Genomic DNA, 57,671 nt, shown 5'->3' with positions numbered 1-57,671 from the left:
CGCTCCATAGAGCACCGCCCCCCAGCCGCGCGCGGGGCACGGTGCTCATCGTCCGTGCTCAGGCGCCGCTCGCCGCGGTGCTGCCGGGGTCGCACGTCCGGAGTCCCGTGATGTGGTTCAGCTGCGGGCCGTAGCCGGCGAAGGTCGCCGACGCCCCGGGCTCGATGACACGGCAGGGGGCGTCCTGGCCGTCCGTGTACTCGACGGTGACGGCCACCGTGGTGCCACAGCCGTTGACCACCGAGGTGTAGCGCCAGCTCGCGTAGTACTGCACGCACTCCGGAGGCGCGGAGTCGGCGACCGCGACGGCGGAGGGGGACGTGGCGACCGCCGTCTCGGCCGACGGGCTGCCGGCGGACGGGACCGTGGTGACCGCCCCGGCCGACGGAGCGGTGGGCAGGAGGGCCAGGAGGCCGGCCGCGGCCGTGGCGGCGACGGCGGCGGGGCGGGATGCACGGGAGAGGAAGCGCACGTTCGTCATGCCCGGCATGCTCACAAGTCCTGCCCACATTGCGCAAGTTCACGAATGAGCTTTCAGTCAGGGCGAGTTGAATGGAGGGAAAGTGCAGGCGACGCAGGGTTCGCGCTTATGCAAGATGTTGCAGCGAGAGAGTGCATTCCCCCCACGGCTGGTACGCGAAGAGCCCCGAGCGGCGGCTTTCCGCTGCTCGGGGCCCGTGCTCGGGGGTCCTAGATGTCCCGGAAGATCTCGATCTGCGCCCCCACCGAATTCAGGCGCTCCGCCAGCTCCTCGTAACCCCGGTTGATGACGTAGACGTTGCGCAGCACCGAGGTGCCCTCCGCCGCCATCATCGCCAGCAGGACGACCACCGCCGGGCGGAGCGCGGGCGGGCACATCATCTCGGCGGCGCGCCAGCGGGTGGGGCCCTCGACCAGGACGCGGTGGGGGTCGAGGAGCTGGAGGCGGCCGCCGAGGCGGTTGAGGTCGGTGAGGTAGATGGCGCGGTTGTCGTAGACCCAGTCGTGGATGAGCGTCTTGCCCTGGGCCGTGGCCGCGATCGCCGCGAAGAACGGGACGTTGTCGATGTTGAGGCCCGGGAACGGCATCGGGTGGATCTTGTCGATCGGCGCCTCCAGCTTGGAGGGGCGGACCGTCAGGTCGACCAGGCGGGTGCGGCCGTTGTCCGCCGGGTACTCGGCCGAGCGGTCGTGGTCGAGGCCCATCTCCTCCAGGACGGCGAGCTCGATCTCCATGAACTCGATCGGGACCCGGCGGATGGTCAGTTCCGACTCCGTCACCACGGCCGCCGCGAGCAGGCTCATCGCCTCGACCGGGTCCTCGGAGGGGGAGTAGTCGACGTCGACGTCGATCCGCGGGACGCCGTGCACGGTCAGCGTCGTGGTGCCGACGCCCTCGACGCGGACGCCGAGCGCCTCCAGGAAGAAGCACAGGTCCTGGACCATGTAGTTGGAGGAGGCGTTGCGGATGACCGTGACGCCGTCGTGGCGGGCGGCCGCGAGGAGGGCGTTCTCGGTCACGGTGTCGCCGCGCTCGGTCAGGACGATCGGGCGGTCGGGGGAGACGGACTGCTCGACCTGCGCGTGGTAGAGGCCCTCGGTCGCGGTGATGTCGAGGCCGAAGCGGCGCAGCGCGATCATGTGCGGCTCGATCGTGCGGGTGCCGAGGTCGCAGCCGCCGGCGTACGGCAGCTTGAAGCGGTCCAGGCGGTGCAGCAGCGGGCCGAGGAACATGATGATGGAGCGGGTGCGGATCGCGGCCTCGGCGTCGATGGACTCCATGTCCAGCTCGGCCGGCGGCACGATCTCCAGGTCGACGCCCTCGTTGATCCAGCGGGTGCGCACGCCGATCGAGTTGAGGACCTCCAGGAGGCGGAAGACCTCCTCGATGCGGGCGACCCGGCGCAGCACCGTGCGGCCCGAGTTGAGCAGCGAGGCGCACAGCAGCGCGACGCAGGCGTTCTTGCTCGTCTTGACGTCGATGGCGCCGGAGAGCCGGCGGCGGCCGACGACGCGCAGGTGCATCGGGCCGGCGTAACCGAGAGCGACGATCTCGCTGTCGAGGGCTTCGCCGATGCGGGCGATCATCTCAAGGCTGATGTTCTGGTTGCCCCGCTCGATCCGGTTGACGGCGCTCTGGCTGGTGCCGAGTGCGTCGGCCAGCTGCGTCTGGGTCCAGCCACGGTGCTGACGGGCGTCACGGATGAGCTTGCCGATGCGTACGAGGTAGTCGTCTGCCATGGCGTCACATTATCTCAGATATGAGATGACGCTCGCGGTGGGGTGGGCCATCAGGGTGACAGGCTGTGGGCAACGGGGTGATGCGGCTGGTACAGCGGCAGTTCGGTCCCGCTCGGCAGCCGTACGGCGCAGACCCGGCCCCACCTCTCGTCGGTGACGGGGCGTGGGGCCACGGCTCCGCGGTCCTCCAGGGCGGCCAGGGTCGCGGCGATGTCGTCGCACATCAGATAGATCTCGCTCGTGGGCTCCCCGTCCGTCGGGTGCACGGCGATCTCGGCCGGCGGCAGCTTGAAGATGAGCCACCCGCGCCCCGCGTCGACGTGGTCGAAGCCGAGGACGTCCTTGAGGAAGGCGCGGTCCGCCTCCGCGTCCTGGCTGTAGAGGATCACATGTGCGCCGCTGAACATGCCTCAATCGTCCACTCCCATCCTCTTTGTGGCAATTGTGCCGCGCCCGTACGGGGTGGAACCGGTGGGCGGTTCACGCCTCGTGCAGGCGCACCCGCTGGATCTGGCAGGCCAGCGTTCGCCGTCCGGACGCCGTCACAGCCTCCGGCCCGTCCTTCTTCGCCAGGACGTCGAGGCCCCGCGCGATCCGGTCGTACGTGCTCCGGTGCGGCGCGAACGGGGCCTCCGCCCTGTGCTCCCGCAGGTCCTCCTCCACCAGGCGCCGCAGTGCGTCCACGTTCTGCGGTGTGAATCGTTTCCGGCCCCGGGCCAGCGCGTGCACCAGGCGCGAGCAGTGGGCGTCGTCGTCGAGCGCCGCCGAGAGCTCCTCGGCCAGGCCCCACAGCCGCCCTTCCAGCCAGGGTGTGTCGAGCTGGTCCAGCGACACGTCGGCCGCCGGCGGCACGCCCTCCCCGGCCGCCGCCCTGGTCACCTGCTTGGACACCGCCGGCTGGCTCATCCCGGCCAGCCGGGCCAGCCGGTCCTGGGTCCAGCCGGCGCCGGCGAAGAGCCGGATCATCTCGGCGCGCAGGTGCCGCATCTCCTCGCCCGCGCGAATGATCTCGTTCATCCCCGCGAACATCCGCCCGACCTGCTCCTCGGTCATCTCCTCGGGCGTCTGCCCGGCGGCCCTCGCGCCCGTCGTCCCCGCGTGCGCGAGTCCGGCGTCGTCGCCCGTCGTCCCCGCGTGCGCGGGTCCGGCGTCGTATCCCGTCATCTCGCGTCCAGTCTCCTGTCCGCTTTCCCTCTCGGCTGTCACAACCCAGTTATACCCGGACGCGCACGCCCCGTCAGAGGCTCGACAAGGCTTATAACCAGGTTGTATGACTGGGTTATGACCTCCGCTCCGCACACCTCCGCCACCCTCACCGCCCCCGACGGCACCCGCCTCGCCCACCGCCTCGCCGGCTCGGGCGGCCCGCTCCTCTGCGTCCCCGGCGGGCCCGCCGACTCCGCGTACCTCGGCGACCTCGGCGGGCTCGCCGTCCACCGCACCCTGGTCCTCCCCGACCTGCGCGGCACCGGCCGGTCCGCGCGGCCCGTCGACCCCGCCACGTACCGCTGCGACCGCCTCGTCGACGACATCGAGGCCCTACGGGCCCATCTCGGTCTCGAACGCGTCGACCTGCTCGGCCACTCCGCCGGTGCGAACATCGCCGTCCAGTACGCGGCCCGGTATCCGCACCGCGTGGCGCGCCTGGCCCTCGTCACCCCCGGCCTGCGCGCCGTCGGCGTCGGCATCACCGCCGACGCCCGGCTCGGCCTCGCGCGCCGGCGCGCCCACGAGCCCTGGTTCCCGGCGGCCTTCGCCGCCCTGGAGGCGATCAACGGCGGAGGCGGGGGCACCGGCGCCGACTGGGAGGCCGTCGCGCCCTTCCGGTACGGCCGCTGGGATGAGGCGGCCCGCCGTCACGAGGCCGCGAGCCGCCCCGGCAACCCCGAGGCCGTCGCCGGATTCGGCGCCGACGGTGCCTTCACGCCTGACGGCATCCGCGCCACCCGTGCCGCGCTCGCCGCGCTGCCCGCCCCCGTCCTGCTGTTCGCGGGCGAGTTCGACCTCAACAGCCCGCCGGGCGCGGTGGCGGAACTCGCGGGTCTCGTGCCGCACGCCGTGCTCCGCGTGCAGCCCGGGGCGGGCCACTATCCATGGCTTGACGACCCGGCCGCCTTCGTCGAGTCGGTGACGGCGTTTCTCGACGGCGCCGATCGGTGACGCTTCCGGCCGCGTTCCTTGATAGTGCTTCTCGGCGGCGTTCCCCGGCCACCGCCTCAGCGACCCTGCCCGGCGACGCCTCAGTGACCCTGCCCGGCGACGCCTCAGCGCCCCTGCCCGGCGACCGCCTCAGCCGAACGCGAGGGCGGCCGACGCGTCGATGAGGGCGTGCCGGGCCGGGCCGGCCCTTCGGGTCCGGGCCTGTTCCACGAAAGCGCCCAGCTCCGCGCGTACGGTGGCCGAGTCGATGCGTCTGATCACGGGCAGCGTGGCCTCGATGATCCGACAGGCGTCGTCGAGGCGGCCGACACCGGCCAGGGCTGTCGCCTGCCGGACCGCGAAGCGGGCCCGGGAGTTGCTGTCCGTCGGGACGGCCGGCAGGAGCGCGCGCTCGGCGGCGAATGGGTCGGCGGCGCTCGGCTCGGAGGCGGAAAGGCCGACAGCGCACAGCTCGGCGGCGAAGAGGTCGGCGGCGAGCTCGAAGCGGCACAGGCTGAGCATGCAGGACGCTTCGATGAGCCGAGGGTTGCCGTTCTCGACCCGCGGACCCCAGTGAGGGGTCCGGCCGCCCACGACCTCGGCAGTGTGACTTCTGAACCGCGCCAATGCCTCCCCGCAGGCCTCCGCGTCGCCGCGCCGCGCATGCGCCTGCGCCGCGCGCCGCGCGGCCTGCGCGCGGATCACGGGGTCGGCCGCCGGGTGTGCGGCCGCCTGGTCGGCGAATCCGATCGCCGCACCGCTGTCACCGCGGTGCTGGGCGATGAAGGCCTTGCGGACCAGGGCGTACGCGGCCACCGTCTCGTCTCCGCCGCGCGCGCCCCAGCGGACCGCGGTATTCGTCCAGCGCAACGCTTCCGCGGGATTTCCCGCCTCCTGCGCCATCCAGCCCGTGTACTCGGCGAACTTCGAGGCCAGCAGCCAGATCTCCGCGCGCTCCTCGCCGACGGCGAGCGAACCGGCGTCCGTCAGGATCCGGGTGATCGACTTCAGTGAAGCGGTGACGAACCCCGGCCCGGTGGATCGGCCGATGTCCTTCAGCTCGCGCAGGACCCGCTCGTATCCGGTGACCACGGGGCCGGTCTCGACGACCTCCTCGGTCGGGACGCCCCGGCGCCGGGGCGCCGCCAGTTCGGCGAGTTCCCCGCCGGCGCCGAAGGCCGCGTCGCAGGCCGCCGCCACGGCGGGCGTCGGGTTGCGCAGTCCGCTCTCCAGATTGCAGATCTGCCCGTCGGACACGTTCGCGCGCCGGGCGAGCTCGCGCACGCTCCATCCCCGACGTGCCCGCAGGGTGGCCAGGACGACGCCGAAGTCGCCCGGCGGCAGACGGGTACCGGCTGAGGCGCGAACCGGAACCGCCCGTGCCGCAACCGCCCGTGCCGGAACCGTCCCTGTCGCAACCGCCCGTGCCGGAACCGTCCCTGCCGCAACCGCCCGTGCCCGGACCGTCCCACCCGGGACCGCCGCTTCCGCGCTGTCCGCCGAGTCCATACCGGCCAGAGTACGGAGCCTTGCGGCTGCTATTCAATCCTCGCTGAATAGCCATCGCGCGTCTGTTCCGCCCCTATGGTGAGCACCATCCCTGACATCAAGTCCTGCCAGAGAGGGGGCACTTGTGCCGCGCGTCTTCCTCAGCTTTCGCAAAGCGGACTCCCGGTGGATGCGAGACCGCGTCTACCGCGAACTGTCCGGCCGCCTGGGTGCCAACGAGATCTTCAAGTCGGGCCGGTCGATCCCGCCCGGGGCCGATTTCGCCGAGATCCTGCGGCGGCAGGCCGCCGAGTGCGAGCTCATGTGCGTCCTGATCGGGCCGGGGTGGCTCGACGCGCGTGGCGAGGACGGTGCGCGGCTGCTGGACCGGGCCCACGACTGGGTCCGCCTGGAGATCGCCACGGCTCTTCGGGCGGGAAACCGCGTCGTCCCGGTCCTGCTGGGTGACGCGACGATGCTGCCCGACGCCTCGGCTCTGCCGGCCGAGATCGCGGAGCTGGGACGCCTGCAGTTCCTCCGCGTTCCGGAATCCCACCTCCCGGACGGGCTGGCGCGCCTGAGTGACGCGGTGACCGATCTCTTGTCGGATGCCGAGCCCGCCGACGCGTCCGGGCCGGGTGCGGAGCAGCCTCCCGGTGCGCCGACCGCCGGACCGGCTCCGTCGGTGACCATGACGGCCCATGTGACCGGCGGCGGCAGCTCCTACATGGCGGCCCGTGACCAGACGATCAGGCTGGCATGAGGGAGACGGACGACGATGCATCATCTCGGAACGGACGACGCTCGCCGGATCGGGCCGTACTCGCTGCTGGTACGGCAGCGCGCGGTCGGCGGGAACGACGTCTTCACGGCTCGTACGGACGCGGGGCGACTCGTCACGGTCACGGTCGTACGACGCGAACTCGCCGCGGACCCGGGCTTCCGGGACCGGTTCCGCGCCGCCGTGGAGGCGGCACGGACGCTGTCCGGTGCCTTCCTTGTACCCGTGGTGGACGCCGACACCGACGCACCGGTCCCGTGGATGGCGACCGAGTTCGCCGCCGGACTGCCGCTACGGCAGGCGGTTGACCGGCACGGACCGCTGTCCGAACCGGCTCTACGGGTGCTCGCCGACGGCCTCGGCCGGGCGCTCGCCGTGCTCCACGCGGCCGGAACGGTCCATGGCGAGGTGAGCCCGGACTCGGTGCTGCTCACCATGGAGGGGCCCCGCATCAGCGCCCTGGGAATCGTCGGAGCCACCGGCAGTCCGGCGCCCGCACTGACGGACGACATGGCCGACCTCGGTTCGACCGTGCTGTTCGCGGCCTCCGGAGGCGAGCCGGACACGGGCGCCCTGCCCGTGTCGCTACGCGACGTGATCGGCGGCTGCCTGTACCCGGACCCGCCGGACCGTCCCACCGCGCAGCAACTCGTGGACCACCTGCGACGACAGAACCTGCCGGCCCTGGAGGGCAGTTGGCTGCCGCGGGCCGTGACCGCCGACATGGCAGCCGCCGCTGCGGCGGCAGGGTCGGCACCCGCCCGGAGCGGCGCTCAAGGCGGCCAGGACAGCCCCCCGGACCTGCTGCTTCCGCCGCCGGTGATCGCCGCCGACAGAGGTGTCAGCCGTCGGAAGCTGCTCATCGGACTGGCGGGAGGCGCGGCCGTGCTCGGCGGATCCGCGGCGGCGGTGGCCTTCTCCGGCGACTCGCCGACGACAGCCGGCGGCCGGGCCGGCGGGCCCGGGGCCACCGCGCGGCCGGCTGCTCCGTCCGGCGTACCGTCCTCCTCGGCCCCTTCCGCGTCGCCGTCCTCGACGAACGAGCCGGAAGCGATCCTTCTGTCCGGACCCGACGCCGTCACGGCCTGGTCGCGCACCGCCAAGCACGCCCCCACCTGTCTGGAAGCCACCGACAAGGTGGTCATGGTGGTCACGAACACCGGCACGTCCTTCCTGGACACGGCGACCGGGAAGACCGCGTTCTCCGGGTTCGACACCGCCAACGACTACGGCACGGGCAGCTTCAGGTACCCCACGGCGTATGCGGACGGAGTGTTCTACCTGCTCTGTGACACGCCGAAAGCGACGAATCTGCTGGCGGCGTTCGACGCGGTCAGCGGCAAGCTGAAGTGGGCGACCAAGATGGCCGACTCCGGTCCCGGGGGCGGCACGCACACGGCGCTGTACACGAGCCACTACGTGGCAGCCGCGGGGAGCACGGTCTACGTGTGCGGGACCGTGCGCGTGCTGGACGGGAAGTTCTCGGTCAAGGATCCGACGGTCGGCTACATCCGCGCGTTCGACGCCGCCACCGGCAGGGGACTCTGGCGGGTGACGGGCACGGACATCAACAACGTGCTCGTACCGCCCACCGGCTCCCGTCTGCTCGCCACCTCGGCCGTTCCGGGCGGGAAGGCCGGCCGCGTCCAGATGGTCGACGCCGGCCGGAAAGGCGCTCGCGGCTGGAAGGTGTCCGTTCAGGACTCCAGGTTCTACTTCAACTCCGGCTGGCCGATGACGTGCCACGCCGCCGGGATGTTCCTGTTCGCCGGCGGCACCGGCGACATGCTGTTCGCCGTCGATCCGGCCACGGGCAGCGAGAAGTGGCATCGGCTCTTCCAGTCGAAGAGCGGGGACCGGGTCCGGATCGGTGCCCCGTTCCCCAGCCTGGACGGTGCGACCGTGTACGTGGGGGTCGGCAGCGACCTGGTCGCCCTGGCCACGGCGGACGGCACTCTCCGGTGGGTCGCGAGGCTCGAGGGGGCCGGCGACACGGGCCTGTCCAACCTGTTCAACGTGTCACTGGGGATGGGCGGGAGGAGCGCGCAGTGCTCGGCCGACACCGTCTTCGCCACGGACAGCGCCAAGACGCTGTGGGCCATCGACGCGTCCACCGGCAGAGCCCGGTGGAGGTACCGCGACCCCGGGCAGCCGGACGCGGGATTCCGGTGGACGGTGGGCGGTGACCGCGTCTTCGTCGCCTCCCATCTGACCATGACCGCGATCGCGGCCCACGCACGGTAAGCGAGAACAAGGAGAAGGAATGGAGACGAGCGTGGAACTCGCCGGCCTGGCATCGGTGGCCGCGGCGCGCCTGATCGATCTGCTGGCGACGGACGGCTGGGCCACCGCCAAGGCCGCGGTCCTGTCGCTGTGGCGGTCCGCGCACCCCGAGCGCGTCGAGGAGGAACTCGACGACGCGCGAGGCGAGTTGCTCCAGGCCCGACAGGCGGGCGACGGCCGGGAACTCCAGGGACTGCTGGTCGCCGAGTGGCAGGCCCGCATCGTCCGGCTGCTGGCCGCACGCCCGGACGCCGTCGACGAGCTGCGTGCGCTGTTCGGCGAGGAGCCGCACACGGCCGGAACCCAGGACCGGCAGATCACGGGCTCGATGACGCTGGAGGCACACGTGACCGGCGGCAACGCCTTCCTGGCCGGGCGCGACATGACCGTCACCAGGGGCGGACAGGAGTGACGGAACGCGACACCGGTGCGGCGCCCTCCGAGGGGCCGCCCCCCTGGCAGCCCATCGACCTGAACGCGACCGTGACGGGAGGGGGCAGCTCTTTCCAGTCCGTCGGCGACATGCACATCCGCTTCGGCCATGAGGGGCGCATCACCGTCCCGGGCCCCGGCGCCGACCGGGTGCCGTGCCCGTACCCGGGACTGGCTCCGTTCGACGCGGGGTACAAGCAGTGGTTCCACGGCCGTGAGCGCATGGTTCACCTCGTGTGCGAGCGGATGGATGCTCGGATGCGTGAGGGCGGCCCGCTGGTGCTGATCGGCCCGTCGGGTGCCGGGAAGTCGTCCCTGCTCGCGGCCGGTGTGCTGCCGGCCCTGGACGAGGGCCGGCTTCCGGCGGCTGGTTCGAGCACGTGGCCTCGGCTGCTGCTGACCCCCACGGCCTCCCCGGCCCTGGCGCTGGCGGCCGCCGCCGGGCTGGACGCCGAGACGGCCCGGAGCACCGCACCGCTGTGGCGGGCCGACCCCGCACAGTGCATCGAGGAGTTGTGCGAGATCGTGGGGTCCGCCGATCCCGCACAGTGCCTCGACGTGCTGCGCGAGATCCCCGGGGCCGCCGACGCGACGCACGCAGAGGCCGGTCCGGCCCCCACGCGGGAATCGCCCGCCGCGGGCCTGGTGGTCGTGGTCGACCAGTTCGAGGAGCTCTTCACGGCCTGCGGCGACGAGACCGAACGGCAGTGGTTCGTCGACGTGCTGGACCGGCTGGCCCGGCCCGGGGGCGGTGCGGTCGTGGTGCTGGGGGTGCGCGCGGACTTCTACGCCGCGTGCACGGCCCATCCGCAGCTCAGAGCGGCGCTCCGAGCCGGACCGGTCCTGCTGGAGCCGATGACGGAGGACGAACTCAAGGACGCGGTCCGCCGCCCGGCCGCCAGCGTGGGGCTCGACGTCGAGGACGGCCTGGTGGAGGTGCTGCTGGCGGACCTGGGCGCGGTCGGGGGGCCGGTCGGGAGCACCACGGGCCGGCTGCCGCTGCTCGCACACGCACTGCGGGCCACCTGGCAGCAGCGCCACGGCCACACCCTCACCGTCGACGGATACCGGGTCACCGGCGGCATCCAGGGCGCCATCGCCACCACGGCCGACAGGCTCTACGAGACCCTTCCGCCACCCTGCCGCGAGGCCGCACGATGGGTGTTCCTGAGGCTCGTCATCGTGGGGCGCGACGCCGATGACAGCCGCCGGCGTGTCCGGCACGACGAGTTGCTGCTTCACGCGCCGGACCGGGAAGCAGCCGGCACGGTCCTGGACGACTTCACCCGTGGCCGACTGCTGACCCGGGACCAGGACACGGTGGTGATGACGCACGAGGTGCTCATCCGGGCCTGGCCCCGGCTGCGGGACTGGATCGAGCACGACCGCGGCGGCAATCTCGTACGACAGGATCTGGAAGAGGCGGCCAGGCTCTGGGAGCAGGCCGACCGGGAGGCGGCCGCGCTGTACCGCGGCAACCGCCTGGAGGCGGCACTCGACTGGGCCGCGACCCACGGCCCGGACCTCAGCGCCGCCGCCCGGGCCTTTCTGGCGGCCTCCCGCCGCCACCAGCGGCGCGGGCAACGGCTCCGGCGCGCCGCCGTCGCCACCATCACCGCCCTTGCCGTGGTCGCCTCGCTGGCCGCGGCTTTCGCCCTGCGGCAGGAGGCCGAGGCGCGGGACGCCGCCGACGAGGCCCTGCGAGCCCGCGACCAGGCCATCACGGCCGCGGTCACCTCCGCGTCCGTGCAACTGGCGCCGACCGATCCCTCACTGTCCGCTCAACTCGCGCTGACCGCCTACCGCATGGATCCGTCCGATGCGGCGGCGTCGCGGCTCGTCGCGACCGAGAACACGCCGCTGGCCACCCGGCTTCCCGGACCTTCGGGAGGCCCGTCCGGCTGGGTGAGCGCCGTGGCCTACAGCCCCGACGGGCACATGCTGGCGGCGGGAAGCCTCGAGGAGAACCTCGTCCGGCTGTGGGACGTCTCCGATCCCGGCCGTCCCGTGGCGCTGGGCGGACCCGTGCCCGTGGACCGTTCGGTCACGTCGATCCGGTCGCTCGCGTTCAGCCAGGACGGCCGGGTGCTGGCCGTCGGCGGCCGCACCAGCGACAAGGGCGACTCGGGGTCCGGCGGATTCGTCGACCTGTGGAGCCTGACCAGTCCCAGCCACCCGGTTCTGCTTGGGCGGCTGAAGAGTCCCGGCGTCAGCGACTGGGACGCCGCGTACTCCGTCGAATCGCTGGCGTTCAGCCCTGACGGCCGTACCCTGGCCGCCGGACGGCGCGCGGGACTCGTCAGCATGTGGAACGTCACCGACCCCCACGACGCCGACCCGTTGCCGACACCCCTGAACCTCGGCTGCCCCGACGTCTTCTCCCACCGCATCGCGTTCAGCCCCGACGGCCGTACGCTGGCCGCCGCATGCGACGACGACGCCGGCACCATCCGCCTGTGGGACACCACCGATCCGGCCCGTCCCGGTCGCGCGCGGTCCCTCACGGCCGGGCGCGACGTCAACTTCCTGGCGTTCAGTCCCGACAGCCGCACGCTCGCCGCCGGAGCCGGCGACAGCAGGGTCCACCTGTGGACGGTCGCGGGTCCCGGCCGCCCCGCCCTCCTGGGCGAGCCGCTGACCGGCCCCGCGCAGCCCGTCGTGTCGGTGGCGTTCAGCCCGGACGGCCACACCCTGGCTGCCGGCAGCGCCGACCACACCGTCCATCTGTGGAACGTCAGCCACCCCAAGGCCATCGTCCCGCTGGGCCGCCCGCTGACCGGCCCCGGCGACGCGGTGACCGGCGTGGTGTTCAGCCCGGACAGCCGCACCCTCGCCGCCGGGAACAGCGACGGCAACGTCGATCTGTGGCATCTGCCGCCGACACGGATCATCGGCGCCGGCGGCAATGTGGCGTCCGTGGCGTTCAGTCCGGACGGGCGCACCCTGGCGGCCGGGAACCAGAACGAGACCGTCTCCCTGTGGAACACCGCCGACCCGCGCTTCCCCGCTCCCCTCGGTGATCCGCTCACCGGTCCCGAGGAGCCGGTCAACGCCGTGTCCTTCAGCCCCGACGGGCGCACCCTGGCCGCGGGCGACAGCGGCGGCACGGTCACGCTGTGGAACATCGCCGACCCCAGCCGTCCCGTCCGGCTCCGGGAGACCCTCACCGGGGCGGACGGACTCATCTTCTCCCTGGCGTTCAGCCCGGACGGCCGCACCCTGGCCGCGGCCGGCGACGACGAGTCCGGCAGCATCGCCCTGTGGGACGTCAGCGATCCCGCGGACCCCGGCACCCTGTCCCGTATCTCCACCGATCGCACGAGGTCCGTCCAGTCCCTGGCGTTCAGCCGCGACGGCACGATGCTGGCCGCCGGCGGCGACGGCAGCAACGGCGAGGTCGGACTGTGGAGTACGACGGACCCGGGGGTCCGGATCGGGCAGCCGATCGACCAGCCGACCGCCACCAGCACCTGGGTGGCGTTCAGCCCGGACGGCCGCACGCTCGCCACCGGGAACAGCCGCGGCACCGTCACCCTGTGGGATGCCACCGACCCCCACCACCTCACGCGCAGGGGCGAACCGCTGACGGTGCCCGGCGGCAGCCTGTGGTCGGTGGCCTTCAGCCCCGACGGGCGCACGCTCGCGGCGGCCGGCCACACCGACGAAGGCACGGTCAACCTGTGGAACGTCACCGATCCCGACCACCCCACCCCCATCGGCCGGCCGCTGACGGTGGAGACCGGGTACGTCGCCGTTCTCGCGTTCAGTCCGGACGGGCGCACCCTGGCCGCCACCACCGACGACGGCGTGGCCACGCTGTGGGACCTGAACGTCGAGTCCGCCATCGGCCGTATCTGCGCCGCGAGCTCCACTGCCCTGACCCGACAGCAATGGAGCCGCTACGTCCCCCAGCTGCCGTACGACCCACCCTGTGCGAGCACCAAGGAGGACGACGTCGGGTCGGTGCAGGCGCACTGAGAAGACGTTCGACCTGCTGCATGACCTCTTCTCTGGTGAAGGGGAATCATGGTTCTGCCTGGCCGTTCGCGGCGGAGACCTGCCGGATGAAATGCGTAGCCGACTGCTCTCCGAGCACGGGGGCGCGAGATTGCGCGTGCGCGGGCCGGCGGGCAACGCCACCGGCGGCGACTCGGACGCTCACCACGCGGCCACCGAGGCGGCCGCACCGGCCCGACGTCCTCGAAACGGGCCGTCGTGCAGTCCACCAGCGGACGTCGCTGTCGCTCGCCCACCGCGTCCACGTACGACAGCTCGACGTACGGACCCGCAAGATCCACACCAGCCGGTACGGCCACCCGGAAGCCCAGCGCGATCACCCGCACGACTGGGTTCACTGAGACAGCAGGCCGAACGACTGGGTTCGCCGATGTCCCGTCTCAGTGAAGTTGGTCGCCGGGATCGCATGGACCTGCGTGGACTGGATCGGGTGAGACGGCTTCGTGAGGCACCGATTGGCTGCGTAGGTTTCAACCAGCAAGAGCACCCCAGGGTGGTGGGGGCTCGATCGTGCGTGTTGAGTCGGGTGCGTTCATGGCAGGATGACGGCATGCTGATCAGAAAGGGCGATGCCGCGTAGGCATCCGAAGGCCGTCCGTGCTGAGCGGTGGCGGCCCCGCAGACACGTTGTAGTTCGGCAGATCCGGGGCGTTTCCGCGAGGACTCGTGCAGCTGTCCGCCGCGTCGAGGATGAGCGGATGTGGCCTGGCGCAGTTGCTGACGCGCTCGCCCGTTTCGAGTGGGCGTTCAGGCAACCCGGCCGGTATCTGAATGCATCCCAGGTCTGGCAGCCGGGACTGGAGGTGGAGTATGCCCGCGATGATCTGGAAGAGGTCATGCTTCACCTTCCTCGTGGTGCCCGGCGCGATCTCGGTCGGCTGATTGCACGTATCGACGATGAGTTCGAACGTCGCACCCTGCCGAATCCTGGGCCGGTGAACGCCTTCAGGATGGGCGGCTGGTGGTGGTCAAGGATCCGTGAGCACTGAGAAGACGTTCGACTTGCTGCATAGCCTCTTCTCTGGTGAGGGGGGAATCATGGAAAAGTCGATCTTGGTCGAGTCCATCAGGTACTCCGCTGTGTGCCAGGGATGCGGTGCCGAGGCAGAGTGGTGCGGAGTCCAGGCGCTGGTGGGCGAGACGCTGCGGTGGGATGTTGAGTCGACGTGTTCGACCTGTGGGTTCGCTCTGGCCGTTTGTGGCGGAGACCTGCCGGATGAGATGCGTAGCCGACTGCTCTCCGAGGGCGGGCGCGCGAGGTTGCGCGTGAGCGGGCCGGCGAGCAACGCCATCGTCATGCGCGTGCTGCGAGCGGAACTCGGCATCGGCCTGGACGGCGTCAAGACCGTGCTGGAGCAGGTCCTCGGCGGGCAGTACTCAGGGACGCTGCCTGAGATGGAGCTCCTGGCCCGCAAGCTGCGGGCATCAGGGATTGACGCGGTCGCCTCACGGACTGTGGATTGAGTGAGACTGCAGCGCCGGGCTGACCTCGATGCCGAGCGGAGCCTGTTTGCGCAGGTGGAGTGCCTCCTGGCGGCATGCGCAGCATCCGGCACCCTGTTCACGATGGTGCCCTTGTCGGTCGGCGTCGCCTTGTGGGCCGGTTGCAGGTTGATGCCCAGGTAGCGGTAGGAGGCCCGGAAGGTCCGCGAGACGAACACCTCGCTGTGGTCGCCGACGATCGTCTCCGGCACGATCACCGGCCGTGCCGCCGCGTGCTCCAGGCGCTCGTCCAAGGTCATCAGCCGCCGATGGGGAAGCACCGAACGGGACATGCGCAAGGCATCTGACCAGCCTGGCCGCATCGCCTCCGGGGTGACACTGCGGGCCAGCAGCGCGGACGCGTCGCGAGTGCTGCCTCGGGTAGAACTCCGGCTGAGGGGCTGCCTCATCGGACGCCCCTGGCGGCAGTCCGTGCAGCACCTCCAGGATGTGGCCCTCCCACCAAAGTGCCTGTTCAGCCGCTGTCTGAGGGAACTCCCCGAGCCGCGCGCTGGGCGGCACCCTCCGCCCCTGCCCGTGAGAAGGGCTGCGAGGCGATGCCCGTCACCTTCGGGTCGAAGTCCATGAGCAGAAGCCGGTCCTGTTCCAGCCGGGACTCGAAGCCGGCATGCTGCCCGGTCGTCGCCGCCCGGTACCAGCCCGTGACGCTCACCACGCGGCCACCGAGGCGGCCGCACCGCCGACGTCCCCGAAACGGGCCGTCGTGCAGTCCACCAGCGGACGTCGCTGTCGCTCGCCCACCGCGTCCACGTACGACAGCTCGACGTACGGACCCGCAAGATCCACACCAGCCGGTACGGCCACCCGGAAGCCCAGTGCGATCACCCGCACGACTGGGTTCACTGGGGCGGGAGGCGGAACGACTGGGTTCGCCGAGTACACGCCTCGATGGGATGAGAGCGGTCACGGGCCCTGCCGGGCATGACCGAGCGCCGGTGATGTACTAGAGTTATCTCGACATCGAGATATCTGCCGAGGCGCACCGCTGCCGCCACCCTGGTAAGGGTTACCTAACTTAGCCTTACCTTAGCGGATCGACGACGAGTACGTGGCGGCAGGATGTGGTGGAACGCGCACATATATGAAGGAGACTGTCGTGTCGGCGAACAGCTTCGACGCCCGCGCCACGCTGCGCGTGGGTGACGAGTCCTACGAGATCTTCCGCCTCGACAAGGTGGAGGGCTCGGCCCGGCTCCCCTACAGCCTGAAGGTCCTGCTGGAGAACCTGCTCCGCACCGAGGACGGCGCGAACATCACCGCCGACCACATCCGGGCCCTCGGCAACTGGGACTCGCAGGCCCAGCCGAGCCAGGAGATCCAGTTCACGCCGGCGCGCGTGATCATGCAGGACTTCACCGGTGTGCCCTGTGTCGTCGACCTCGCCACCATGCGTGAGGCCGTCGCGGCGCTCGGCGGCGACCCGGCGAAGATCAACCCGCTGTCCCCGGCCGAGATGGTCATCGACCACTCCGTCATCGCCGACAAGTTCGGCACCAACGACGCGTTCGCGCAGAACGTCGAGCTGGAGTACGGCCGCAACAAGGAGCGCTACCAGTTCCTGCGCTGGGGCCAGACCGCGTTCGACGACTTCAAGGTCGTCCCGCCGGGCACCGGCATCGTCCACCAGGTGAACATCGAGCACCTGGCGCGCACGGTCATGGTCCGCAACGGCCAGGCCTACCCCGACACCCTCGTCGGCACCGACTCGCACACCACGATGGTCAACGGCCTCGGCGTGCTGGGCTGGGGCGTCGGCGGCATCGAGGCCGAGGCCGCCATGCTCGGCCAGCCGGTCTCCATGCTCATCCCGCGCGTCGTCGGCTTCAAGCTCACCGGCGAGCTGCCCACCGGCACCACCGCCACCGACCTCGTCCTCACGATCACCGAGATGCTGCGCAAGCACGGCGTCGTCGGCAAGTTCGTCGAGTTCTACGGTGAGGGCGTGGCCGCCACCTCCCTCGCCAACCGCGCCACCATCGGCAACATGTCGCCGGAGTTCGGCTCCACCGCCGCGATCTTCCCGATCGACGGCGAGACCCTGAACTACCTCAAGCTCACCGGCCGCTCCGAGCAGCAGGTCGCGCTCGTCGAGGCGTACGCCAAGGAGCAGGGCCTCTGGCTCGACCCGGCCGCCGAGCCCGACTTCTCCGAGAAGCTGGAGCTCGACCTCTCCACGGTCGTCCCGTCGATCGCCGGCCCGAAGCGCCCGCAGGACCGCATCGTCCTCGCGAACGCCGCCGCGCAGTTCGCCCAGGACGTCCGCAACTACGTCACCACCGCCGACGAGGCGGGCGAGGAGTCCTTCCCGGCCTCCGACGCCCCGGCCGTCAGCAACGGCGTCCCGTCGAACCCGGTCCAGGTCACCGCCCCCGACGGCACGACCTACACGATCGACCACGGCGCGGTGACGGTCGCGGCCATCACCTCCTGCACCAACACCTCGAACCCGTACGTCATGGTCGCCGCCGCGCTCGTCGCGAAGAAGGCCGTGGAGAAGGGCCTGACCCGCAAGCCGTGGGTCAAGACCACCCTCGCCCCGGGCTCGAAGGTCGTCACCGACTACTTCGACAAGGCGGGCCTGACCCCGTACCTCGACAAGGTCGGCTTCAACCTCGTCGGCTACGGCTGCACCACCTGCATCGGCAACTCCGGCCCGCTGCCGGAGGAGGTCTCCAAGGCCGTCAACGACCACGACCTCGCGGTCACCTCGGTCCTCTCCGGCAACCGGAACTTCGAGGGCCGTATCAACCCCGACGTCAAGATGAACTACCTGGCGTCCCCGCCGCTGGTCGTCGCGTACGCCCTCGCGGGCTCCATGAAGGTGGACATCACCAAGGACGTCCTCGGCACCGACCAGGACGGCAAGCCGGTCTACCTGGCCGACATCTGGCCCTCCGAGGCCGAGGTCAACGACGTCGTCGCCAACGCCATCGGCGAGGACATGTTCTCCAAGTCCTACCAGGACGTGTTCGCGGGCGACGCCCAGTGGCAGGCGCTGTCGATCCCGACCGGCAACACCTTCGAGTGGGACGCCGAGTCGACCTACGTGCGGAAGCCCCCGTACTTCGAGGGCATGACGATGGAGACCACCCCGGTCACCGACATCACCGGCGCCCGCGTGCTGGCGAAGCTCGGCGACTCGGTCACCACCGACCACATCTCCCCGGCCGGTGCCATCAAGGCCGACACCCCGGCCGGCAAGTACCTCACCGAGCACGGTGTGGAGCGTCGTGACTTCAACTCCTACGGTTCGCGCCGTGGCAACCACGAGGTCATGATCCGCGGCACCTTCGCCAACATCCGCCTGCGCAACCAGATCGCGCCGGGCACCGAGGGCGGCTTCACGCGTGACTTCACGCAGGAGGGCGGCCCGGTCTCCTTCATCTACGACGCCTCGCAGAACTACCAGGCCGCCGGCACCCCGCTGGTCATCCTGGGCGGCAAGGAGTACGGCTCCGGCTCGTCCCGTGACTGGGCGGCCAAGGGCACCGCGCTCCTCGGCGTCAAGGCCGTCATCACCGAGTCGTACGAGCGCATCCACCGCTCGAACCTCATCGGCATGGGCGTCCTGCCGCTGCAGTTCCCCGCCGGCCAGTCGGCCGACTCGCTCGGCCTGACCGGCGAGGAGACCTTCTCCATCGCCGGCATCACCGAGCTGAACGAGGGCACGACCCCGAGCACGGTCAAGGTCACCACCGACACCGGTGTCGAGTTCGACGCGGTCGTCCGCATCGACACCCCCGGTGAGGCGGACTACTACCGCAACGGCGGCATCATGCAGTACGTGCTGCGCAACCTCATCCGTGGCTGAGTGCCGCCGCGGCTGAGTCACCCGTGACACACCGGACCGGCCGTCACCCCTCCTCGGGGTGGCGGCCGGTCCGTGTTCGTCCGGGCCCCTATCCTGCGCGCCATGGACCTCGACCACGACCTCGACGGGCTCGACCGCGACGCGCTCCTCGCCGAGGTGAAGCGGCTGCGGGCGGGGATCCGGGCCCATCGCGACAGCACCGGACACGACCTGTGCTGGCATCACCCCGCACTCTGGGGGCTGCTGCCCGAACCGATCGCCCCCGAGGTGGCCGTGCCGCCCTGGCCCCGCTTCCTGCGCGGCTGCGTCCGCTACCGCGAGGCCCTGGAACGCGAACTCCCGGCCGCGCCCGTGCACGACCGGGAGTACGAGGACGGAAGCCGCTAGCCGATCAGCTCCACCTCCGCGAGCTCAGCGGGGGCCGAACCGGCCGCCACCAGGCGGTACTTCGCGTACGAGCCCGGTGCGGCGACCGAGAACACCCGGGTCTGCCGGGCCCACGCGAAGGACTCGCCGTCCCGCCGGTCCAGGTCCTTCCAGGCCAGGCCGTCCGCCGAGCCCTGGAGCACCCAGCCCGCCGGCGCCTTCGCCCGGTCCGCCGACGAGGTCAGCGTGTACTGCACGGCCTTCACCGGGGCGGTCACGGGGAGCTCGACCGGGCCGGTCACCGGACCCGCCGTCGCCGAGGTGTCGTCGAACAGCGGTCCCGCGCCCTTCACCAGGTCCGCGCGCGGCGTCGGCACCTTGTCGTCCCGGGTGATCGAGACCGGGCCGGCCGAGGCGCCCGTGCCCCAGGCCGAGGGCTTCGGGCCCATGTCGAACTTCAGCGTGCCGCCCCGGGCGAGCAGGTCGTGCGGCAGGGCCGTCGAGTTCCACCGCTGCCCGTTCAGCTTCACGCCCTGGACGTAGATGTTGCGGGCGCTGTTGCGCGGGGCGTCCACGACCAGGGTGCGCCCGCTGTCCATCCGTACGGTCGCCTTCGTGAAGAGCGGCGAGCCGATCGCGTACTCCCCGCTGCCCATCACCAGCGGATAGAAGCCGAGCGCCGAGAAGAGGAACCAGGCCGACTGCTCGCCGTTGTCCTCGTCGCCGTGGTAGCCCTGGCCGGTCTCGCTGCCCGTGTAGAGCCGGGAGAGGACCTCGCGGACCTTCTCCGCGGTCTTCCACGGCTGCCCGGCCGCGTCGTACATGTACGGCACGTGGTGCGCGACCTGGTTGGAGTGCCCGTACATGCCCATCCGCACGTCCCGGGCCTCCGTCATCTCGTGGATGACGCTGCCGTACGAACCGGCGACGTCCGGGCTCGCCGTCTCCGGCGTCGAGAAGTACGCGTCGAGCTTCTTCGCGAGACCCGCCCGCCCGCCGTACAGGTTGGCGAGGCCCCGCGAGTCCTGCGGGGCGGTGAAGGCGTAGCCCCAGCCGTTGGTCTCCGTGTAGTCGTAGCCCCAGATCCGCGGGTCGTACGACGCCGAGGGCACCCGCCAGGCGCCCGTGGCGTCGCGGCCCTGGAAGAAGCCGGCCTTCGCGTCGAAGAGGGAGACGTACGAGCGCGCCCGGTTGAGGAAGTACGTCGACTCCTCCTGGTAGCGCTTCTCGCCGGTCTTCTCGTAGAGCGCCTGGCCCATCCTCGCGATGCCGTAGTCGTTGAGGTAGCCCTCCAGGGACCAGGACAGGCCCTCGTGGGTCTCGGTCGAGGCGTAGCCGGTGAAGGGGGAGGTCTCCATGCCCTTGCGGCCGACGCCCCGGGCGGGCGCCACGACGGTGGCGTTCTTCAGGGCCGCCTCGTACGCCGCCTCCCCGTCGAAGTCGACGCCCTTCACGTACGCGTCCGCGAAGGCCACGTCCGAGGAGGTGCCGGTCATCAGGTCCGCGTAGCCGGGGGAGGACCAGCGGGAGATCCAGCCGCCGTCCTTGTACTGCTGCACGAAGCCGTCGACCAGCTCGCCCGCCTTCCGCGGGGTGAGGAAGGAGTAGGCCGGCCAGGTCGTCCGGTAGGTGTCCCAGAAGCCGTTGTTGACGTACGCCTTGCCCTCGACGATCTTCGCGCCGGTGCGGGTCGGGGTGTCGGGGCCGGCCGGGGCGGAGAAGGGGCTCGCGTACCGGTACCCCGAACCGACCTTCTCGAAGGCGGAGTTGGGGTAGAGGTACAGCCGGTAGAGGCTGGAGTAGAGGGTGACGAGCTGGTCGTGGCTCGCGCCCTCCACCGTGACCCGGCCGAGCACGTCGTCCCAGGCGTCCTGCGCCCGCTCCCGGACGGTGTCGAAGTCCGTCCCCTCCGGGATCTCGTCGGCGAGGTTGGCCTTCGCCTGCTCGACCGAGATGAGGGAGGTCGCGATCCGCAGGTTCACCGTGCGGTCGGCGCCCGCGTCGAAGCGCAGGTGCCCCCGCACGCCCTGCGCCGCGGAGTCCGTGACCGGCGCGTCGAAGACGCCGTACACGAACATCCGGCCGGCGCCCGTGGACAGCCCGCTCCTCACGTCCGAGTAGGCGGTGAAGGAGCGGGTCGAGGGATCGACGGTGAGCCCGCCCTGGGCGGTGACGTTGTCGAGGACGACGCTCGCGTCCTCACCCGGATAGGTGAAGCGCATGACGGCCGCGTGGTCGGCCGGGGCGATCTCCGCCTTCAGACCGTTCTCGAACGCGACGCCGTAGTGGTGCGGCTTCGCCGTCTCGTTCGCGTGGCGGAACGGGAGAGCCCGGGCCGCCCGGTCGGTCGGCGGGGCGCCGGCGGCGGCCGAGGGCATCACCTGGAAGGTCTGCCGGTCGCCCATCCAGGGGCTCGGCTGATGGCTGACGGACAGCGCCTGCAGGGTCGGCAGGTTGTCCGCGTTGTTCCCGCGCGCGTACTCGTAGATCCAGCTCTGCGTCGCCGCGTTGGTGACCGGCGTCCAGAAGTTGAAGCCGTGCGGCACGGCGGTGGCGGGGAACGTGTTGCCGCGGGAGAAGGAGCCGGAGGAGTTGGTGCCGCGCAGGGTCGAGGCGTAGTCGGAGAGGCGCGCGTACGGCTCCTGCGGCTGCTCCGGCGCGATCGCGAGGTCGTCGATCCAGCCCTGGAACTTGCCCGGGCCCTTGGGGGAGTCGTACGCCACCAGGATCCGGTCCACGGTCCTGCCGTTGGCGACGTCACCGATCCGGGCGGTGACCTGGTTCCACTGGTTGACGTAGAGGCGCTTGGCGGCGCCCTGGCCCTGCGGGGTGAGCAGCCCACCGTGGGTGTCGGTGGCGCCGAGGTCGCTCAGATAGGTGCCGTCGGTGAAGGCCAGGTCCACGGACACGTTCGTGGCCGGGTAGTTCAGGTCCGTCTCGGACGCCGACATCGACGGGAAGATCTTGTAGGACAGCTCGGTGTTGCGGACGATCCGGGTGTCGACGTCGAAGACCTTGTTGTACGAGTACGCCCGGCCCTCGCCCTGGTGGGTGCCGGCGTAGCGCAGCGCCCGCTTGCCCGTGAAGCCCGCGCCGGCCTTGGCGGTGGGGGGGCCGCTGGGGCCGCGGTCGACCTGGCTGCGCATCTCCGCGGGGACGGGCTGCGAGGTGTCCCCGTTCGAGAACTGAACGTCGGCGAGCTGGGTGAGGCCCGCGCCCGCGTTCTTCGCGATCTCCAGGCGGTAGTGGGCGTAGGCCGTCGCACCGCCGCCCGGGATGTCGTACGACCGGGTCTCGAAGCGCTTGGCGAAGCTCTCGCCGCTGCGGGTGTCGAGGACGGTCCACTCCTTGCCGTCCGCCGAGCCCTTGAGGGTCCAGTCGCGCGGGTCGCGCTCCGCGGCGTCGTTCGCCGAGGTCAGCGCGTACGTCGCGAGCTTCACCGGCTGGTCGAGGTCGAACTCCAGCCAGGCGGTGGGTTCGAAGACCAGCCACTTGGTGCCCGGCTGGAGGTCGACCAGGTTCTCCTTCACCTCGCCGCTGCCCGCGTTCTCGCCGCTGGCGCGCACGGTGGTGACGTGGTCGGTGACGTTGCCCGGGATGCCGGTGACGAATCCGCCGTCGACGCCCGAGCTGCGCTGCTTCCCGTCGGGTCCGACTTCGACCGTGTTCCGCCAGGTGGGCTGGTTTTCGTCCGGTTCGAAGGAGGTGGAGAACTCCCGTACGGATCCGCCGGATTGTTCCGTTCGGCCCGGAAGCGCCTGAGCCACCGTGGGAGTGAGGCTCAGGATCAGCGCCGCCGAGGCTGCCAGGGAGACCGCTCTGAGATGGGGGTGCATGCCGTGTCGTCGCTCCTGCCGCTGGTTCTAGACAACGTTGTCAAACCGATTGCGCAAGAACCAAGGAGAAGGGCAAGTCTGCGGTGGTGTCAAGGGTGTTGACGTCGATTCGAGGGAGGAAACGGGGCAGAAACGCCTCGGATATCCCGCAGGTCTCAACTCGGAGAAGACTGCCGGAGAAAGCTGGTTTCGATCTTGCTCCGGTGGCGGGAAGTGGACTATACCTGTCGGCGTCCCGCCCGTCGTGAACACCGACGACGGCCCGACGCCTGCACGACCCAGCTGCAATTGACCGCGGTGGCGGGGCCCTTCGCCTGTGGCGAACTCTGTACGGGCGACCGGTACACCGCCTGAGTCCTGAATGAAGGCGAGGACTTGAGCATGGGATCCACCTCCGCCCGGCACGACGAGGGCCTCGGCCGTCGCGATCTGATCAAGCGTTCCGCCGCACTCGGTCTGATCTCGGTGCCCACCATGAGTTTCCTGTCCGCCTGCGCCTCCAGCGGTGGCGACAGCACGGACAACGACAAGCCCAAGGGCGAGAAGACGAAGGACAATCCGTTCGGCGTCGCCAAGGGCGGAAAGATCGACGTCGTCGTCTTCAAGGGCGGATACGGCGACGACTACGCCAAGGCGTGGGAGGCCAGCTTCAACAAGAAGTGGGGCATCACCGCCACCCACACCGGCACCCAGGAGATCACCGGCAAGCTGCAGCCGCGCTTCAACGCCGGCAACCCGCCGGACATCGTCGACGACTCCGGTGCCCAGAAGATCAAGATCGACGTCCTGCACAAGAACGGCCAGCTGCTCGACCTCGCCGAGGTCCTCGACGCGCCGTCCGTCGACGACCCGGCCAAGAAGGTCCGCGACACCCTGATCCCCGGCACCATCGACGCCGGCGTCCTGGAGGGCAAGACCGTCGCCCTCAACTACATCTACACGGTGTGGGGCCTGTGGTACTCCGGCAAGCTCTTCAAGGAGAAGGGCTGGAAGGAGCCCAAGACCTGGGACGAGTTCCTCGCGATCTGCAAGGACGCCACCGCCCAGGGCATCGGCGGCCTCGCCCACCAGGGCAAGTTCCCGTACTACATCAACGTCGCCATCATGGACCTGATCGCCAAGAAGGGCGGCCTGGACGCCATGAAGGCGATCGACAACCTCGACCCCAAGGCCTTCGTCGGCTCCGACGCGGCCAAGGAGGCCGTCGAGGCGATCTACGAGGTGGTCGAGAAGGGCTACCTCATGCCCGGCACCAACGGCCTCACCCACACCGAGTCGCAGACCCGCTGGAACCAGTACAAGGCCGCGTTCATCACCTGCGGTTCCTGGCTGGAGAACGAGCAGCTCAAGCAGACCCCGGCCGACTTCGACATGAAGTTCATGCCGATGCCGCTGCTGCCCGGCAGCAAGATGCCGTACGAGGCGATCCGCGCGGGCTCCGGCGAGCCCTTCATCATCCCGTCCAAGGCCAAGAACCTGGCCGAGGCGAAGGAGTTCATGCGGATGATGCTCTCCAAGGAGTGGTCGACGCTCTTCGCCAAGGAGGCCAACTCCCTCACCATCCTGCAGGACGGTGTGGACCCGAGCGTCAAGCTGCGCCCCGGCACCCAGTCCACCGTCGAGGCCTCCAAGGCCGCCGGCACCAACACGTTCCGCTACCTGTACACCGAGTGGTACAGCGAGATGGACACCGAGATCCAGAACGCCTCCAACGAGCTGATGGCCAAGCGCATCCAGCCCGCGGAATGGCTCAAGCGGGCCCAGGCCGCGGTCGACAAGGCGGCCAAGGACCCGGCGTCCAAGAACAACCACCGCGACTGACACGCGGCACCGAATCGCGTATCAATCCGCCGGGGACATCAGGGACAGGAACGCCATGCGCAAAGGGCAGTACAAGTTCGTCACGGGATTCCTCTTCATACCCGTGGCCCTCTATCTGGTCTTCGTCATCTGGCCGTACATCCAGACGTTCGGCTACTCGCTGACCGACTGGAAGGGCCAGTCGCAGACCTTCTCCTTCGTCGGGCTCGACAATTACGTCGCGCTGTTCAAGGACGACATCTTCCTGGGAGCGGTCTGGCACAACATCCTGTTCCTGGTGTTCATTCCGGTGATCACCATTCTGCTCGCCCTCTTCTTCGCCTTCATGGTGAACGCGGGCGGGCGGAGCCGGGCCGGCGGCGTCGCGGGCGTCGCCGGGTCCAAGTTCTACAAGGTCGTCTACTTCTTCCCGCAGGTGCTCTCGCTCGCGATCCTCGCCGTCCTCTTCGGCGCCGTGTACCGCAGCGACTCCGGCGGCATGCTCAACGGCCTCCTGCTGAAGCTGGGCCTCATCGAGGCCGACCGGCCGGTCGAGTGGCTGAACGAGCCCAACTTCGTCCTGTGGGCCCTGGTCGCGGTCGTCGTCTGGCACGGCGTGGGCTTCTACCTGGTGCTCTTCTCCGCCGCCATGCAGTCCATCCCGCGGGACATCTACGAGGCGGCGCTGATCGACGGCGCCGGCCGCGCCCAGTCCTTCTTCCGCATCACGCTGCCGCTGCTGTGGGACGCCGTGCAGACCGCCTGGGTCTACCTCGGCATCGTCGCCATGGACATGTTCGTCCTGGTCTCCACCATGACCCAGGGCGAGTTCGGCGGTGGCCCCGACCACCACAGCGAGACCATGTCGACGGTCATGATGCGGAACTTCCTCTACTACGGCAAGAGCGGTTACGCCTGCGCCATGGGCGTGGTCATGCTGCTGCTCACCCTGATCGTGTCCGTGGTCACGCTGCGCGCCACCCGCCGCGAGCGCCTCGAGTTCTGAGCGGGAGAACCCACGATGACTGCACCCATCCAGAAGTCCGACGCCCCCACCACGAGCGGCGCCGGCGTGCCCCGCCAGCGCGCCGCGGGCAAGGGCGGCGCCCCGGCGCCGGGCCCGGCCCGTGAGGGCACCGTCCTCAACGTCTTCTCGCACGGCTTCCTCGCCCTCTGGGCGCTGATGATCGTGCTGCCGCTGATCTGGCTCGTGCTGAGCTCCTTCAAGACCGACTCCCAGATCGCCGGGTCGGCCTTCGGCTGGCCGGCGAACTGGTCCCTCGACGTCTTCTCGCGTGCCTGGAACAAGGGCATCGGCGACTACTTCGTCAACACGATCGTCGTCCTGGTGTTCTCGGTGCCGCTGACCATGCTCTTCGGCTCCATGGCGGCGTACGTGCTGGCCCGCTACCAGTTCTGGGGCAACCGGCTCATCTACTACTTCTTCGTGGCCGGCGCGATGTTCCCGGTCTTCCTGGCGCTCGTCCCGCTCTTCTTCATGGTGAAGATGCTCGGGATGCTCAACACCTACCAGGGCCTCGTCCTGGTGTACGTCGCGTACTCGATGCCGTTCACCGTCTTCTTCATGCACTCCTTCTTCAGGACGCTGCCGACGGCCGTCTTCGAGGCCGCGATCCTGGACGGCGCCTCGCACACCCGGGCCTTCTTCCAGGTCATGCTGCCGATGGCCAAGCCGGGCCTGCTCAGCGTCGGCATCTTCAACACGCTGGGGCAGTGGAACCAGTTCCTGCTGCCGACCGTGCTGATGCAGCCGCAGAGCGGTGACGACCCCGAGCGCTACGTGCTGACCCAGGGCCTGATCCAGCTCCAGCAGCAGCAGGGCTACGAGACCGACCTTCCGGTGCTCTTCGCCGGCGTGACCATCGCCATGATCCCGATGCTGGTGGTCTACCTGTCCTTCCAGCGGCAGGTCCAGGCGGGTCTCACTTCGGCCACGCTCAAGTAACGACACCGGCGCCGAGAGGTCCGGTCCCGGGGACTCCACCCCCGGGACCGGACTTTTTGCGTCCGATTTCGACTACCGTCGAGGACTTGACGACGACAAGCCCCACAGCGGAGCTTGGAGTTCATAACTTGTACACGTCGTAGGGTGGAGAGAGTCAATGGAGACTCCGGGGTCGCAGTCCTCGCTGCACCGGGCCAATCTTGAGCGGGTCGTCCGGGCGGTACGGATGGCCGGATCGCTCACCCAGGCGGAGATCGCCCGGGCGACGGGCCTGTCCGCCGCCACGGTCTCCAACATCGTGCGGGAGCTGAAGGACGGCGGGACGGTCGAGGTCACCCCGACCTCCGCCGGGGGCCGGCGGGCCCGCAGCGTCTCGCTGAGCGGCGACGCCGGCATCGTCATCGGCGTCGACTTCGGGCACACCCACCTGCGGGTCGCGGTCGGCAACCTGGCCCACCAGGTGCTCGCCGAGGAGGCCGAGCCGCTGGACGTGGACGCCTCGTCCGCAGAGGGCTTCGACCGGGCGGAACAGCTGGTCAGCAGGCTGATCGCGGCCACCGGCATCGGCCGGGACAAGGTCGTCGGCGTCGGCCTCGGCGTCCCCGGCCCGATCGACGTCTCCTCGGGCACCCTGGGCTCCACGTCGATCCTGCCGGGCTGGAGCGGGATCAACCCCGCCGACGAGCTCTCCGCCCGCCTCGGCGTCCCCGTGCACGTCGACAACGACGCCAACCTGGGAGCGCTCGGCGAGCTGGTCTGGGGCAGCGGCCGGGGCGTGAAGGACCTCGCGTACATCAAGGTCGCCAGCGGCGTCGGCGCCGGTCTGGTGATCGACGGGCGGGTCTACCGGGGCCCGGGCGGCACGGCCGGCGAGATCGGCCACATCACGCTCGACGAGTCGGGCCCGGTCTGCCGCTGCGGCAACCGGGGCTGCCTGGAGACCTTCACGGCCGCCCGCTACGTGCTGCCGCTGCTCCAGTCCAGCCACGGCCCCGATCTGACCATGGAACGGGTCGTCCAGCTGGCCCGGGAGGGTGACCCGGGCTGCCGCCGGGTGATCGCCGACGTGGGGCGGCACATCGGCAGCGGCGTCGCCAACCTCTGCAACCTCCTGAACCCCAGCCGGGTGGTCCTCGGCGGCGACCTCGCCGAGGCCGGGGAGCTGGTCCTGGCGCCCATCAGGGACTCCGTGTCGCGCTACGCCATCCCCAGCGCCGCCCGGCAGCTCTCGCTGGCCCCGGGGGCCCTGGGGGGCCGTGCGGAGGTCCTCGGCGCGCTGGCCCTGGTGCTCAGCGAGATGGGCGATTCGACCCTTCTGGAAGGTTCGGTGGGTTCTGTGGGCTCCGGTGGCACTGTGCGCCCCCTGTCCGGCACCGCGACGACCCCGGCGCCTGCCTTCACTTAGATAACGAATGGCACCGTTGTCGTCTCGTTAAGGATTTACTCCTTGACGTCGACCGTGCGGCCGAGTTGACTTCCAGCCACCTCGGCCGCAATGTCGCGGCCTCGTCAGGGAGGCAACCCCACATGAACGCAATGACGCGTCGCGTCGTCATAGGCACCGCCGCGGTTTCCATGGCCCTCTCCCTCGCCGCGTGCGGCAAGGCCGGCGACAACGGCTCGGGCGACTCGAACGGCGGCGACGGCAAGACCATCGGTCTGCTGCTGCCGGAGAACAAGACCACGCGTTACGAGACCTTCGACCGCCCGATCATCGAGGCGAAGATCAAGGCGCTCTGCTCCGACTGCGAGGTCAAGTACAACAACGCCGCGCAGGACACCGAGACGCAGAAGAAGCAGTTCGACGCGCTCGTCACGCAGGGCGTGAAGGTCATCATCCTGGACTCGGTCGACTACAAGGCCACCAAGTCCTGGGTCCAGCAGGCCGAGAAGAAGGGCGTCAAGGTCGTCGCCTACGACCGCCTGGCCGAGGGCCCGATCTCCGCCTACGTCTCGTACGACAACGAGAAGATCGGCCGCCTCCAGGGTGAGGCGCTCGTGAAGGCGCTCGGCGACAAGGCGAAGGACGCCAACGTTGTCATGATCAACGGTTCGCCGACCGACCCCAACGCCCCGCTGTTCAAGAAGGGCGCCCACAGCGTCATCGACGGCGGCGTCAAGAAGGTCGTCTACGAGCAGGACATCCCGGACTGGTCCCCGGACGAGGCCAACAAGAAGATGGGTGCCGCCATCGACTCCCTGGGCAAGACCGGCTTCCAGGGCGTGTACTCGGCCAACGACGGCATGGCCGGCGGCATCATCACCGCCCTCGCCAAGCAGGGCGTCAAGGTCCCGGTCGGCGGTCAGGACGCCGAACTCGCCGGTCTGCAGCGCATCCTGAAGGGCGACCAGGCCTTCACGATCTACAAGCAGATCAAGCCCGAGGCCGAGACCACCGCCGAGATCGCGGTCAAGCTCCTCAAGGGCGAGAAGATCGACTCCCTGACCCCGGTCAAGGTCACCAGCCTCACCGGCGAGTTCAAGGACATCCCGGCCAAGCTGTACGACGCGCAGGTCGTGACCAAGGAGAACATCGCCTCCACGATCATCGCCGACAACGTCTACAAGGCCGCCGACATCTGCACCGCCGAGTACAAGGCGGCCTGCGAGGCGGCGGGCATCAAGTAGGCCCGCCGGGCCCCCGGCCCGCCCGCGCCCCCCACGCAGAAACGGTCCGGCGCTCCCGCCCCGTCCACCACGCCCCGCAAGCGGGGGCGGGGCGCCGGACTCCCCTCGTACCCCCTCCTCCCCTCCGAGGGGGTCCCCCGCACCACATCCCCGCCGGTCAGGCGGCGAAGGAGATGATTCACGTGTCCGCTACGCCCGTGCTGGCGTTGCGCGGGGTCTCCAAGCGGTTCGGCGCCGTCCAGGTGCTCACCGATGTCGATCTGGAGATCCACGCCGGAGAGGTCGTCGCCCTCGTGGGCGACAACGGCGCCGGCAAGTCGACCCTCGTCAAGACGATCTCGGGTGTCCACCCGATCGACGAGGGGTCCATCGAATGGGACGGCCGCCCCGTCCAGATCACCAAGCCGCACGACTCCCAGAACCTCGGGGTCGCGACCGTCTACCAGGACCTGGCGCTCTGCGACAACCTCGACGTCGTCGCCAACCTCTTCCTCGGCAGCGAGCTCAGCTCCGGTTCCGTCCTCGACGAGATCGCCATGGAGAAGCGCGCCCGGGAGCTCCTGGACACCCTGTCCATCCGCATCCCGTCGGTCCGCATACCCGTCGCCGCCCTCTCCGGCGGTCAGCGCCAGGTCGTGGCGATCGCCCGCGCCCTGATCGGCGACCCGAAGATCGTCATCCTGGACGAGCCCACCGCCGCCCTCGGCGTCGAGCAGACCGCACAGGTGCTCGACCTCGTGGAGCGGCTGCGCGAACGCGGCCACGGCGTCATCCTCATCAGCCACAACATGGCCGACGTCCGCGCCGTCGCGGACCGCGTCGCGGTGCTCCGACTCGGCCGCAACAACGGCGACTTCAAGGTCGCCGAGACCAGCCACGAAGAGATCATCGCCGCCATCACCGGTGCCACGGACAACGCCGTGACCCGCCGGCAGGCCCGCAAGGCCGAGGTCACCGAGGCCACCGAGAACACCGAGAACGCCGAGAACACCGCCGCGAAGGGGGCCGCCAAGTGAGCGAGCTCGCCAAGACCCCCGAAGCCCCCGAGGCCGCCCCCGTGGCGCCCGTCGAGGAGTCCGCGGCGCCCGTCCCGGCCGTCGACCCCCGCCTCCTCGTCCGCGAGGAGGGCATCAAGGGCTACTGGACGGAGTTCACCCGCAAGATCCGCGGCGGTGAACTCGGCTCCCTGCCCGTGATCCTGGGCCTGATCGTCATCGCGGTCGTCTTCCAGATCCAGAACAGCAACTTCCTGTCCGCGAGCTCCGTCGCCAACGTCGCCGTCTACGCCTCCGGCCTCGGCATCATGGCGGTCGGCATCGTCTTCGTCCTCGTCCTCGGCGAGATCGACCTGTCGATGGGCTCCGTCGCCGGCGTCGGTGCCGCCGTCTGGGCCGGCCTCCAGGTCAGCAACGGGATGAACGAGTGGCTGGCCATCGTGCTCGCGGTGCTCAGCGGCACCGCCATCGGCGCGCTGCACGGCTTCTTCTTCGCGAAGATCGGCGTCCCCGCCTTCGTCGTCACCCTCGCGGGCTTCCTCGGCTGGATGGGCCTCCAGGAGTGGCTCATGGGCGGCGAGGGCTCCATCAACACGCCGTCCGGCAGCGTGGTGGAGAACCTCACCAACTACTTCTTCGCCGACAAGATCGCCGCCTACGGTCTCGCCCTGGCCGCCGTCGCCGCGTACGTGCTGTCCCTGCTGCGCGACAGCAGCCGCCGCAAGGCCGCGCGGCTCCCGGCCCGCCCGGTCAGCGAGATCGTGCTGCGCGCCGGCGTCGTCGCCGTCCTGGTCTTCGTCGTCGCGTACGTGATGAACGAGCCCGCCGGCGCCCGCGGCCTGCCGCTCGCCCTGGTGCTCTTCCTGGCCGTCCTGGTGATCGCCGACTTCGTCGCCCGCCGCACCCTCTTCGGCCGCAAGGTCTTCGCGGTCGGCGGCAACGCCGAGGCGGCCCGCCGCGCCGGCATCAACGTCGACCTGGTCCGGATCGCCGTCTTCGCGATCTCCGGCACCCTCGCCGCCTTCGGCGGTCTGTTCATCGCGAGCCTGTCCGGCGGCGCCACCAAGAGCCTCGGCGGCGGCAACACGCTGATGCTGGTCATCGCCGCGGCCGTGATCGGCGGCACCAGCCTCTTCGGCGGCCGCGGCAAGGTCTGGTCGGCACTCCTGGGCATGATCGTGATCCAGTCGATCCAGCAGGGCCTGAACATGATCGGCATGTCCAACGCGATCCAGAACATGATCACCGGCGCGGTGCTGCTCGCCGCCGTCGTGATCGACTCGGTCTCCCGCCGCACGCAGAAGACCGCGGGTCGCGCGTAACCAACGTCACGTACAGTCCGCCCGGCGCCGTGAAACCGGCGCCGGGCGCTGCTGCGTCCGGACCAGTGCACCGGCCGGTCAGATCAGTGGTGTGTCGGCCATCGGGGTGATGCGCCACCCCGAGCCCGATGCCCACGATCCAAGACGGAACATTAGACTCGACAAATCGGCAAGCTCGACCAGTTCAAACGCAAGGAGGCACGGGTGGCTCTGCTGACCCGTATCAGGGGACCGCGAGATCTGGACCGGCTCTCCTCGGAACAGCTGGACCAGCTGGCCGGAGAGATCAGGACTTTCCTCGTGGACGCCGTCTCCAAGACCGGCGGGCACCTCGGTCCCAACCTCGGCGTGGTCGAGCTGACCATCGCCCTGCACCGCGTCTTCGACTCGCCCAGGGACAAGGTCCTGTGGGACACCGGCCACCAGAGCTACGTGCACAAGCTGCTCACCGGCCGCCAGGACTTCTCCAAGCTCAAGATGAAGGGCGGCCTGTCCGGCTACCCCTCGCAGGCCGAGTCCGAGCACGACGTCATCGAGAACTCGCACGCCTCGACCGTCCTCGGCTGGGCCGACGGCCTGGCCAAGGCCAACGAGATCCTGAAGAAGGACGACCACGTCGTCGCGGTCATCGGCGACGGCGCCCTCACCGGCGGCATGGCCTGGGAGGCGCTGAACAACATCGCCGACGCCAAGGACCGCCCGCTCGTCATCGTCGTCAACGACAACGAGCGCTCCTACGCGCCCACCATCGGCGGCCTCGCCAACCACCTGGCGACCCTGCGCACCACCGACGGCTACGAGCGCTTCCTCGCCCGCGGCAAGGACATCCTGGAGCGCACCCCCGTCGTCGGGAAGCCGCTCTACGAGACCCTGCACGGCGCCAAGAAGGGCCTGAAGGACTTCATCGCCCCGCAGGGCATGTTCGAGGACCTGGGCCTGAAGTACGTCGGCCCCATCGACGGCCACGACATCGAGGCCCTGGAGTCGGCGCTCACCCGCGCCAAGCGCTTCGGCGGCCCGGTCATCGTCCACTGCCTCACCGAGAAGGGCCGCGGTTACCAGCCCGCCCTCCAGGACGAGGCCGACCGCTTCCACGCCGTCGGCAAGATCCACCCCGACACCGGTCTGCCGATCGCCTCCTCCGGCGCCGACTGGACCAGCGTCTTCGGCGAGGAGATGGTGGCGCTCGGCAAGGAGCGCGAGGACATCGTCGCGATCACCGCCGCCATGCTGCAGCCGGTCGGCCTCGACAAGTTTGCCAAGGCCTTCCCCGAGCGGGTGTTCGACGTCGGCATCGCCGAGCAGCACGGCGCGGTCTCCGCGGCCGGCCTCGCGACCGGCGGTCTCCACCCGGTGTTCGCGGTCTACGCGACCTTCCTCAACCGCGCCTTCGACCAGGTCCTGATGGACGTGGCCCTGCACAAGTGCGGTGTCACCTTCGTCCTGGACCGGGCCGGTGTCACCGGCACCGACGGCGCCTCCCACAACGGCATGTGGGACATGTCGATCCTTCAGGTCGTGCCCGGCCTGCGGCTCGCCGCCCCGCGCGACGCCGACCAGGTCCGCGCCCAGCTGCGCGAGGCCGTCGAGGTCACCGACGCCCCCACCGTGGTCCGCTTCTCCAAGGGTGCGGTCGGCCCGGCCGTCCCCGCCCTGCGCCGGGTCGGCGGCATGGACGTGCTGCGCGAGGCCGGCAGCGACAAGCCGGACGTGCTGCTCGTCTCGGTGGGCGCGCTCGCCCCGATGTGCCTGGAGATCGCCGACCTGCTCGACAAGCAGGGCATCTCCACCACCGTGGTCGACCCGCGCTGGGTCAAGCCGGTGGACGAGGCCCTGGCCCCGCTCGCCGAGCAGCACCGGGTGGTCGTCACGGTCGAGGACAACAGCCGGGTCGGCGGCGTCGGCTCCGCCGTGGCGCAGGCCCTGCGCGACGCGGGCGTGGACGTGCCGCTGCGTGACTTCGGCATCCCGCCGCGCTTCCTCGACCACGCCTCGCGGGCCGAGGTCATGGCCGAGATCGGGCTGACGGCCCCGGACATCGCGCGCCAGGTCACCGGTCTGGTCTCCCGTCTGGACGGGCGGTTCGAGAGCAGCAGCCAGGCCGTGGAGTCCGCGCGCGACTGACGCGGAAGCACCTCACTCGGCGTCACCTTTGGGCCGGTCGGACCACACCTTCGGGTGCCGACCGGCCCTTCCGCGTGCATCCTGGCTTCAGGGCGGGCAGCCCCATGCCCAGGAGGTACGACGTGAGTACGGACCAGCAGCCACGCGCGAATTCCGGAATGTTCCGGACCAAGACGGTCGAACAGTCCATCCGCGACACCGAGGAACCGGAGCACGCGCTCAAGAAGTCCTTGTCCGCGTGGGACCTGACGGTCTTCGGTGTCGGTGTCATCATCGGCACCGGCATCTTCGTCCTCACCGGCAAGGTGGCGAAGGAGAACGCCGGCCCCGCCACTGCCTTGGCGTTCGTCGCCGCCGGCATCGTGTGCGCCCTGGCGGCCCTGTGCTACGCGGAGTTCGCCTCCACCGTGCCGGTGGCCGGTTCGGCGTACACCTTCGCGTACGCCTCCATCGGCGAGCTTCCGGCCTGGATCATCGGCTGGGACCTCGTCCTGGAGTTCGCGCTCGGCACGGCGGTCGTCGCCGTCGGCTGGTCGGGCTACGTGCGCTCGCTCATGGACAACGTCGGCTGGCACCTACCCGCCTGGATGGAAGGCCCGGACGTGGCCGGCGGCACCTTCGACCTCCTGGCCTTCATCCTCGTGCTGGTGCTGACCGCGATCCTCGTCGTCGGCATGAAGCTGTCCGCCCGGATCACCGCGGTCGTCGTCGCCATCAAGGTGACCGTCGTGATGATCGTGATCATCGCGGGCCTGTTCTTCATCGTCGGTGACAACTACAAGCCGTTCATCCCGCCGGCCGTCACTCCGCCGGGCGGCACCTCCGGCTGGGATTCCCCGATGGTCCAGCTGATCTTCGGTTACGAGCCGAGCAACTTCGGCGTCATGGGCATCTTCACCGCCGCCTCCGTGGTCTTCTTCGCCTTCATCGGCTTCGACGTGGTCGCCACCGCCGCCGAGGAGACCAAGCTGCCGCAGCGCGACATGCCCCGGGGCATCCTCGGCTCGCTGTTCATCTGCACCGTGCTGTACGTGGCGGTCGCGCTGGTGGTGACCGGCATGCAGCACTACACCGAACTGTCGGTCAGCGCCCCGCTCGCCGACGCCTTCAAGGCCGTGGGCCACCCCTTCTACGCGGGCGTCATCAGTTTCGGCGCCGCCGTCGGCCTCACCACGGTCTGTCTGATCCTGCTGCTCGGCCAGACCCGTGTCTTCTTCGCGATGAGCCGCGACGGCCTGCTGCCGCGCTTCTTCTCCATCACGCACCCGCGCTTCAAGACCCCGTACCGGCCGACCATCCTGCTCGGCGTGGTCATCGCGATCGTCGCCGGGTTCACCAGCATCAACGAGCTCGCGACGCTGGTGAACATCGGCACCCTGTTCGCCTTCGTGATGGTCGCCATCGGCGTCATCATCCTCCGGCGCACCCGCCCCGACCTGCACCGGGCCTTCCGCACCCCCTGGGTGCCGGTCCTCCCGATCCTCTCCGTCGCGGCCTCCCTCTGGCTGATGCTCAACCTGCCGGGCGAGACCTGGTTCCGCTTCGCGGTCTGGATGCTGATCGGACTGGTCGTCTACTTCCTGTACGGACGCAGCCACAGCCGCCTGGGCCGGGTGGGACAGGACGCCAGGTACTGACGGCCACGAGAGCGCAGGCCGTGACGGCCACGCCGAAGGCCGATACGGGGACGGGCCCGGAAGCCATGCTTCCGGGCCCGTCCCGGTCCCGGGGAGGCCGAACGGACGCCCCTACGACGGCAGGGCACGCGGCCCCGCGCCGGTCCTTCCACCAGCCTCCCCCAGACGTCGTCCGGGGGGACCCCCAGCACCGACCCGACCACGTTGGCGCCGTCCACGATCAGAAGATCCGTGCACCCAGCATGACGGCCCCGGCACCACGAGGGTGCCGGGGCCGTCACACGTACGGGTGAGCGAGCGGTGTTACGCCGGGACGCTCGCCACGCCCTGCGCCAGGAACCGCTTGCCGTTGACGCGCTCGGAGACGCCCTCACGGTCCAGGTACGGCGTGATGCCGCCCAGGTGGAAGGGCCAGCCCGCGCCGGTGATCAGGCAGAGGTCGATGTCCTGCGCCTCGGCGACGACACCCTCCTCCAGCATCAGGCCGATCTCCTGCGCCACCGCGTCCAGGACGCGGTCGCGGGCCTGCTCCTCGGTCAGGACGACGTCGCCCTGCTTCAGGAGCGCGGCGACCTCGGGGTCGAGCTCCGGCTTGAAGCCGTTCTCCGCGTTGTAGACGTAGAAGCCGCGCTTGCCGGCCTCGACGACGGCCTTCAGGTTGGGGGAGACGGTGAAGCGCTCGGGGAAGGAGCGGTTCAGGGTCTCGGAGACGTGCAGACCGATGGCCGGGCCGACGAGCTCCAGGAGGACCAGCGGGGACATCGGCAGACCCAGCGGCTCGACCGCCTTCTCCGCCGTGGCCACCGGGGTGCCCTCGTCGATGATGTTCTGGATCTCCCCCATGAAGCGGGTCAGGATGCGGTTCACGACGAACGCCGGGGCGTCCTTCGTCAGCACACCCGTCTTCTTCAGCTTCTTGGCGACGGCGAAGGCCGTGGCCAGCGAGGCGTCGTCGGTCTTCTCGCCGCGGACGATCTCCAGGAGCGGGAGGATCGCGACCGGGTTGAAGAAGTGGAAGCCGACCACGCGCTCCGGGTGCTGGAGCTTGGAGGCCATCTCCGACACGGACAGCGAGGAGGTGTTGGTGGCGAGGATGGCGTGCGCCGGGGCGACCGCCTCGACCTCGGCGAACACCTTCTGCTTGACCGTCATCTCCTCGAACACGGCCTCGATGATGAAGTCCGCGTCCGCGAAGCCCTCGGCCTTGTCCAGGACACCGGAGACCAGGCCCTTGAGACGGTTGGCCTTGTCCTGGTTGATGCGGCCCTTGCCGAGCAGCTTCTCGATCTCGGCGTGGACGTAGCCCACACCCTTGTCGACGCGCTCCTGGTCGATGTCGGTCAGGACGACCGGCACCTCGAGGCGGCGCAGGAAGAGCAGGGCCAGCTGGGAGGCCATCAGACCGGCGCCGACGACACCGACCTTGGTGACCGGGCGGGCCAGGTTCTTGTCCGGAGCGCCGGCGGGGCGCTTGCCGCGCTTCTGCACCAGGTTGAAGGCGTAGATGCCGGAGCGCAGTTCGCCACCCATGATCAGGTCGGCGAGGGCCTGGTCCTCGGCGTCGAAGCCCTTCTGCAGGTCGCCGTCCTTGGACGCCTCGATGATGTCGAGGGCGCGGTAGGCGGCCGGGGCGGCGCCGTGCACCTTGGAGTCGGCGATGGCGCGGCCCTTGGCGACGGCCTGGTCCCAGCCCTCACCGCGGTCGATCTCCGGGCGCTCGACGGTGACGTCGCCCTTCAGGACCTGGGCGGTCCAGATGAGGGACTGCTCCAGGAAGTCGGCACCCTCGAAGAGGGCGTCGGCGATGCCGAGCTCGAAGACCTGCTTGCCCTTGAGCTGGCGGTTCTGGTTGAGGCTGTTCTCGATGATGACCGAGACGGCCTTCTCCGCGCCGATCAGGTTCGGCAGGATCGTGCAGCCGCCCCAGCCGGGCACCAGGCCGAGGAAGACCTCGGGCAGCGAGAAGGCCGGGAGGGCCTTCGAGACGGTGCGGTAGGTGCAGTGCAGACCGACCTCGACGCCGCCGCCCATGGCCGCGCCGTTGTAGTACGCGAAGGTCGGGACGGCCAGGTTCGCCAGACGCTTGAACACGTCGTGGCCGCCCTTGCCGATGGCGAGCGCGTCGGAGTGCTGCTTGAGCAGCTCGACGCCCTTGAGGTCCGCGCCGACGGCGAAGATGAACGGCTTGCCGGTGATGCCGGCGCCGACGATCTCACCGTTCGCGGCCTCGGCCTCGACCTGGTCGATCGCCGTGTTGAGGTTGGCGAGCGACTGCGGGCCGAAGGTGGTCGGCTTGGTGTGGTCGAAGCCGTTGTCCAGCGTGATCAGCGCGAACCGGCCCGCACCCGCGGGGAGTTCGAAGTGCCGTACGTGGGCCGAGGTGACGACCTCGTCCGGGAAGAGCTCGGCGGCGCCCTTCAGAAGCTCTGCGGTGGTGCTCACTTGCTGCCTCCGGCGTCCTTGTGGTTCGGGTTCTCCCAGATGACCGTCGCGCCCATGCCGAAGCCGACGCACATGGTGGTGAGGCCGTAGCGGACCTCCGGCTGCTCCTCGAACTGGCGGGCCAGCTGCGTCATCAGACGGACGCCGGAGGAGGCGAGCGGGTGGCCGTACGCGATGGCGCCGCCGTACTGGTTGACGCGGGCGTCGTCGTCGGCGATGCCGTAGTGCTCCAGGAAGGCGAGGACCTGCACGGCGAAGGCCTCGTTGATCTCGAAGAGACCGATGTCCGAGATGGACAGACCGGCCTTCGCCAGCGCCTTCTCGGTGGCCGGGATCGGGCCGTAGCCCATGACCTCGGGCTCCACGCCGGCGAAGGCGTAGGAGACCAGGCGCATCTTCACCGGGAGGTTGTTCTCGCGGGCGAAGTCCTCGGAGGCGATGATCGAGGCCGTGGCGCCGTCGTTCAGGCCGGCCGCGTTGCCCGCGGTGACGTTGCCGTGGACGCGGAACGGCGTCTTCAGGTTCGCCAGCGACTCCAGGGTGGTGCCCGGGCGCATCGGCTCGTCGGCCGTGACCAGGCCCCAGCCGGTCTCGCCGCCCTCGGGCGAGGTGCGGCGGACCGAGATCGGCACCAGGTCCTGCTGGATCTTGCCGTCGGCGTACGCCTTGCCGGCCTTCTCCTGCGAGCGCACGGCGTACTCGTCGGCGCGCTGCTTGGTGATGGTCGGGTAGCGGTCGTGCAGGTTCTCGGCGGTCATGCCCATGAACAGGGCGGACTCGTCGACCAGCTTCTCGCTCACGAAGCGCGGGTTCGGGTCGACGCCCTCGCCCATGGGGTGACGGCCCATGTGCTCGACACCACCGGCGATGACGGCGTCGTAGGCGCCGAAGGCGATCGAACCGGCCACCGAGGTGACGGCGGTCAGGGCGCCAGCGCACATGCGGTCGATCGAGTAGCCCGGCACGGACTGCGGCAGGCCCGCGAGGATGCCGGCGGTACGGCCGAGGGTCAGGCCCTGGTCGCCGATCTGCGTGGTCGCGGCGATGGCGACCTCGTCGATCTTGGCGGGGTCGAGGCCCGGGTTGCGGCGCAGCAGCTCGCGGATGGCCTTCACGACGAGGTCGTCGGCGCGGGTCTCGTGGTAGATGCCCTTCGGGCCCGCCTTGCCGAACGGGGTACGGACGCCGTCGACGAAGACGACGTCCCTGACGGTACGAGGCACGATGGCTCTCCTCCAGGGTGCGGGATGGCACTGCTGCGGGCGCGCTGCCCGGCACGCGGCTAAGCGCGCGCTTGCTACCCCCATGCTACTTGCGGGTAACCAGACTGCCCAGTCCCCCCGCCCCAAGCGGCGAAGGTCACACCCGCCGCGGGGCGCGGCGGGGCCTCGGACCGGCCCGGAGCGGCGGGAACCAGGACACGGCGAGGCCCCCGGCGCCGTCGGCACCGGGGGCCTCGTCATCGTGTCCGAGCGCGCGGCCTACGCCCGCGCGGCCAGGGCGGTGACCAGCAGCGGGGTCACCAGCTCCACCTGCCAGGGGCGGGCGCCGTGGCCGGTGAGGGCGGCGGCGACCGTGTCCGGGCCGGCCGGGGACGGCGGCTCCCAGCAGACGCGGCGGACCGTGTCCGGGGTGATCAGGTTCTCCTGCGGCAGGTTCAGCTCCTCCGCGAGGGCGGAGACCGCGGCGCGCGCGGCGGAGAGCCGGGCCGCGGCGGCCGGGTCCTTGTCCGCCCAGGCCCGCGGCGGCGGCGGGCCCGCCACCGGCTGGCCCGGCTGCGGCAGCTCGGAGTCCGGCAGGGCCTTGGCCCGGTCCACGGCCGCCTGCCACTGCTCCAGCTGACGCCGGCTCGCCCGCTGCCCGAAGCCGGGCAGCGCCGAGAGCGCGCCCACGTTCGGCGGAAGCGCCAGGGCCGCCTCCACGATCGCCGCGTCGCTCAGCACCTTGCCGGGGGAGACGTCCCGCCGCTGCGCCACCTTGTCACGGGCGTTCCACAGCTCCCGCACGACCGCCATCTGCCGACGGCGGCGCACCTTGTGCATGCCGGACGTACGGCGCCAGGGGTCCTTGCGCGGCGCGGCGGGCGGCGCGGAGGCGATCGCGTCGAACTCCTGGAGCGCCCACTCCAGCTTGCCCTGCCGGTCGAGCTCCTTCTCCAGCTCGTCGCGCAGGTCGACCAGCAGTTCCACGTCGAGCGCCGCGTACCGCAGCCAGGGCTCGGGGAGCGGGCGGGTGGACCAGTCGACGGCGGAGTGCCCCTTCTCCAGGGCGTAGCCGAGGACCGACTCGACCATCGCGCCGAGACCGACCCGCGGGAATCCGGCGAGCCGGCCGGCGAGCTCGGTGTCGAAGAGCCGCGTCGGCACCATGCCTATGTCGCGCAGGCACGGGAGGTCCTGGGTCGCGGCGTGCAGGATCCACTCGGTGCCGGTGAGCGCCTCGCCGAGGGCGGAGAGATCGGGGCAGCCCACCGGGTCGATCAGGGCGCTTCCCGCGCCCTCCCTGCGGAGCTGGACGAGATAGGCGCGCTGCCCGTAGCGGTAGCCGGAGGCGCGTTCGGCGTCGACGGCGACGGGGCCGCGGCCGGCCGCGAAGGCGGCGATCACCTCGGCGAGGGCGTCCTCGGTGGCGACGACGGGCGGAATGCCCTCGCGGGGTTCGAGCAGCGGGATCGGCAGCCCACGCGCAGGGACGTCGTCGTCCGAGGGGGCGCCCCCGGTGGTTCGCAGTGCGGTGTCACTCGCGGTGTCTTGGGCGTCGGTCACCTGTCAAGGGTATCTGTGAATGGCAAGCGCCCATCGACGGAACAGCCGGAACGGTCGACCGCCCGGGTGGGGTCGGTCGGACCGTGACGGAACGTTCCGTCGACAGGCGCCTGCCGCTCTTCACGGCCTTCGGGCGGCCCTGCCGCTCAGTGGATGATCCCGGTGCGCAGCGCCACGGCGACCATGCCGGCCCGGTCGCCGGTGCCCAGCTTGCGGGCGATGCGGGCGAGGTGGCTCTTCACGGTGAGCGCCGACAGGCCCATGGAGACGCCGATCGCCTTGTTGGACTGGCCCTCGGCCACCAGCCGCAGCACCTCGACCTCGCGGCCGGAGAGCTCGCGGTAGCCGCCCGGGTGGCTCGGGGCACCCGGGGGGCGGCGGTGGCCGAGGCGGGCGGCCGCGGAACCGATGGGCGCGGCACCGGGGCGGGTGGGGTGCCCGATGTTGGTGCGCGTTCCGGTGACGACGTAGCCCTTGACGCCCCCGGCGAGGGCGTTGCGCACCGCGCCGATGTCGTCGGCGGCGGAGAGGGCGAGGCCGTTGGGCCAGCCCGCGGCGCGGGTCTCGGACAGCAGGGTGAGTCCGCTGCCGTCGGGGAGGTGGACGTCGGCCACGCAGATGTCGCGCGGGTTGCCGACGCGGGGACGGGCCTCCGCGATGGACGACGCCTCGATGACGTCGCGCACCCCGAGCGCCCACAGGTGGCGGGTGACGGTGGAGCGGACGCGTGGGTCGGCCACGACGACCATGGCCGTCGGCTTGTTCGGGCGGTAGGCGACCAGGCTTGCGGGCTGCTCGAGGAGAACGGACACCAGGCCTCCTGGGGAAGGTGCGGGACGGAGCCGGCTCGGGGAAGAAGCCGGGGGCGAACCCGTGCTTTGAAGGGGTCACTGACTCCTTCGGCAGCTGGGCCGCCCGCCTTTAGGGAAAGATCACGATTTGGTGAGTAACAATTGGGGCAATTCGGACGCGTGATCGATCATCGTACGAGCCTCACGCCCGTCCCACTCGAAAGTGTCCGGAAATCGACCCCCCTCGGGGGTGTCACGGCTGCTGCGGACCCCGCCGCTGCGGCAGCGAGACGACCCCGGCGCCCGAGGTCGTCCCCGAGCTCGTCCCCGGCGCCGGGTCCACCGACGGCGGCAGACCCGCGACCTGGCACAGCAGATCGCACCAGGCCGCCAGGTGCGTCCCGGTGTCCGGCACCCCGGCCGGGCCCTCCTTCGGGGTCCACGAGGCCCGGATCTCGATCTGGGTCGCCGGGCGCCGCTCCGCGAGCCCCCCGAAGTAGTGGGAGCCCGCCATGGTGACCGTCCCGCTCGCCTCGCCGTACGCCAGGCCGCGCGCCTCCATCGCCCCGGTCAGCCACGACCAGCAGACCTCCGGCAGCAGCGGGTCCGAGGCCATCTCCGGCTCCAGCTCCGCCCTGATCAGCGTCACCAGGCGGAAGGTTCCCTTCCAGGCGTCGTGCCCGGCCGGGTCGTGCAGCAGCACCAGACGCCCGTCCGCCAGGTCGTCCTCGCCGTCCACCACCGCGGCCTCCAGGGCGTAGGCGTGCGGGGCGAGCCGCTGCGGCGCTCGCGTCGGGTCGACCTCGATCTCCGGCCGCAGCCGGACCGCGCGCAGCCCCTCGACCGCCCGCCGGAACGCGGGCGGCACCGGGTCCGCCTCCGGGGGAGTCGGCGGAGTCGTGGGATCCGTGGGGTCCACCCTGTCGCCCGCTGCCTTCTCCGTCCCTCGAATGCCGTCGGAATGATCGGAAAAATGTCCCTGAGCCGCAGCCATGCCGGGAAGAGTAGGCGGAACGGGGCCCGTGCGCAGGGAGGGACACCCGGGCCGGGCGAGCGGCTTCTCGCCACATGCGAAGATTCTGGGCGTGAGTGCCAATGACCTTCCCCACACCCCAGGCTCCGCCGGGGCTGGGGAGACCCCATCCGAGGGCAACGAGACGAAGCACCAGCCGCAGACGTACGACTCCGCGTTCCTGAAGGCGTGCCGGCGCGAGGCCGTGCCGCACACGCCGGTCTGGTTCATGCGGCAGGCCGGGCGGTCCCTGCCCGAGTACCTCAAGGTCCGCGAGGGCATCCCCATGCTCGAATCGTGCATGCGGCCCGAGCTCGTCACCGAGATCACCCTGCAGCCGGTGCGCCGGCACAAGGTCGACGCGGCGATCTACTTCAGCGACATCGTCGTCCCGCTCAAGGCCATCGGCGTCGACCTCGACATCAAGCCCGGCGTCGGCCCGGTCGTCGCCGAGCCCATCCGCACCCGCGCCGACCTGGCCCGGCTGCGTGACCTGACCCCCGAGGACGTCCACTACGTCACCGAGGCGATCGGCATGCTCACCGCCGAACTGGGGTCCACCCCGCTGATCGGTTTCGCCGGCGCGCCGTTCACTCTCGCGAGCTACCTCGTCGAGGGCGGCCCGTCCCGCAACCACGAGCACACCAAGGCGCTCATGTACGGCGACCCGCAGCTGTGGGCCGACCTGCTCGACCGTCTCGCCGAGATCACCTCGGCCTTCCTCAAGGTGCAGATCGAGGCCGGCGCCTCCGCCGTGCAGCTCTTCGACTCCTGGGTGGGCGCCCTGGCCCCCGCCGACTACCGCCGCTCGGTCATGCCGGCCTCCGTGAAGGTCTTCGACGCGGTCGCCTCCTACGGCGTCCCGCGCATCCACTTCGGCGTCGGTACGGGCGAGCTGCTCGGCCTGATGGGCGAGGCCGGCGCCGACGTGGTCGGCGTCGACTGGCGCATCCCGCTCGACGAGGCCGCCCGCCGGGTGGGCCCCGGCAAGGCGCTCCAGGGCAACCTCGACCCGGCCGTGCTGTTCTCCTCGCGGGAGGCCGTGGAGGCCAAGACCGACGAGGTCCTGGCCGCCGCGGCGGGCCTCGAGGGGCATGTGTTCAACCTCGGTCACGGGGTGCTGCCGACGACCGACCCGGACACCCTGACCCGTCTGGTCGACTACGTCCACACGCGGACGGCCCGCTGAGCCGTCCCCGTGGGACGCCGTCCGCCGCCCGCTCGGACGGCGGACGGCGGACGGGGAACGAGGTCGTGGGGCGAACTAGCAGTTGACCGGCGGATTGCCCGAGCTCACCCGGCAGAAGTCGACACCGGCCCCGCCGTTGACGACGCCGGCGTTCGGGCCGACGCGCAGGAAGTCGTTCTCGGTGGAGCCGAGGACCTGACCGGTCCCCGTGGTGCCGTCCTCGGCGGTGACGTAGTCGGCGCCCGCGCCGCCGTCGACGGTGCCGGAGACCGTGCCGGTGACGACGATGTAGTCGGCACCGCCCAGGCCGTTGACGGAGTCGCCCGCGGCGACCGAGCCGCACCGGATGAGGTCGGCGCCCGACGTCCCGTTGACCGTCGTCCCGGAGACGGGGCGGCCGTTGACCGTGCACGCGGTGACCGCGTGGGCGGGGGCCGTGGAGAGCGCGAGCGGGGCTATGACGAGCGTGGCGGCGCAGAGCGCGCGCATCGTGTGTCTGATCATGCGGCAAGTCACCCACGGTGATCCCGTGGTCGCAATTCGTCACGCTCCGCCGTCGGCCGCTCGGGTCAGCCCGCCGCCCGAACGGCCGCCACCGCCTTGCGCGCCGCTACCAGGACCGGGTCCCACACCGGTGAGAACGGCGGCGCGTACCCGAGGTCGAGCGCCGTCATCGCCTCCACCGTCATGCCCGCCGTCAGTGCCACCGCGGCGATGTCCACCCGCTTCCCGGCCCCTTCGCGGCCCACGATCTGCACGCCGAGCAGCCGGCCGGTCCGGCGCTCCGCCAGCATCTTCACGGTCATCGGCGCGGCGCCCGGGTAGTAGCCGGCCCGGCTCGTCGACTCCACCGTCACCGCCACGTACTGGAGCCCCACCTCGCGGGCGTCCTTCTCCCGCAGCCCGGTCCGGGCGATCTCCAGGTCGCAGACCTTCGACACGGCCGTCCCCACCACGCCGGGGAAGGTCGCGTACCCGCCGCCCACGTTCGAGCCGATCACCTGACCGTGCTTGTTGGCGTGCGTCCCCAGCGGCACGTGCCGCTCCCGGCCCGACACCAGGTCGAGGACCTCCACACAGTCGCCGCCCGCCCAGATGTTTCCGTGCCCGCGCACCCGCATCGACAGGTCCGTCAGCAGCCCGTCGTACACGCCGAGCGGCAGCCCCGCCGCCCGCGCCAGCGAGGTCTCCGGCACCACGCCCGTGCCGAGCACCACCACGTCCGCCGGGTACTCGCCCTCGTCCGTGGCCACCGCCCGCACGCGGCCGTTCTCGCCCGTGAGGATCTTCGTCGCCGGCGAGGAGCCGACGGTCGTGATGCCGAGACCGTCCATCGCCTCGTGCACCAGACGCCCCATGTCCGGGTCGAGCGTCGCCATCGGCTGCTCGCTGCGGTTCAGGACCGTCACCTCGAAACCGTGACCGAGCAGCGCCTCCGCCATCTCCACGCCGATGTAGCCGGCGCCGACCACCACCGCCCGCCGGCCCCGGGCCGCGGACAGCGAGTCGAGCAGCGCCTGCCCGTCGTCCAGCGTCTGCACCCCGTGCACGCCCGGCGCGTCGATGCCCGGCAGCGGCGGGCGCAGCGGCCGCGCGCCCGTCGCGATCACCAGCTTGTCGAAGCCGGTCCAGGACTCCGCGCCCGACTCCAGGTCCCGGGCGCGCACCCGCTGCCCGGCCAGGTCGAGCTCGGTCACCTCGGTCCGCATCCGCAGGTCGATGTCCCGTGCGCGGTGCTCCTCGGGGGCCCGGGCGATCAGCTTGTCCCGTACGGGGACGTCGCCCCCCACCCAGTACGGGATGCCGCAGGCCGAGTACGAGCTGAAGTGCCCGCGCTCGAAGGCGACGATCTCCAGCTCCCCGGGCCCCTTGAGCCTGCGCGCCTGCGACGCGGCGGACATGCCCGCCGCGTCGCCGCCGATGACCACCAGTCGTTCGCTCATACGAACACGCTACGACGGGAGGGGCGTTCAGGCGGTGTCCTCCCGGCCGCCGGACTCGCCGCCCCCGCCCTCGTCGGCCCGTCGGCCGGGCACGCCCGCGGCGCTCCCGGCCCGGGCCCCGGCGGGGTCCTCCGTGGGCACCCCGGCCGCGTCGACCGGTCGCTCCTCCGTGGGCACCCTGGCCGCGTCGACCGGTCGCTCCTTCGTGGGCACCCCGGCCGCGTTGACCGGTCGCTCCTCCGCGGGCGTCCAGGTCCGCGGTCCCGGCTGCCGCTCCCGCTTCGCGCGCCGGGCCAGGCGCGGCCGGACCGCCCGCCGCCACACCACGTACGCGACCGCCGCCACCGCGAGCCACGGCGCGAGCGCCGCGAGGACGATCAGGATCCACGCGGCGGCGGCCACGAGCGCGTCCCAGCCGCCGGAGAGGGCGTCGAGGAAGCCCGGCCGGTCGTCCTCCTCCTCGGCCGGCGCGGCCTCCGGCTCGATCAGGTCCAGGGTGATCGTGGCCATCGACGTCCGGTCCTTCAGCGCGGACCGCTGGGCGAGCAGCGACTCCAGGTCCGCCTGGCGGCGGCTCAGCTCCCCTTCCAGGGTGACCACGTCGCTCAGCTGGGTCGCCTTCTCCATCAGCGCCCGGACCCGCACCACGCTGGCCCGCTGCGTGGCGATCCGGCTCTCCACGTCCACCACCTGCTCGGTGACGTCCTTGGCGTCCGCCTTGCGCGACACCAGTTCGCCCGCGCCCGCCAGTTCGGCGAGCACGGCGTCGTAGCGCTCCTGCGGGACCCGCAGCACCAGCCGCGAGGTGACACGCGCGTCCTCGACCCGCTCGGTCGTCTCGTTCTCGACGTGACCGCCCGCGTTCCCGGCCGCCCGGCGCGCCGCGGCCGTCGCCTTCGCCGCGTCCTCGACCTCGACGGTCAGCTCCGCGGTGCGGATGACGTGCTGAGGCCCCGCGAGCGGGGTCTTCGACTTCGGCGCGGTGGTGCGCTCGGCGCCCGAGGCGGTGTCCGCCGCACCGTCCGACGCGGCCTCCGGGCCCGCGTATCCGGGCTTCTGCGCGCTCAGGCCGCCCTTGGCGTCCCGGGCCGTGTCGTCGGCCGCGCCCGCGCAGCCGGTCAGAACCAGTGAAGCCGTCAGCAGCGCCGCCGCGGCGGCCGTGCGCCCTCTTCGCATGCCGTACCCCCCAAGGTCTCGGTGTGTGGTGCTCCTTGGACGCCGGGGCGGGGGAGCGGGTTGCGGTCCGGCGGTCGCGAAGCGGTCACGGTCGGGCCTCGGAACGGGAGCGCGCGGGCGATTTGAGAGAGTGGTCCCATGAACGGCCCCATGAACGCGAACGCGCAGCGCACGGACGGGCGGACGACCGACGGGCGGACCAACGACGGGCGGACCACCGACGGGCGGACGTCCGGCGGGCCGGCCGCCGGCCGGCCGGACGGACCGCACGTCGTCGTGATCGGCGGCGGCATCTCCGGCCTCGCCGCCGCCCACCGCCTCGTCACCGCGGGCGCCCGGGTGACCCTCCTCGAAGCCTCCGACCGGCTCGGCGGCAAGCTCCTCACCGGAGAGATCGCCGGCGCCCCCGTCGACCTCGGCGCCGAGTCGCTGCTCGCCCGCCGCCCCGAGGCCGTCGCGCTCGCCGAGCGGGTCGGCCTCGGCGACCGGCTCCAGGCCCCCGGCACCACCACCGCCTCCGTCTGGTCCCGCGGCGCCCTCGTGCCCATGCCCAAGGGCCACGTCATGGGCGTCCCCGGTGACGGCCGGGCCGTCGAAGGCCTGCTGTCCGCCGAGGGCGTCGCACGGATCGGCCGCGACCTGGACCTCCCGCCGACCGAGATCGGCGAGGACATCGCCATCGGCGCGTACGTCGCCGAGCGCATGGGCCACGAGGTCGTCGACCGGCTCGTCGAACCCCTGCTCGGCGGGGTCTACGCGGGCGACGCCTACCGCATCTCCATGAAGGCCGCCGTGCCCGCGCTCTTCGCGGCCGCCCGCCGTCACCCCACGCTCACCGAGGCCGTGCGCGAGGTCCAGCAGGCCGGCACCGCCACTCCCCGTGACGCCGCGGGCGCCGCCACCGGCCTCGGCGGCACGGCGTTCGCCGGCATCCGGGGCGGCATCGGCACCCTGCCGGGCGCCGTCGCCGACGCGATCCGCGCCGCCGGCGGCGAGATCCTCACCCACACCCCGGGCGGCACCCTGCTCCGCACCCCCACCGGCTGGCAGATCCGTACCCGGCACCGGAACCACGACCCCCTCGGCATCGAGGCCGACGCCGTCGTCCTGGCCACCCCCGCCCCCATCACCGCGGGGCTGCTGAACGCGCACGCCCCGGCCGCCGCCGCCGAGCTCGACGAGATCGAGTACGCCTCGATGGCCCTCGTCACCCTCGCCTTCCGCCGCTCCGACCTGTCCGGAGGGCAGGCCCTGCCGGGCTCGGGGTTCCTCGTGCCGCCGGTCGACGGCCGCACCGTCAAGGCCTCCACCTTCTCCAGCCAGAAGTGGCGCTGGGTCGCCGACGCCGCCCCCGACCTCTTCGTGCTGCGCACCTCCGTCGGCCGTCACGGAGAGGAGGCGCAGGTGTGCCGCGAGGACGCCGACCTGGTCGAGGCCTCCCTCAAGGACCTCGGTGCCGCCACCGGTCTCGCCGCCCGGCCCGTCGCCTCCACCGTGACCCGCTGGACGGGCGGCCTGCCGCAGTACCCGGTCGGCCACCTGGCCCGCGTCGCCCGCGTCCGCTCCGCCGTCGCCGAGCTGCCCCGACTGGCCCTCGCGGGGGCCGCCTACGAGGGCGTCGGCATCCCCGCCTGCATCGCCTCCGGCGAGCGCGCGGCCGACGAGATCATGGCCGCGATCGGGGACGAGATCATCGCCACGTCGAAAACAGGCGACCCTGGTGCGGGGCACTGTCCGTGACGGGCGAGAATGGACGCATGAGTGCGCCCGAAAAGATCCCGAACGCCGGTAAGAAGGCGAAGGACCTCAACGAGGTCATCCGCTACACCCTGTGGTCTGTGTTCAAGCTGCGCGACGTTCTGCCCGAGGACCGCGGCGGCTACGCCGACGAGGTCCAGGAGCTGTTCGACCAGCTCGCCGCCAAGGACATCACCGTCCGCGGCACGTACGACCTCTCCGGTCTGCGCGCCGACGCCGACGTGATGATCTGGTGGCACGCCGAGACGAGCGACCAGCTCCAGGAGGCGTACAACCTCTTCCGCCGCACCAGGCTGGGCCGCGCTCTCGAGCCGGTCTGGTCGAACATGGCGCTGCACCGCCCCGCCGAGTTCAACAAGTCGCACATCCCGGCCTTCCTGGCCGACGAGACCCCGCGCGACTACGTCTCGGTGTACCCCTTCGTCCGCTCCTACGACTGGTACCTGCTGCCGGACGAGGACCGCCGCCGGATGCTCGCCGACCACGGCAAGATGGCCCGCGGCTACCCGGACGTGCGGGCCAACACGGTCGCCTCCTTCTCGCTCGGCGACTACGAGTGGATCCTGGCCTTCGAGGCCGACGAGCTGTACCGCATCGTCGACCTGATGCGTCACCTGCGCGGCTCCGAGGCGCGGATGCACGTCCGCGAGGAGATCCCGTTCTACACCGGCCGCCGCAAGAGCGTGGCGGACCTGGTGGCCGGCCTGGCCTGACCGCCGAGCCCACCGAACCCGGTCACCGCCCGGCGCCCAGCCGGGCGGTGATCCCTTGACCCGGAAGATCAGACGGCTCGCGGACGACCTTCGCCTGCCGCTCCAGCGACACCGGGTCCGGCTCCGGGTGCGGCGCGCATGACGCGCGCCGCACCGGCGTCCTCTCCGTATCGGCCTCCGAGCCCGCCGTCGCACCGGGTACCGCTCCCGTGAGCAGATAGCGCTCCAGGTAGCCGTTCACGCAGGCGTTCGCGCCGCCCCCGATGCCGTGCGACCCGGCGTTCTCCTCCGTCACCAGGGCCGCGCCCGAGAGCCGGCGCTGCAGCTCCCGCGCCCCCTCGTACGGCGCCGCCGCGTCCCGTTCGGCCGCCAGGATCAGCACCGGCGGAAGCACGCCCGGACCGGTCCGCACGTCCAGCGGCCGCCGGCGGGGCGCCTTCCAGTACGCGCAGGGCAGGTTGGCCCACACGTTGTCCCAGGTCTCGAACGGCGCCCGGTCGGCGAGCCGGGTGTTGTCCCGGTCCCACACCGCGAAGTCCTCCGGCCAGGGGGCGTCGTTGCACTCCACGGCCGTGTAGACGGCGGTCGCGTTGCCGGGGTCCCCGGCCTCCGCCCCGCCGGAGCGGGCCGGGGCGGGCGGCGCCGCCTGGGCGATCAGTGCCTTCGGATCGCCCGTCAGGTACGCCCCGAGGGCGCCCGCCCGGGCCGGCCAGAAGCGGTCGTCGTAGAGCGCCTGCAGCATCGCCCCGTGCAGCTGCCCGGGCCCGACCTTGCCGCCCGCCGGGGCGGCGGCGAGCTCGGCGCGCACCTTCTCGTAGTTCGCGCCCACCTCGCCGGCGGTGGTGCCGAGCCCGTACACCGCGTCGTGCTTCGCCGCCCAGGCCCGGAAGTCGGCCCAGCGGCGCTCGAAGGCCAGGGACTGGTCGAGGTTGTTGACGTACCAGATCTGCCGCGGCGAGGGGTTCACGGGCGAGTCGAAGACCATCCGGCGCACCCGGTGCGGGAAGAGCGTCGCGTACAGCGCGCCGAAGTAGGTGCCGTACGAGGCGCCCATGTACGTCAGGCGCCGCTCGCCGAGCGCGGCCCGCAGCACCTCCAGATCGCGGGCGTTGTTGAGCGAGTGGTAGTGCCGCAGCGCCGCCCCGGTGCGGCGGGCGCAGCCCTGCGCGTACGTGGTGGCGCGGGCGATCCGCTCCTTCTTGAAGACCTCGGAGGGGATGCTCGGGGCGAGTGTCGGGCCCGTCACGCGGTCGGCCGGGTCCTGGCAGGAGACGGGCGCGGAGCGGCCGACCCCGCGCGGGGCGTAGCCCACCAGGTCGTACGCGGCGGCGATCCGCCGCCAGGCGGGGAGGCCGGCGGCGAGCGGGAAGTACGTGGAGGAGGCGCCGGGGCCGCCGGGGTTGTGGACGAGCGCGCCCTGCCGGTCGGCGGCGGGGCCCGAGGCCCTCACACGGCTGACCACGAGCGGGATGAGGGTGCCCTCGGGGTGCGCGTAGTCGAGCGGGACGCGCACGGTGCCGCACTGCACCGGGGCGGGCAGCTTCTCGACCGCCGGGCACGGCCCGAAGCGGATGCCCTCGGCGGCCGCCGCCCGAGCCGCGGTCAGCACGCCACGGCTCTCGGCGGGCGGCGTGTCGAGCCGGGGCAGGCCGGCCACGGCCGGGGTCAGCAGGCTGGACAGCACGAGCGCGTGCAGCGCTACGGACTTCATCGGCGCTTCCCTTCGTAGCCGCGAGACGGGGCGACACAAGGGAGACTGGGCGCAGGGCGCTCGCCAAGTAAAGGATCTACGCCGGGTGTCGCCTGTCATGTACCCGGAAGGCCGCACGGAGCTCCGGTTCGAGCACGCCGGTGCCCTTCCGCGCCAGCGCCGTCAGCGGGTCGCGCGCGGACAGCCCCGCGAGCAGCCGCCGCCCGGCGGGCGAGGCCCAGCAGTCGTGGCCGGGGTCGCCGGCCCGGGCGATCAGAAGACAGAGACCGGTCGCCAGCAGCGGCAGCGCGAACCAGGCCGTCACCGGCCCCCGTTCGCCCGCCGGCACCAGCAGCGCCGCCCCGGCCCCGAGCAGCAGCGTCATCAGGAACGCGCCCCGCACCCCGCGCGACCCCGCCGCCGTCACGCGCCGCTCGGCCTCGGGCAGCGCGAGCCCGCGCTCCACCAGGCCGTCGCCCAGCGCCCGTACGCCCGCGGCGCCGGCGGTCAGTTCCCGCACGTCCCCGATCCTCGCCTGCCCGGCGGGCCCGATCGCGCCCAGTGCCGCGCGCTCCACCTCGTCCCGCCCGCCCGCACCGTCGACGACGGTCGCCCAGCCGGTGTGCGCGAGCAGCACGAGCCCCGAGCGGTGCAGGCAGACCAGCGTGAGGTCGACGACCCGCAGCGGTCCGCCCGCCAGATAGGCGGCCTCACGGACCGTGAGCCCGTCCCCGTGCCCCCGGCGGTCGCCGAGGACCGCGTCCCGGCACACCCGCGCGCAGGCGACACCGGAGACCACGAAGGCGACGAGGAGCAGCGGGAGCCAGACCATGAGCAGGTTGTACGGCAGGACGGAGCGGCCCGCCACCGGAATGGGGCGGGCCGCCGGGTTCGCGCCTTCAGGAGCTGCTGCTGGAGGAGCAGGAGCTGGACGACGAGGAGGAACAGGAACTGCTGCTGGAGGAGCAGGAGCTGGAGGACGACGAGCACGAACTCCCGCCGCTCGAACACGAGCTGCCGCCTCCGGAGCACGAGCTGCCACCCCCGGAGCAGGAGCTCCCGCCGCCGCAGCCGCCCCCTTCACCCCCGGCCGAGGCCGCGCACCACAAGACGGGCAGCACCGCCTCGTCGTAGGACGAGGACGTCGACGTGCGGGACGTGCGGGACGTGCGGGACGTGCGGACCGGCGACGGGAGGCGCGTGCGCGCCGCCGTGACCAACTGCTCCCGAAGCGCCGGGTCCGGCACGGCCAGGGCCCGCAGCCCGTACAGGGCGACCTGCGTCCCGGGGTCCGCGAGGTGTGCGTGAGCCCGCACGAAGGCGGCGACCCCCTCCCGGCCGGCGGGCGTGACGCGCTGTGCCGCGGCGGTCCCGCACACCACGCCGGCGAGGGGCACACCGACCAGCCCCGGCAGCACCTTGATGACGAACGGCAGCTGACCGCCCTCGCCGACGAGGTCCACCATGGTGAGGATCAGGACGAACGGCACTGTCCCGAGCGTGGCGAAGCCCAGTCCCAGGCTCCACCTGATCACGGACCGGCGAGCCCTGGGCTCCATGATCATCCCGCGCGCGGAGAGCCCGTCGCCGATCTCCTGCACGGCGGGATGCCGCATGACGGCGAACCGCAGCGGCGCGAGCGCCCCGTACGGCGCGGCGGCGAGCTCCTGCAGCACCGCCCGCTCGACCGGGTCGTTCGCGGTCGGCCGCAGCACCTGGACGATGCCCGGGCCCCCGATGACGATGCGGCCGTCGCCGTGCAGGGCGGCGAGCGCGGTGTCGACCACCCGCGCCGGCCCGCCGTTCAGGAAGGCGGCCTCGTACCGGTCGTGGACGGGCCCGCCGGACCCGCGCCGGACCCGCTTCAGCTTGGTGACGAGCAGGGCGACGCAGGCGGCGCCGATCAGGTCGTAGAGGACGGCGAGCACGTTCATGGCCGCCTCACCCCCGTCCCAGTGCGGTACGGACCCGGTGCGCGAGCCGCGCCGCCGGACCGGGCGGCCGGATGCCGGCCCGTTCACGCCACCACGCGGTGAGCCGCCGCCGGTCCTCCGGGTCCTCCGGCCGCCCGGCGACCAGCAGACCTTCGACGAAGTCCAGGGCGTCGTGCCGGTAGCCGTCCGTCATGGGCCGGTTCCTGGCGTACGCGAGGAACGCCGGGCGGTACCCCTCGCCCAGGATGTCCGGCAGCTCGGGCGCCACCTTCGCCACGACGTCCGCCCGCTTCGCCGCGAGCGCCCGGCTCTGCACGCCGAGCCGCCGCACGTCGAAGCCCTCGGGCGCGGGCGTCCCGGCCACGAGCGCCGACAGGAGGGCCGCTTCGGCGACGGCCACGCGCTGGCGGGCGGTGTCGCGGGCGCCGGCGTCCCGGACCGGCGCCCCGGCGCGCGCGTGCGCCACGGCACCAGCCGGAACCTGGGCCGGGACCCGGGCCGGGCCTTCCGCCGGGACGTGAGCCGGGACCCGGGCCGGGCCTTCCGCCGGGACGTGAGCCGGGACTCGGGCCGGCATCGGGCCGCCCGACACCCGGGCGCCCGCGCCGATGAGGAGGGGCCGGGGCCGCGCCCCGGCGACCGTCGCACGGATCGCGGAGAGCTCCCCGGCGAGCTCCGCCGGGGCCGGGAAGAGGTCGTCCCGTTCTAGCAGGACGCCCGGAGGGGAGACCCGGGAGGCCAGGTCCGCGAGGATGTCGAGGACGGGCCGGGGCACCGGGTGGGCGTGGGTGTCGTGCCAGACGCCGTCCCGCTCCAGGCCGCCCGCCACGTGCACGTAGGCGAGGGCCTCGACCGGCAGCGAGGACAGGGCCTCCGCCGGGTCCTCGCCCCGGTTGACGCGGTTGGTGTGGAGGTTCGCCACGTCGATCAGGAGCCGCACCCCCGTGCGCTCCACCAGCTCCGACAGGAACTGGCCCTCCGTCAGCTCCTCGCCCGGCCAGGAGATCAGGGCCGCGATGTTCTCCAGGGCCAGCGGCACCGGGAGCGCGTCCTGCGCGATCCGGACGTTCTCGCACAGCACGTCGAGCGCGTCCCAGGTGCGAGGTACGGGCAGCAGGTGCCCGGCCTCGAGGGGTTGCGTCGCCGTCAGAGGCCCCCCGGCCCGTACGAACGCGATGTGCTCCGTCACCAGCGGCGCCCCGAGGGCCGTGGCCTTCTCCGCGAGCGAGGCGAGCCGCCCGGCGTCCGGCCGGTCCGCGCCGCCCAGGCCCAGCGAGACGCCGTGCGGCACGACGGTCACCCCGCGCGCCCGCAGCCGCTGCAGGGAGTCGGGCAGATGGCCGGCGCAGACGTTCTCGGCGACGACCTCCACCCAGTCGACGCCGGGCAGCGCCTCGACCGCGTCCGCGATCTCGGGCCGCCAGCCGATGCCGGTACCGAGTTCTTTCATGTCCCCCTCCTTCGGTCCCTCACGTGATGGCCCGGAAGCAGTCGTTCGAATCCGGACGGGGAGACGTTCAGAGGTTGATTTGAGGTTCGCGCCGACGCGCCGGGCGCCGAGCTGCCGCGGCTACCGCAGCCGCAGGCGCCCGCCGACCCGCTCGCTCCCCTCGGCCACGACCGTGCACGACCCGGGGGCGATCTCGGTGAAGCCCGCGTCCCGCACCACCGGGAGGCCGCCCGCCGTCAGCCGCGCCCAGCGCTCCGGGTCGGCCGTCCGGACCGCGAGCGGGAAGCCGGCCTCGCGCCAGCTCTTGCGGTCGGCGTCCGACAGCTCCCACCACAGCAGTTGGGCGCCGTGCCCGGCCTGCGCCATCGTCTTGCCCGCGGACATGTCGAGCTCGGGGTTGAGCCACAGCACGACCGTGTCCTCCGGCACCGGCCCGGGCTCGACGGGGTCGTCGAGGTCGGTGCCGGAGACCTGGAGCTTGGCCAGCTCCTTGGGCCAGCCGTCGAGCGGGACGGGCGGGAACACCCGTACCTCGGCGGCGGGAACGACACCGGCCTCGCCCTCCGCGCCCGGGCCCGTCCCCGCGCCCGTCCCCGTGCCCGCGTCTGTGCCCGCGTCCGTCCCCGCGCCCGTCCCCGTCCCCGTGCCCGCGTCCGTGCCCGCGTCCGTCCCCGTGCCCGTCACCGTGATCCCCGGAAGGGCCGCCGCCCGGCGCCACTCCGCGCCGCGGGCCCGCCGTACGACCTTGCGGATCCGGGCGTCCTGCCAGTCCGTCATGGCCTGGGCCCACTCGCCCTCGCCGAGGGACCGCTCGTCGGCCAGGATCTCCAGGACCGCGCGGGCGGCCGTCTCCAGGGCGTCGGTACGGGCCGGGGGCGCGGCCTTCTCGATGCGGACCACGAGGGGGAGGACGAACTGCGGCTTCTCGTCACGGGTGTCGTTGCTGCTCACCCGGCAAGTCTGCCACCGCCCGACCGCATGCCCGTACGAGCGATTCTTGTGGGAATGAGTCCTTCCGGGACAGGATGCCCCGCATGAAGAGTGATCTTTTCGCCAGTGAGCACCTCGCCGAGGCGGCGACGTTTCCGGGGATGACCCTCCAGAACGCCAAGTCGGTCAAGTACGCCGTCAACGGTGAGATGCACGCCCGACAGGGCTCGATGATCGCCTTCCGGGGGAACCTCCAGTTCGAGCACAAGAGCCAGGGCCTCGGCGGCCTGCTCAAGCGTGCCGTGACCGGCGAGGGCCTGGCGCTGATGGCCGTGCGCGGTCAGGGCGAGGCGTGGTTCGCCCACGAGGCGCAGAACTGTTTCATCGTGGAGATCGAGCAGGGCGACGCCCTGACCGTCAACGGCCGCAACGTGCTGTGCTTCGACTCCTCGCTCCACTACGAGATCAAGACGGTGAAGGGCGCCGGCATGACCGGCGGCGGCCTGTTCAACAGCGTCTTCACGGGCTACGGCAAGATCGCCCTGATGTGCGAGGGCAACCCGATCGTCATCCCGGTCAGCCCGCAGGAACCGGTCTTCGTGGACACGGACGCCGTCGTCGGCTGGAGCGAACGGCTGCAGACCTCGCTGCACCGCTCGCAGTCGTTCGGCTCGATGATGCGCGGAGGCTCGGGCGAGGCCGTCCAGCTCAAGCTGGAGGGCCAGGGCTTCGTCATCGTCCGCCCGAGCGAGGCGACCCCGCAGAAGGTCGCCAACTGAACCCGGACCGACCGTGATCCTGGAACGCGTCGGACGCCGCTACGCACCACGCGGGCCCTGGGTGCTGCGCGAGGTGGGCCTCGGCCTGCCCGCCGGCACCCTGACCCGCGTCACCGGCACCAACGGCTCGGGCAAGTCGACCCTGTTGCGTCTGATCGCCGGCATCGACGCCCCCAGCGCGGGCCGCGTCACCGGTCGCCCGGCCCGTACCGCGTACGTCCCCGAGCGCTTTCCCGCCGCCCTCCCGCTGACGGCGGCCGGGTACCTCGTCCACCTGGGCCGCGTCCAGGGCCTCGACGGGCGTACGGCGCGGACCCGGGCGGGGGAGTGGCTGGACCGCTTCGGCGCGGCCGCGTACGCGGACAGCCCGCTCTCCGCCCTCTCCAAGGGCACCAGCCAGAAGGTCGCCGTCGCCCAGGCCCTCCTCGCCGGGCCGGGCCTCCTCGTCCTCGACGAGGCCTGGACCGGCCTGGACACGGCGGCGCGCGGCGAACTCGACCGCGCGGTGCGGGAACGGGGCGAGGCGGGCGCCCGCGTCGTCTTCGTCGACCACGACCCGCGCCGACTGGAGGGAGCGGCGGACGCGGAGTACACGGTGTCGGAGGGCGGGCTCCACAGGACGCCCGCCGCCCCCGCCGCACCGCCTCGCTCCGCCCGTGTCCGCATCACCGCCTCCGGCGGCACCCGGCTCCCCGCGGGCCTGCCCGGCCCGCCGGACTGCGCACGGCACGGCGCCCGGCTCACCGCGACCGTGGCCGCGGACCGGTCCGACGCCCTCCTCCGGGCCCTGCTGGACGAGGGCTGGCACATCGAGGACCTGACGGACGAAGTGATCACCGAAGGCGTACGGCCATGACCGCCCTGCTCCGCTACCAGACCGCCCTGCTCCTGCGCTCGCAGCGCTGGCTGGCGCCCTTCCTCCTGTACGCGGCGTACGTCGGCGTCGGTGTCCGCCCGGGCGAGCCGGTGCTCGGCGCCCTCGGTTACGCGGTGACCGGGCTCGTACCGGTGACGGCCTGGGCGGTGCGGATCTGCCTGAACCAGGAGCCGCCCGCCGCCCGCACCGTGATCGCGGCGGCCGCCGGCCGGGCCCGGGCGCACCTGGCGGCGATCCTCACCGGCACCGCGGCCGTCCTGCTCGTCGGCGCGGGCACGGCGCTCGGCGTGACGGCGGTGGGCGACCGGCGCGGGGTCGACGCGCTCGCGGCGGGCGCCGAGGGCCTGCTCGCGGCCGCCGTCTGCGTCCTGACCGGCGCGGCCGTCGGTGCCCTCACCACCCGCCCCCTCATCCCCTCCCGCGGCTGGTCCCTCGCCACCCTCGTCCTCGGCTCCCTCCTCGCCCTGGTCACCGCCGGTTCCCCGGTCCGCACCACCGTCACCGCCCTGGTCACCGACGCCCACGCGCCGGCGGTCGCCCTGCCGTGGCTCGCGCTCGCCGTCGCCCTGGTGCTCGCGACGGCCGCGACGGCCCTCGCGTGCCGGGCGACGGCCTGGCGGACGTGAAGGGACGGAGGACGTCCTCCGGGTGACCGGAGGGCCAACGGGCTGCGGGATCAGGCTGAACGACCCCTGCCGCGGGCACCGGGATGTGCCGTACGGTGTCCTCGCCCTTCACACTTTCCGCACGGGAGCCACCGCACCATGAGCGCAACCCGCACGCCCACCGTCTCCGTGGTCGTCCCCGTCTACAACGCCATGCCGTACCTGGAGCAGACCCTCGCCTCGGTCGCCCGGCAGAGCATCGGGACGGA

General features: G+C 71.7%; 46 protein-coding genes and 1 pseudogene (1 of these 47 running past the window's edge). 25 read left to right on the top strand and 22 right to left on the bottom strand.

Annotated features, from left to right (window positions below; genetic code table 11):
- Nucleotides 1-58: 58 nt before the first annotated feature.
- The 4 genes from AB0M16_RS09050 to AB0M16_RS09035 form a co-directional block, all read right to left on the bottom strand.
- Nucleotides 59-481 (bottom strand): alpha-amylase, encoded by a 423-nt coding sequence (locus AB0M16_RS09050; RefSeq protein ID WP_365340444.1) that lies wholly within the window; start codon nt 479-481, stop codon nt 59-61.
- Between the two features lie 209 nt (nt 482-690).
- Complete coding sequence (locus tag AB0M16_RS09045) at nt 691-2,220, bottom strand: UDP-N-acetylglucosamine 1-carboxyvinyltransferase (RefSeq protein WP_365340442.1); 1,530 nt, start codon at nt 2,218-2,220, stop codon at nt 691-693.
- 50 nt (nt 2,221-2,270) lie between these two features.
- Complete coding sequence (locus AB0M16_RS09040) at nt 2,271-2,627, bottom strand: extradiol dioxygenase (RefSeq protein ID WP_365340440.1); 357 nt, start codon at nt 2,625-2,627, stop codon at nt 2,271-2,273.
- Nucleotides 2,628-2,700: 73 nt separating this feature from the next.
- The gene (locus AB0M16_RS09035; RefSeq protein ID WP_365340438.1) at nt 2,701-3,384 is read right to left on the bottom strand and encodes a sigma-70 family RNA polymerase sigma factor; all 684 of its coding nucleotides are present in this window, start codon (nt 3,382-3,384) and stop codon (nt 2,701-2,703) included.
- Nucleotides 3,385-3,501: 117 nt separating this feature from the next.
- Here AB0M16_RS09035 and AB0M16_RS09030 point away from each other — a divergent pair, with 117 nt between their 5' ends.
- On the top strand, nt 3,502-4,380 hold the full coding sequence (locus AB0M16_RS09030) for an alpha/beta hydrolase (protein WP_365340436.1): 879 nt from the start codon (nt 3,502-3,504) through the stop codon (nt 4,378-4,380).
- A gap of 129 nt (nt 4,381-4,509) precedes the next feature.
- Here the strand turns inward: AB0M16_RS09030 and AB0M16_RS09025 are convergent, their stop codons facing one another.
- A complete protein-coding gene (locus tag AB0M16_RS09025; protein WP_365340759.1) occupies nt 4,510-5,703 on the bottom strand; it encodes a helix-turn-helix transcriptional regulator in 1,194 nt (397 codons plus the stop codon).
- Between the two features lie 289 nt (nt 5,704-5,992).
- On the opposite strand from AB0M16_RS09025, the gene AB0M16_RS09020 reads away from it, so the two are divergent.
- The 6 genes from AB0M16_RS09020 (at nt 5,993) to AB0M16_RS08995 (ending at nt 14,824) form a co-directional block, all read left to right on the top strand.
- A complete protein-coding gene (locus AB0M16_RS09020; protein ID WP_365340434.1) occupies nt 5,993-6,610 on the top strand; it encodes a toll/interleukin-1 receptor domain-containing protein in 618 nt (205 codons plus the stop codon).
- A 15-nt stretch (nt 6,611-6,625) separates the two neighbouring features.
- Entirely contained in the window at nt 6,626-8,872 is a 2,247-nt protein-coding gene (locus AB0M16_RS09015) for a PQQ-binding-like beta-propeller repeat protein (RefSeq protein ID WP_365340432.1), read from the top strand.
- A gap of 19 nt (nt 8,873-8,891) precedes the next feature.
- A complete protein-coding gene (locus tag AB0M16_RS09010; RefSeq protein WP_365340430.1) occupies nt 8,892-9,323 on the top strand; it encodes a hypothetical protein in 432 nt (143 codons plus the stop codon).
- Nucleotides 9,320-13,321 carry a hypothetical protein gene (locus tag AB0M16_RS09005; protein ID WP_365340428.1) on the top strand — a complete coding sequence of 1,334 codons (4,002 nt, stop codon included), beginning with the start codon at nt 9,320-9,322 and terminating at the stop codon, nt 13,319-13,321. Before AB0M16_RS09010 ends, AB0M16_RS09005 begins: the two co-directional genes overlap by 4 nt.
- A 737-nt stretch (nt 13,322-14,058) precedes the next feature.
- On the top strand, nt 14,059-14,349 hold the full coding sequence (locus tag AB0M16_RS09000) for a hypothetical protein (RefSeq protein ID WP_365340426.1): 291 nt from the start codon (nt 14,059-14,061) through the stop codon (nt 14,347-14,349).
- Nucleotides 14,339-14,824: a hypothetical protein gene (locus tag AB0M16_RS08995; RefSeq protein ID WP_365340424.1), complete on the top strand. Its 486-nt coding sequence runs from the start codon at nt 14,339-14,341 to the stop codon at nt 14,822-14,824. The genes AB0M16_RS09000 and AB0M16_RS08995 overlap by 11 nt, the downstream gene beginning before the upstream one ends.
- Before the next feature lie 101 nt (nt 14,825-14,925).
- Here AB0M16_RS08995 and AB0M16_RS08990 read toward each other — a convergent pair.
- From AB0M16_RS08990 to AB0M16_RS08980, 3 genes and pseudogenes are all read right to left on the bottom strand, one after another.
- A pseudogene (locus AB0M16_RS08990) lies at nt 14,926-15,240 on the bottom strand (integrase); the annotation flags it as partial.
- Nucleotides 15,241-15,317: 77 nt separating this feature from the next.
- A complete protein-coding gene (locus tag AB0M16_RS08985; protein ID WP_365340422.1) occupies nt 15,318-15,518 on the bottom strand; it encodes a hypothetical protein in 201 nt (66 codons plus the stop codon).
- Nucleotides 15,512-15,694: a hypothetical protein gene (locus AB0M16_RS08980; protein ID WP_365340420.1), complete on the bottom strand. Its 183-nt coding sequence runs from the start codon at nt 15,692-15,694 to the stop codon at nt 15,512-15,514. The genes AB0M16_RS08985 and AB0M16_RS08980 overlap by 7 nt, the downstream gene beginning before the upstream one ends.
- A gap of 265 nt (nt 15,695-15,959) precedes the next feature.
- Between AB0M16_RS08980 and acnA the strand changes: the two genes are divergently transcribed.
- Together acnA and AB0M16_RS08970 are read left to right on the top strand one after the other, a co-directional pair.
- A complete protein-coding gene (acnA, locus tag AB0M16_RS08975) occupies nt 15,960-18,674 on the top strand; it encodes an aconitate hydratase AcnA (protein WP_365340418.1) in 2,715 nt (904 codons plus the stop codon).
- A 102-nt stretch (nt 18,675-18,776) separates the two neighbouring features.
- Nucleotides 18,777-19,061, top strand: a complete 285-nt coding sequence (locus AB0M16_RS08970; RefSeq protein ID WP_365340416.1) for a hypothetical protein — start codon at nt 18,777-18,779, stop codon at nt 19,059-19,061.
- On the opposite strand, the gene AB0M16_RS08965 is transcribed toward AB0M16_RS08970, so the two are convergent.
- Complete coding sequence (locus AB0M16_RS08965; protein WP_365340414.1) at nt 19,058-22,876, bottom strand: GH92 family glycosyl hydrolase; 3,819 nt, start codon at nt 22,874-22,876, stop codon at nt 19,058-19,060. The two genes, AB0M16_RS08970 and AB0M16_RS08965, sit on opposite strands and share 4 nt — an antisense overlap.
- A 381-nt stretch (nt 22,877-23,257) precedes the next feature.
- Here AB0M16_RS08965 and ngcE point away from each other — a divergent pair, with 381 nt between their 5' ends.
- From ngcE to AB0M16_RS08920, 9 genes are all read left to right on the top strand, one after another.
- Nucleotides 23,258-24,697 (top strand): N-acetylglucosamine/diacetylchitobiose ABC transporter substrate-binding protein, encoded by a 1,440-nt coding sequence (ngcE, locus tag AB0M16_RS08960; RefSeq protein WP_365340412.1) that lies wholly within the window; start codon nt 23,258-23,260, stop codon nt 24,695-24,697.
- A gap of 55 nt (nt 24,698-24,752) precedes the next feature.
- Complete coding sequence (locus AB0M16_RS08955; protein WP_365340410.1) at nt 24,753-25,682, top strand: sugar ABC transporter permease; 930 nt, start codon at nt 24,753-24,755, stop codon at nt 25,680-25,682.
- A gap of 15 nt (nt 25,683-25,697) precedes the next feature.
- Nucleotides 25,698-26,642, top strand: a complete 945-nt coding sequence (locus AB0M16_RS08950; RefSeq protein ID WP_365340408.1) for a carbohydrate ABC transporter permease — start codon at nt 25,698-25,700, stop codon at nt 26,640-26,642.
- Nucleotides 26,643-26,799: 157 nt separating this feature from the next.
- Nucleotides 26,800-28,047, top strand: coding sequence for an ROK family transcriptional regulator (locus AB0M16_RS08945; RefSeq protein WP_365340406.1), 1,248 nt, complete (start codon nt 26,800-26,802; stop codon nt 28,045-28,047).
- A gap of 131 nt (nt 28,048-28,178) precedes the next feature.
- On the top strand, nt 28,179-29,270 hold the full coding sequence (locus tag AB0M16_RS08940; protein WP_365340757.1) for a substrate-binding domain-containing protein: 1,092 nt from the start codon (nt 28,179-28,181) through the stop codon (nt 29,268-29,270).
- A 173-nt stretch (nt 29,271-29,443) separates the two neighbouring features.
- The gene (locus AB0M16_RS08935) at nt 29,444-30,286 is read left to right on the top strand and encodes an ATP-binding cassette domain-containing protein (protein WP_365340404.1); all 843 of its coding nucleotides are present in this window, start codon (nt 29,444-29,446) and stop codon (nt 30,284-30,286) included.
- Between the two features lie 41 nt (nt 30,287-30,327).
- Entirely contained in the window at nt 30,328-31,587 is a 1,260-nt protein-coding gene (locus AB0M16_RS08930) for a sugar ABC transporter permease (protein WP_365340755.1), read from the top strand.
- A 204-nt stretch (nt 31,588-31,791) separates the two neighbouring features.
- The gene (gene dxs, locus AB0M16_RS08925; RefSeq protein ID WP_365340402.1) at nt 31,792-33,711 is read left to right on the top strand and encodes a 1-deoxy-D-xylulose-5-phosphate synthase; all 1,920 of its coding nucleotides are present in this window, start codon (nt 31,792-31,794) and stop codon (nt 33,709-33,711) included.
- Nucleotides 33,712-33,869: 158 nt separating this feature from the next.
- On the top strand, nt 33,870-35,348 hold the full coding sequence (locus tag AB0M16_RS08920) for an amino acid permease (RefSeq protein WP_365340400.1): 1,479 nt from the start codon (nt 33,870-33,872) through the stop codon (nt 35,346-35,348).
- A gap of 303 nt (nt 35,349-35,651) precedes the next feature.
- Here AB0M16_RS08920 and AB0M16_RS08915 read toward each other — a convergent pair whose 3' ends face one another.
- The 5 genes from AB0M16_RS08915 to AB0M16_RS08895 all read right to left on the bottom strand — a co-directional run bounded on the left by AB0M16_RS08915 (nt 35,652) and on the right by AB0M16_RS08895 (nt 42,340).
- Nucleotides 35,652-37,790 carry a 3-hydroxyacyl-CoA dehydrogenase NAD-binding domain-containing protein gene (locus tag AB0M16_RS08915; RefSeq protein WP_365340398.1) on the bottom strand — a complete coding sequence of 713 codons (2,139 nt, stop codon included), beginning with the start codon at nt 37,788-37,790 and terminating at the stop codon, nt 35,652-35,654.
- A complete protein-coding gene (locus AB0M16_RS08910) occupies nt 37,787-39,013 on the bottom strand; it encodes an acetyl-CoA C-acyltransferase (protein ID WP_365340396.1) in 1,227 nt (408 codons plus the stop codon). Before AB0M16_RS08910 ends, AB0M16_RS08915 begins: the two co-directional genes overlap by 4 nt.
- Nucleotides 39,014-39,271: 258 nt before the next feature.
- Nucleotides 39,272-40,555 carry a ribonuclease D gene (locus AB0M16_RS08905; RefSeq protein ID WP_365340393.1) on the bottom strand — a complete coding sequence of 428 codons (1,284 nt, stop codon included), beginning with the start codon at nt 40,553-40,555 and terminating at the stop codon, nt 39,272-39,274.
- Between the two features lie 146 nt (nt 40,556-40,701).
- Nucleotides 40,702-41,367 (bottom strand): response regulator transcription factor, encoded by a 666-nt coding sequence (locus AB0M16_RS08900; RefSeq protein WP_017242457.1) that lies wholly within the window; start codon nt 41,365-41,367, stop codon nt 40,702-40,704.
- Between the two features lie 232 nt (nt 41,368-41,599).
- Entirely contained in the window at nt 41,600-42,340 is a 741-nt protein-coding gene (locus tag AB0M16_RS08895; protein WP_365340391.1) for a DUF3000 domain-containing protein, read from the bottom strand.
- A gap of 199 nt (nt 42,341-42,539) precedes the next feature.
- On the opposite strand from AB0M16_RS08895, the gene hemE reads away from it, so the two are divergent.
- Entirely contained in the window at nt 42,540-43,547 is a 1,008-nt protein-coding gene (hemE, locus tag AB0M16_RS08890; protein ID WP_365340753.1) for a uroporphyrinogen decarboxylase, read from the top strand.
- Nucleotides 43,548-43,622: 75 nt separating this feature from the next.
- Here the strand turns inward: hemE and AB0M16_RS08885 are convergent, their stop codons facing one another.
- The 3 genes from AB0M16_RS08885 to AB0M16_RS08875 form a co-directional block, all read right to left on the bottom strand.
- Nucleotides 43,623-44,051 (bottom strand): hypothetical protein, encoded by a 429-nt coding sequence (locus AB0M16_RS08885; RefSeq protein ID WP_365340389.1) that lies wholly within the window; start codon nt 44,049-44,051, stop codon nt 43,623-43,625.
- 65 nt (nt 44,052-44,116) lie between these two features.
- Entirely contained in the window at nt 44,117-45,490 is a 1,374-nt protein-coding gene (locus AB0M16_RS08880) for an FAD-dependent oxidoreductase (protein ID WP_365340387.1), read from the bottom strand.
- 27 nt (nt 45,491-45,517) lie between these two features.
- Complete coding sequence (locus AB0M16_RS08875; protein ID WP_365340385.1) at nt 45,518-46,666, bottom strand: DUF4349 domain-containing protein; 1,149 nt, start codon at nt 46,664-46,666, stop codon at nt 45,518-45,520.
- Between the two features lie 138 nt (nt 46,667-46,804).
- Here AB0M16_RS08875 and hemG point away from each other — a divergent pair, with 138 nt between their 5' ends.
- Nucleotides 46,805-48,406: a protoporphyrinogen oxidase gene (gene hemG, locus AB0M16_RS08870; RefSeq protein WP_365340383.1), complete on the top strand. Its 1,602-nt coding sequence runs from the start codon at nt 46,805-46,807 to the stop codon at nt 48,404-48,406.
- A gap of 17 nt (nt 48,407-48,423) precedes the next feature.
- A complete protein-coding gene (gene hemQ / locus AB0M16_RS08865) occupies nt 48,424-49,137 on the top strand; it encodes a hydrogen peroxide-dependent heme synthase (RefSeq protein ID WP_365340381.1) in 714 nt (237 codons plus the stop codon).
- A gap of 22 nt (nt 49,138-49,159) precedes the next feature.
- Here the strand turns inward: hemQ and AB0M16_RS08860 are convergent, their stop codons facing one another.
- From AB0M16_RS08860 to AB0M16_RS08840, 5 genes are all read right to left on the bottom strand, one after another.
- Nucleotides 49,160-50,848 carry an alpha/beta hydrolase gene (locus AB0M16_RS08860; protein WP_365340379.1) on the bottom strand — a complete coding sequence of 563 codons (1,689 nt, stop codon included), beginning with the start codon at nt 50,846-50,848 and terminating at the stop codon, nt 49,160-49,162.
- A 76-nt stretch (nt 50,849-50,924) separates the two neighbouring features.
- On the bottom strand, nt 50,925-51,695 hold the full coding sequence (locus tag AB0M16_RS08855; protein ID WP_365340377.1) for a TIGR04222 domain-containing membrane protein: 771 nt from the start codon (nt 51,693-51,695) through the stop codon (nt 50,925-50,927).
- A gap of 31 nt (nt 51,696-51,726) precedes the next feature.
- A complete protein-coding gene (locus tag AB0M16_RS08850) occupies nt 51,727-52,761 on the bottom strand; it encodes a TIGR04222 domain-containing membrane protein (RefSeq protein ID WP_365340375.1) in 1,035 nt (344 codons plus the stop codon).
- Between the two features lie 7 nt (nt 52,762-52,768).
- Nucleotides 52,769-54,211: a DUF692 family multinuclear iron-containing protein gene (locus AB0M16_RS08845; protein ID WP_365340373.1), complete on the bottom strand. Its 1,443-nt coding sequence runs from the start codon at nt 54,209-54,211 to the stop codon at nt 52,769-52,771.
- 120 nt (nt 54,212-54,331) lie between these two features.
- Nucleotides 54,332-55,162 (bottom strand): aminoacyl-tRNA hydrolase, encoded by an 831-nt coding sequence (locus AB0M16_RS08840; protein ID WP_365340371.1) that lies wholly within the window; start codon nt 55,160-55,162, stop codon nt 54,332-54,334.
- 83 nt (nt 55,163-55,245) lie between these two features.
- Here AB0M16_RS08840 and AB0M16_RS08835 point away from each other — a divergent pair, with 83 nt between their 5' ends.
- The 4 genes from AB0M16_RS08835 to AB0M16_RS08820 form a co-directional block, all read left to right on the top strand.
- Nucleotides 55,246-55,920, top strand: coding sequence for an AIM24 family protein (locus AB0M16_RS08835; RefSeq protein ID WP_365340369.1), 675 nt, complete (start codon nt 55,246-55,248; stop codon nt 55,918-55,920).
- Between the two features lie 13 nt (nt 55,921-55,933).
- A complete protein-coding gene (locus AB0M16_RS08830) occupies nt 55,934-56,776 on the top strand; it encodes an ATP-binding cassette domain-containing protein (RefSeq protein ID WP_365340367.1) in 843 nt (280 codons plus the stop codon).
- Nucleotides 56,773-57,423 carry an ABC transporter gene (locus tag AB0M16_RS08825; RefSeq protein WP_365340365.1) on the top strand — a complete coding sequence of 217 codons (651 nt, stop codon included), beginning with the start codon at nt 56,773-56,775 and terminating at the stop codon, nt 57,421-57,423. The genes AB0M16_RS08830 and AB0M16_RS08825 overlap by 4 nt, the downstream gene beginning before the upstream one ends.
- 138 nt (nt 57,424-57,561) lie before the next feature.
- Nucleotides 57,562-57,671, top strand: the beginning of a protein-coding gene (locus AB0M16_RS08820; RefSeq protein ID WP_365340363.1) for a glycosyltransferase family A protein. It continues 1,549 nt past the right edge of the window; only the first 110 of its 1,659 coding nucleotides appear in the window; it begins with the start codon at nt 57,562-57,564; its stop codon lies beyond the right edge, outside the window.

This window comes from Streptomyces sp. NPDC051921, assembly GCF_040680975.1.
Lineage (GTDB): Bacteria > Actinomycetota > Actinomycetes > Streptomycetales > Streptomycetaceae > Streptomyces.
The sequence above is the reverse complement of the archived record's forward strand: the minus strand, read 5'-3'. Positions and strand labels throughout refer to the sequence as shown.

Coding starts and splice junctions, on each gene's coding strand:
- AB0M16_RS09050 (WP_365340444.1), bottom strand. CDS start 481: ATGACGAACGTGCGCTTCCTCTCCCGTGCATCCCGCCCCGCCGCCGTC.
- AB0M16_RS09045 (WP_365340442.1), bottom strand. CDS start 2,220: ATGGCAGACGACTACCTCGTACGCATCGGCAAGCTCATCCGTGACGCC.
- AB0M16_RS09040 (WP_365340440.1), bottom strand. CDS start 2,627: ATGTTCAGCGGCGCACATGTGATCCTCTACAGCCAGGACGCGGAGGCG.
- AB0M16_RS09035 (WP_365340438.1), bottom strand. CDS start 3,384: ATGACGGGATACGACGCCGGACCCGCGCACGCGGGGACGACGGGCGAC.
- AB0M16_RS09030 (WP_365340436.1), top strand. CDS start 3,502: ATGACCTCCGCTCCGCACACCTCCGCCACCCTCACCGCCCCCGACGGC.
- AB0M16_RS09015 (WP_365340432.1), top strand. CDS start 6,626: ATGCATCATCTCGGAACGGACGACGCTCGCCGGATCGGGCCGTACTCG.
- AB0M16_RS09010 (WP_365340430.1), top strand. CDS start 8,892: ATGGAGACGAGCGTGGAACTCGCCGGCCTGGCATCGGTGGCCGCGGCG.
- AB0M16_RS09000 (WP_365340426.1), top strand. CDS start 14,059: ATGTGGCCTGGCGCAGTTGCTGACGCGCTCGCCCGTTTCGAGTGGGCG.
- AB0M16_RS08970 (WP_365340416.1), top strand. CDS start 18,777: ATGGACCTCGACCACGACCTCGACGGGCTCGACCGCGACGCGCTCCTC.
- AB0M16_RS08965 (WP_365340414.1), bottom strand. CDS start 22,876: ATGCACCCCCATCTCAGAGCGGTCTCCCTGGCAGCCTCGGCGGCGCTG.
- ngcE (WP_365340412.1), top strand. CDS start 23,258: ATGGGATCCACCTCCGCCCGGCACGACGAGGGCCTCGGCCGTCGCGAT.
- AB0M16_RS08955 (WP_365340410.1), top strand. CDS start 24,753: ATGCGCAAAGGGCAGTACAAGTTCGTCACGGGATTCCTCTTCATACCC.
- AB0M16_RS08950 (WP_365340408.1), top strand. CDS start 25,698: ATGACTGCACCCATCCAGAAGTCCGACGCCCCCACCACGAGCGGCGCC.
- AB0M16_RS08945 (WP_365340406.1), top strand. CDS start 26,800: ATGGAGACTCCGGGGTCGCAGTCCTCGCTGCACCGGGCCAATCTTGAG.
- AB0M16_RS08940 (WP_365340757.1), top strand. CDS start 28,179: ATGACGCGTCGCGTCGTCATAGGCACCGCCGCGGTTTCCATGGCCCTC.
- AB0M16_RS08935 (WP_365340404.1), top strand. CDS start 29,444: ATGATTCACGTGTCCGCTACGCCCGTGCTGGCGTTGCGCGGGGTCTCC.
- AB0M16_RS08920 (WP_365340400.1), top strand. CDS start 33,870: ATGTTCCGGACCAAGACGGTCGAACAGTCCATCCGCGACACCGAGGAA.
- AB0M16_RS08895 (WP_365340391.1), bottom strand. CDS start 42,340: ATGGCTGCGGCTCAGGGACATTTTTCCGATCATTCCGACGGCATTCGA.
- AB0M16_RS08885 (WP_365340389.1), bottom strand. CDS start 44,051: ATGATCAGACACACGATGCGCGCGCTCTGCGCCGCCACGCTCGTCATA.
- AB0M16_RS08880 (WP_365340387.1), bottom strand. CDS start 45,490: ATGAGCGAACGACTGGTGGTCATCGGCGGCGACGCGGCGGGCATGTCC.
- AB0M16_RS08875 (WP_365340385.1), bottom strand. CDS start 46,666: ATGCGAAGAGGGCGCACGGCCGCCGCGGCGGCGCTGCTGACGGCTTCA.
- hemG (WP_365340383.1), top strand. CDS start 46,805: ATGAACGGCCCCATGAACGCGAACGCGCAGCGCACGGACGGGCGGACG.
- hemQ (WP_365340381.1), top strand. CDS start 48,424: ATGAGTGCGCCCGAAAAGATCCCGAACGCCGGTAAGAAGGCGAAGGAC.
- AB0M16_RS08860 (WP_365340379.1), bottom strand. CDS start 50,848: ATGAAGTCCGTAGCGCTGCACGCGCTCGTGCTGTCCAGCCTGCTGACC.
- AB0M16_RS08850 (WP_365340375.1), bottom strand. CDS start 52,761: ATGAACGTGCTCGCCGTCCTCTACGACCTGATCGGCGCCGCCTGCGTC.
- AB0M16_RS08845 (WP_365340373.1), bottom strand. CDS start 54,211: ATGAAAGAACTCGGTACCGGCATCGGCTGGCGGCCCGAGATCGCGGAC.
- AB0M16_RS08835 (WP_365340369.1), top strand. CDS start 55,246: ATGAAGAGTGATCTTTTCGCCAGTGAGCACCTCGCCGAGGCGGCGACG.
- AB0M16_RS08825 (WP_365340365.1), top strand. CDS start 56,773: ATGACCGCCCTGCTCCGCTACCAGACCGCCCTGCTCCTGCGCTCGCAG.